Source organism: Chamaesiphon sp. (assembly GCF_041737865.1).
Classification (GTDB): Bacteria; Cyanobacteriota; Cyanobacteriia; order Cyanobacteriales; family Chamaesiphonaceae; genus Chamaesiphon.
In genome coordinates this window covers 1-57541 of sequence record NZ_JBGSQZ010000083.1, presented here as the reverse complement: position 1 = coordinate 57541, position 57541 = coordinate 1, and the positions used below count along the sequence as shown (strand labels likewise).

Annotated in this window: 58 protein-coding genes and 1 tRNA gene (1 of these 59 cut by a window edge); 26 read left to right on the top strand and 33 right to left on the bottom strand. The window is 45.1% G+C overall.

Annotated features, from left to right (window positions below; genetic code table 11):
- The 3 genes from gloB to bioF form a co-directional block, all read right to left on the bottom strand.
- Positions 1-293: the 5' end (the start) of a hydroxyacylglutathione hydrolase gene (gene gloB / locus ACEW9J_RS05960; RefSeq protein ID WP_373544219.1), read on the bottom strand. It extends 481 nt beyond the left edge of the window; only the first 293 of its 774 coding nucleotides appear in the window; its start codon is at positions 291-293; the stop codon falls past the left edge of the window.
- Positions 294-799: 506 nt separating this feature from the next.
- On the bottom strand, positions 800-2701 hold the full coding sequence (locus tag ACEW9J_RS05955) for a chromosome segregation ATPase (RefSeq protein ID WP_373544218.1): 1902 nt from the start codon (positions 2699-2701) through the stop codon (positions 800-802).
- 277 nt (positions 2702-2978) lie between these two features.
- Complete coding sequence (bioF, locus tag ACEW9J_RS05950) at positions 2979-4205, bottom strand: 8-amino-7-oxononanoate synthase (protein WP_373544217.1); 1227 nt, start codon at positions 4203-4205, stop codon at positions 2979-2981.
- Positions 4206-4220: 15 nt separating this feature from the next.
- On the opposite strand from bioF, the gene psb28 reads away from it, so the two are divergent.
- The 3 genes from psb28 to ACEW9J_RS05935 are packed head-to-tail and all read left to right on the top strand — an operon-like array spanning position 4221 to position 5595.
- Positions 4221-4559 (top strand): photosystem II reaction center protein Psb28, encoded by a 339-nt coding sequence (psb28, locus tag ACEW9J_RS05945; protein WP_373544216.1) that lies wholly within the window; start codon positions 4221-4223, stop codon positions 4557-4559.
- Positions 4560-4570: 11 nt separating this feature from the next.
- Entirely contained in the window at positions 4571-5083 is a 513-nt protein-coding gene (locus tag ACEW9J_RS05940; protein ID WP_373544215.1) for a molybdenum cofactor biosynthesis protein B, read from the top strand.
- Complete coding sequence (locus ACEW9J_RS05935) at positions 5080-5595, top strand: hypothetical protein (protein ID WP_373544214.1); 516 nt, start codon at positions 5080-5082, stop codon at positions 5593-5595. Before ACEW9J_RS05940 ends, ACEW9J_RS05935 begins: the two co-directional genes overlap by 4 nt.
- Before the next feature lie 26 nt (positions 5596-5621).
- Here ACEW9J_RS05935 and ACEW9J_RS05930 read toward each other — a convergent pair whose 3' ends face one another.
- The 4 genes from ACEW9J_RS05930 to ACEW9J_RS05915 form a co-directional block, all read right to left on the bottom strand.
- Positions 5622-6947: an AMP-binding protein gene (locus tag ACEW9J_RS05930; RefSeq protein WP_373544213.1), complete on the bottom strand. Its 1326-nt coding sequence runs from the start codon at positions 6945-6947 to the stop codon at positions 5622-5624.
- 268 nt (positions 6948-7215) lie between these two features.
- Complete coding sequence (locus ACEW9J_RS05925) at positions 7216-7560, bottom strand: NAD(P)H-quinone oxidoreductase subunit M (RefSeq protein WP_373544212.1); 345 nt, start codon at positions 7558-7560, stop codon at positions 7216-7218.
- A 123-nt stretch (positions 7561-7683) separates the two neighbouring features.
- Positions 7684-8238 carry a thermonuclease family protein gene (locus ACEW9J_RS05920; protein WP_373544211.1) on the bottom strand — a complete coding sequence of 185 codons (555 nt, stop codon included), beginning with the start codon at positions 8236-8238 and terminating at the stop codon, positions 7684-7686.
- A 40-nt stretch (positions 8239-8278) separates the two neighbouring features.
- Positions 8279-8647, bottom strand: a complete 369-nt coding sequence (locus ACEW9J_RS05915; RefSeq protein ID WP_373544210.1) for a 2Fe-2S iron-sulfur cluster-binding protein — start codon at positions 8645-8647, stop codon at positions 8279-8281.
- Between the two features lie 119 nt (positions 8648-8766).
- On the opposite strand from ACEW9J_RS05915, the gene ACEW9J_RS05910 reads away from it, so the two are divergent.
- Positions 8767-8851: transfer RNA gene (locus tag ACEW9J_RS05910), tRNA-Ser, on the top strand.
- A gap of 93 nt (positions 8852-8944) precedes the next feature.
- Here ACEW9J_RS05910 and ACEW9J_RS05905 read toward each other — a convergent pair.
- The 3 genes from ACEW9J_RS05905 to ACEW9J_RS05895 are packed head-to-tail and all read right to left on the bottom strand — an operon-like array spanning position 8945 to position 12239.
- A complete protein-coding gene (locus ACEW9J_RS05905) occupies positions 8945-10339 on the bottom strand; it encodes a TniQ family protein (protein WP_373544209.1) in 1395 nt (464 codons plus the stop codon).
- Positions 10336-11505, bottom strand: a complete 1170-nt coding sequence (locus tag ACEW9J_RS05900) for an ATP-binding protein (protein WP_373544208.1) — start codon at positions 11503-11505, stop codon at positions 10336-10338. The genes ACEW9J_RS05905 and ACEW9J_RS05900 overlap by 4 nt, the downstream gene beginning before the upstream one ends.
- A gap of 2 nt (positions 11506-11507) precedes the next feature.
- Positions 11508-12239 (bottom strand): Mu transposase C-terminal domain-containing protein, encoded by a 732-nt coding sequence (locus tag ACEW9J_RS05895; RefSeq protein ID WP_373544207.1) that lies wholly within the window; start codon positions 12237-12239, stop codon positions 11508-11510.
- A gap of 108 nt (positions 12240-12347) precedes the next feature.
- Here ACEW9J_RS05895 and ACEW9J_RS05890 point away from each other — a divergent pair, with 108 nt between their 5' ends.
- Entirely contained in the window at positions 12348-12554 is a 207-nt protein-coding gene (locus ACEW9J_RS05890; protein WP_373544206.1) for a hypothetical protein, read from the top strand.
- Between the two features lie 295 nt (positions 12555-12849).
- Here ACEW9J_RS05890 and ACEW9J_RS05885 read toward each other — a convergent pair whose 3' ends face one another.
- The 3 genes from ACEW9J_RS05885 to ACEW9J_RS05875 all read right to left on the bottom strand — a co-directional run bounded on the left by ACEW9J_RS05885 (position 12850) and on the right by ACEW9J_RS05875 (position 14339).
- Complete coding sequence (locus ACEW9J_RS05885) at positions 12850-13554, bottom strand: helix-hairpin-helix domain-containing protein (protein ID WP_373544205.1); 705 nt, start codon at positions 13552-13554, stop codon at positions 12850-12852.
- Positions 13555-13654: 100 nt separating this feature from the next.
- Positions 13655-14026 carry an NINE protein gene (locus ACEW9J_RS05880; RefSeq protein WP_373544204.1) on the bottom strand — a complete coding sequence of 124 codons (372 nt, stop codon included), beginning with the start codon at positions 14024-14026 and terminating at the stop codon, positions 13655-13657.
- Positions 14027-14063: 37 nt separating this feature from the next.
- Positions 14064-14339 carry a hypothetical protein gene (locus ACEW9J_RS05875; RefSeq protein ID WP_373544203.1) on the bottom strand — a complete coding sequence of 92 codons (276 nt, stop codon included), beginning with the start codon at positions 14337-14339 and terminating at the stop codon, positions 14064-14066.
- Between the two features lie 95 nt (positions 14340-14434).
- Here ACEW9J_RS05875 and ACEW9J_RS05870 point away from each other — a divergent pair, with 95 nt between their 5' ends.
- Positions 14435-14560, top strand: coding sequence for a hypothetical protein (locus tag ACEW9J_RS05870; protein ID WP_373544202.1), 126 nt, complete (start codon positions 14435-14437; stop codon positions 14558-14560).
- Between the two features lie 56 nt (positions 14561-14616).
- Here the strand turns inward: ACEW9J_RS05870 and ACEW9J_RS05865 are convergent, their stop codons facing one another.
- From ACEW9J_RS05865 to ACEW9J_RS05855, 3 genes are all read right to left on the bottom strand, one after another.
- Positions 14617-15990, bottom strand: coding sequence for a DUF4335 domain-containing protein (locus tag ACEW9J_RS05865; protein WP_373544201.1), 1374 nt, complete (start codon positions 15988-15990; stop codon positions 14617-14619).
- A gap of 220 nt (positions 15991-16210) precedes the next feature.
- Entirely contained in the window at positions 16211-16480 is a 270-nt protein-coding gene (locus ACEW9J_RS05860) for a YciI family protein (RefSeq protein WP_373544200.1), read from the bottom strand.
- Positions 16481-16676: 196 nt separating this feature from the next.
- Positions 16677-17810 carry a SpoIID/LytB domain-containing protein gene (locus ACEW9J_RS05855; protein ID WP_373544199.1) on the bottom strand — a complete coding sequence of 378 codons (1134 nt, stop codon included), beginning with the start codon at positions 17808-17810 and terminating at the stop codon, positions 16677-16679.
- 158 nt (positions 17811-17968) lie between these two features.
- On the opposite strand from ACEW9J_RS05855, the gene ACEW9J_RS05850 reads away from it, so the two are divergent.
- Entirely contained in the window at positions 17969-19111 is a 1143-nt protein-coding gene (locus tag ACEW9J_RS05850) for a DegT/DnrJ/EryC1/StrS family aminotransferase (protein WP_373544198.1), read from the top strand.
- A 78-nt stretch (positions 19112-19189) separates the two neighbouring features.
- Here the strand turns inward: ACEW9J_RS05850 and ACEW9J_RS05845 are convergent, their stop codons facing one another.
- Positions 19190-19870, bottom strand: coding sequence for a biopolymer transporter ExbD (locus ACEW9J_RS05845; protein ID WP_373544197.1), 681 nt, complete (start codon positions 19868-19870; stop codon positions 19190-19192).
- Between the two features lie 128 nt (positions 19871-19998).
- On the opposite strand from ACEW9J_RS05845, the gene ACEW9J_RS05840 reads away from it, so the two are divergent.
- A complete protein-coding gene (locus tag ACEW9J_RS05840; protein WP_373544196.1) occupies positions 19999-20934 on the top strand; it encodes a ribonuclease Z in 936 nt (311 codons plus the stop codon).
- Between the two features lie 486 nt (positions 20935-21420).
- Here the strand turns inward: ACEW9J_RS05840 and ACEW9J_RS05835 are convergent, their stop codons facing one another.
- The 3 genes from ACEW9J_RS05835 to gyrB form a co-directional block, all read right to left on the bottom strand.
- Positions 21421-22113 (bottom strand): hypothetical protein, encoded by a 693-nt coding sequence (locus ACEW9J_RS05835; protein ID WP_373544195.1) that lies wholly within the window; start codon positions 22111-22113, stop codon positions 21421-21423.
- Between the two features lie 284 nt (positions 22114-22397).
- Positions 22398-22883 carry an N-acetyltransferase family protein gene (locus tag ACEW9J_RS05830; RefSeq protein WP_373544194.1) on the bottom strand — a complete coding sequence of 162 codons (486 nt, stop codon included), beginning with the start codon at positions 22881-22883 and terminating at the stop codon, positions 22398-22400.
- A 135-nt stretch (positions 22884-23018) separates the two neighbouring features.
- A complete protein-coding gene (gyrB, locus tag ACEW9J_RS05825; RefSeq protein ID WP_373544193.1) occupies positions 23019-24956 on the bottom strand; it encodes a DNA topoisomerase (ATP-hydrolyzing) subunit B in 1938 nt (645 codons plus the stop codon).
- A 191-nt stretch (positions 24957-25147) separates the two neighbouring features.
- On the opposite strand from gyrB, the gene miaA reads away from it, so the two are divergent.
- A complete protein-coding gene (gene miaA, locus ACEW9J_RS05820) occupies positions 25148-26074 on the top strand; it encodes a tRNA (adenosine(37)-N6)-dimethylallyltransferase MiaA (RefSeq protein WP_373544192.1) in 927 nt (308 codons plus the stop codon).
- A gap of 41 nt (positions 26075-26115) precedes the next feature.
- Here the strand turns inward: miaA and ACEW9J_RS05815 are convergent, their stop codons facing one another.
- Positions 26116-26919 (bottom strand): hypothetical protein, encoded by an 804-nt coding sequence (locus ACEW9J_RS05815; protein WP_373544191.1) that lies wholly within the window; start codon positions 26917-26919, stop codon positions 26116-26118.
- Positions 26920-26971: 52 nt separating this feature from the next.
- Entirely contained in the window at positions 26972-28222 is a 1251-nt protein-coding gene (gene egtB / locus ACEW9J_RS05810; protein ID WP_373544190.1) for an ergothioneine biosynthesis protein EgtB, read from the bottom strand.
- A 132-nt stretch (positions 28223-28354) separates the two neighbouring features.
- Between egtB and ACEW9J_RS05805 the strand changes: the two genes are divergently transcribed.
- Positions 28355-29668, top strand: coding sequence for a hypothetical protein (locus ACEW9J_RS05805; protein WP_373544189.1), 1314 nt, complete (start codon positions 28355-28357; stop codon positions 29666-29668).
- Positions 29669-29722: 54 nt separating this feature from the next.
- Positions 29723-30592, top strand: a complete 870-nt coding sequence (locus tag ACEW9J_RS05800; RefSeq protein WP_373544188.1) for a branched-chain amino acid ABC transporter permease — start codon at positions 29723-29725, stop codon at positions 30590-30592.
- Position 30593: 1 nt separating this feature from the next.
- On the opposite strand, the gene ACEW9J_RS05795 is transcribed toward ACEW9J_RS05800, so the two are convergent.
- From ACEW9J_RS05795 to ACEW9J_RS05780, 4 genes are all read right to left on the bottom strand, one after another.
- Positions 30594-30869, bottom strand: coding sequence for a Txe/YoeB family addiction module toxin (locus ACEW9J_RS05795; protein ID WP_373544233.1), 276 nt, complete (start codon positions 30867-30869; stop codon positions 30594-30596).
- Between the two features lie 37 nt (positions 30870-30906).
- Entirely contained in the window at positions 30907-31197 is a 291-nt protein-coding gene (locus ACEW9J_RS05790) for a type II toxin-antitoxin system Phd/YefM family antitoxin (protein ID WP_373544187.1), read from the bottom strand.
- A 69-nt stretch (positions 31198-31266) separates the two neighbouring features.
- On the bottom strand, positions 31267-32328 hold the full coding sequence (locus ACEW9J_RS05785) for a mannose-1-phosphate guanylyltransferase (RefSeq protein WP_373544186.1): 1062 nt from the start codon (positions 32326-32328) through the stop codon (positions 31267-31269).
- A gap of 354 nt (positions 32329-32682) precedes the next feature.
- Entirely contained in the window at positions 32683-33807 is a 1125-nt protein-coding gene (locus tag ACEW9J_RS05780) for a site-2 protease family protein (RefSeq protein WP_373544232.1), read from the bottom strand.
- A 203-nt stretch (positions 33808-34010) separates the two neighbouring features.
- Between ACEW9J_RS05780 and ACEW9J_RS05775 the strand changes: the two genes are divergently transcribed.
- From ACEW9J_RS05775 to ACEW9J_RS05765, 3 genes are all read left to right on the top strand, one after another.
- Complete coding sequence (locus ACEW9J_RS05775; protein ID WP_373544185.1) at positions 34011-35006, top strand: adenosine kinase; 996 nt, start codon at positions 34011-34013, stop codon at positions 35004-35006.
- Positions 35007-35161: 155 nt separating this feature from the next.
- A complete protein-coding gene (locus tag ACEW9J_RS05770; RefSeq protein WP_373544184.1) occupies positions 35162-35920 on the top strand; it encodes a Uma2 family endonuclease in 759 nt (252 codons plus the stop codon).
- Between the two features lie 49 nt (positions 35921-35969).
- On the top strand, positions 35970-37475 hold the full coding sequence (locus tag ACEW9J_RS05765) for an AAA family ATPase (protein WP_373544231.1): 1506 nt from the start codon (positions 35970-35972) through the stop codon (positions 37473-37475).
- 24 nt (positions 37476-37499) lie between these two features.
- On the opposite strand, the gene ACEW9J_RS05760 is transcribed toward ACEW9J_RS05765, so the two are convergent.
- Together ACEW9J_RS05760 and ACEW9J_RS05755 are read right to left on the bottom strand one after the other, a co-directional pair.
- The gene (locus tag ACEW9J_RS05760; RefSeq protein WP_373544183.1) at positions 37500-38051 is read right to left on the bottom strand and encodes a pentapeptide repeat-containing protein; all 552 of its coding nucleotides are present in this window, start codon (positions 38049-38051) and stop codon (positions 37500-37502) included.
- 93 nt (positions 38052-38144) lie between these two features.
- Positions 38145-38702 carry a DUF4126 domain-containing protein gene (locus tag ACEW9J_RS05755; protein WP_373544182.1) on the bottom strand — a complete coding sequence of 186 codons (558 nt, stop codon included), beginning with the start codon at positions 38700-38702 and terminating at the stop codon, positions 38145-38147.
- Positions 38703-38926: 224 nt separating this feature from the next.
- Here ACEW9J_RS05755 and ACEW9J_RS05750 point away from each other — a divergent pair, with 224 nt between their 5' ends.
- The 4 genes from ACEW9J_RS05750 (at position 38927) to cbiB (ending at position 43425) form a co-directional block, all read left to right on the top strand.
- Positions 38927-40864, top strand: a complete 1938-nt coding sequence (locus ACEW9J_RS05750; RefSeq protein ID WP_373544181.1) for an ABC transporter ATP-binding protein — start codon at positions 38927-38929, stop codon at positions 40862-40864.
- Between the two features lie 104 nt (positions 40865-40968).
- The gene (hisG, locus tag ACEW9J_RS05745; RefSeq protein WP_373544180.1) at positions 40969-41616 is read left to right on the top strand and encodes an ATP phosphoribosyltransferase; all 648 of its coding nucleotides are present in this window, start codon (positions 40969-40971) and stop codon (positions 41614-41616) included.
- Between the two features lie 17 nt (positions 41617-41633).
- Positions 41634-42266 (top strand): TVP38/TMEM64 family protein, encoded by a 633-nt coding sequence (locus tag ACEW9J_RS05740; protein ID WP_373544179.1) that lies wholly within the window; start codon positions 41634-41636, stop codon positions 42264-42266.
- Between the two features lie 190 nt (positions 42267-42456).
- Entirely contained in the window at positions 42457-43425 is a 969-nt protein-coding gene (cbiB, locus tag ACEW9J_RS05735; protein WP_373544178.1) for an adenosylcobinamide-phosphate synthase CbiB, read from the top strand.
- Here cbiB and ACEW9J_RS05730 read toward each other — a convergent pair.
- The 3 genes from ACEW9J_RS05730 to ACEW9J_RS05720 form a co-directional block, all read right to left on the bottom strand.
- The gene (locus ACEW9J_RS05730; protein ID WP_373544177.1) at positions 43392-44291 is read right to left on the bottom strand and encodes a CoA-binding protein; all 900 of its coding nucleotides are present in this window, start codon (positions 44289-44291) and stop codon (positions 43392-43394) included. The two genes, cbiB and ACEW9J_RS05730, sit on opposite strands and share 34 nt — an antisense overlap.
- Positions 44292-44500: 209 nt before the next feature.
- Complete coding sequence (locus tag ACEW9J_RS05725) at positions 44501-45619, bottom strand: ATP-grasp domain-containing protein (protein WP_373544176.1); 1119 nt, start codon at positions 45617-45619, stop codon at positions 44501-44503.
- Positions 45620-45698: 79 nt separating this feature from the next.
- Complete coding sequence (locus tag ACEW9J_RS05720) at positions 45699-46532, bottom strand: hypothetical protein (protein WP_373544175.1); 834 nt, start codon at positions 46530-46532, stop codon at positions 45699-45701.
- A gap of 146 nt (positions 46533-46678) precedes the next feature.
- Here ACEW9J_RS05720 and ACEW9J_RS05715 point away from each other — a divergent pair, with 146 nt between their 5' ends.
- Positions 46679-47104: a tetratricopeptide repeat protein gene (locus tag ACEW9J_RS05715; RefSeq protein WP_373544174.1), complete on the top strand. Its 426-nt coding sequence runs from the start codon at positions 46679-46681 to the stop codon at positions 47102-47104.
- Between the two features lie 200 nt (positions 47105-47304).
- Positions 47305-50484, top strand: a complete 3180-nt coding sequence (locus tag ACEW9J_RS05710; RefSeq protein ID WP_373544173.1) for an FkbM family methyltransferase — start codon at positions 47305-47307, stop codon at positions 50482-50484.
- A 6-nt stretch (positions 50485-50490) separates the two neighbouring features.
- On the opposite strand, the gene ACEW9J_RS05705 is transcribed toward ACEW9J_RS05710, so the two are convergent.
- Together ACEW9J_RS05705 and ACEW9J_RS05700 are read right to left on the bottom strand one after the other, a co-directional pair.
- A complete protein-coding gene (locus tag ACEW9J_RS05705; protein WP_373544172.1) occupies positions 50491-51111 on the bottom strand; it encodes a hypothetical protein in 621 nt (206 codons plus the stop codon).
- A complete protein-coding gene (locus ACEW9J_RS05700) occupies positions 51104-51673 on the bottom strand; it encodes an Npun_F5560 family protein (RefSeq protein WP_373544171.1) in 570 nt (189 codons plus the stop codon). The genes ACEW9J_RS05705 and ACEW9J_RS05700 overlap by 8 nt, the downstream gene beginning before the upstream one ends.
- An 829-nt stretch (positions 51674-52502) precedes the next feature.
- On the opposite strand from ACEW9J_RS05700, the gene ACEW9J_RS05695 reads away from it, so the two are divergent.
- The 6 genes from ACEW9J_RS05695 to cpcA all read left to right on the top strand — a co-directional run.
- Entirely contained in the window at positions 52503-53933 is a 1431-nt protein-coding gene (locus tag ACEW9J_RS05695; protein WP_373544170.1) for a phosphoglucomutase/phosphomannomutase family protein, read from the top strand.
- 96 nt (positions 53934-54029) lie between these two features.
- Positions 54030-54257 carry a lipopolysaccharide assembly protein LapA domain-containing protein gene (locus ACEW9J_RS05690; protein WP_373544169.1) on the top strand — a complete coding sequence of 76 codons (228 nt, stop codon included), beginning with the start codon at positions 54030-54032 and terminating at the stop codon, positions 54255-54257.
- A 148-nt stretch (positions 54258-54405) separates the two neighbouring features.
- Positions 54406-55134 carry a 15,16-dihydrobiliverdin:ferredoxin oxidoreductase gene (locus ACEW9J_RS05685; protein ID WP_373544168.1) on the top strand — a complete coding sequence of 243 codons (729 nt, stop codon included), beginning with the start codon at positions 54406-54408 and terminating at the stop codon, positions 55132-55134.
- A gap of 96 nt (positions 55135-55230) precedes the next feature.
- Positions 55231-55974: a phycoerythrobilin:ferredoxin oxidoreductase gene (locus ACEW9J_RS05680; RefSeq protein ID WP_373544167.1), complete on the top strand. Its 744-nt coding sequence runs from the start codon at positions 55231-55233 to the stop codon at positions 55972-55974.
- A gap of 422 nt (positions 55975-56396) precedes the next feature.
- Positions 56397-56915, top strand: a complete 519-nt coding sequence (locus ACEW9J_RS05675) for a phycocyanin subunit beta (protein ID WP_373544166.1) — start codon at positions 56397-56399, stop codon at positions 56913-56915.
- Positions 56916-57062: 147 nt separating this feature from the next.
- On the top strand, positions 57063-57541 hold a 479-nt coding region (gene cpcA, locus ACEW9J_RS05670), incomplete at its 3' end, for a phycocyanin subunit alpha (RefSeq protein WP_373544165.1).

Here is a 57541-nt window from a genome sequence, read left to right as displayed (position 1 = left end):
ACGCGATCGCCATCGACTAAGTATACTTGTTGTCCGGGTATTCGTCCTCGATCTTCTGCGCCACCATACACGCGTACGTCGGGAAATGCAGCGATTAATCCTTTGTTGCCACCAACGTGATCGCCGTGATGGTGAGTATTAAAGATAGCGACTAACTGGACTTGGTGACGGGCTAATTCGGCGAGTACTGGTGCAGTCTCAGCCGGATCGACCACTGCGGCAATTTGGCGATCGAGGTCGAGGATCAGAAAGATATAATTATCTGATAAGACAGGGATGCGAATGATTTCCATAGTCAAAATTCAATAGATCTGAATATCTTTATTATCGAACTTCTCTATGGCTGTGGGGGAGTAGATCGATCGTGCTGGTGGGCGATTTCATTTGCCAATTGTCTCATTGCTGACGTTCTAATTAACTTCACTTCGGGTTAAGTCTCATGCCTACATAGCTGGTGACAGGCTAATCGGTAGACGAAGAGAACTTGCGAGTTGCGAGTATTTCTAGTGGGGGCAGAACCCGGATCTGGGGGTTCCGACCCCCAGACCCCCCGTTGAGGAGCGATTCGCGCTCCTCTGCTGTGCCGAGGGTTTAGCGAATCAAGACAGCGGAACGCCGCCCCTCAAACTCCCCTGCGTATGGATGGCTAGTGTGTCGCGGGGTGCGGCATTCGCTCCATTTTAGATTTTAGTTGGGAGTTACTCGATCTGGCAAAAGGGTAGAGGATTAAGAGGAAAAGGATCGTCCTTTACCCATCCACCATCCACCATTCACCATTCACCATCCACCAAATAACACTCTAATTCGGCAGCCCATTATTATCTGGGTTGATTTGAGGCGGTTCGGTGGGAGGATTGAGCTGTTGTTGCCATTGCTCAATAAAGACTTGGGCAGAACTGTAGGCTGAGGTAGTATCGGGGATGACTTTGGCGATCGCGATCGCGCGACGAAGATTGCTGGTGGCGGTACTTTGGGCGACTTCTAGCATTTGCCCGCTCCAGTTGTCCATTGCCAGTCGAGCTTGACCGCGCAGGGCGGAACTTCTGGGGACGCGGGCGGCGGCTTGAATGGCTCCTAGTAGTGATTCGGGGGTACCACTTTCCGCCAATTTTTGGGCGGCGGCGAGGTTATTTGCGGCTTGAAGTTGGGCTTGCCAATCGCGCACCCGCTCTTGGCTTTGAGCCGACATTGCCCGCCCTGCTCCAATTCTTTGCGCCATAGTTACCGCCGCAGTGAGATCGCCACTACTAGCCATGCTTTCGGCTCGTTCGAGGATTGGGCTATCTTCCGCGCGCTGGATATCGGCTGTCCATTGTTGGATCTTCTGTTGCGCTTGGGGATAGAGAGCGCGTCCTGGGCGAATTTGGCTCAACTGAGCGATCGCATTTTGGACTCCTTCGACGGTACTGCTGGCGGCTAGACTATCTGCTGTCCGCAGGAAGGGCGTATCTTGAACTGTTTCAATCCGCTTGCGCCACTCGGTGACGATTTGAGCTGCTTCTTTACCGCGCGGATTGCTGGTAGGGATGCGTTGAGCCTCAACGATCGCGGTTTGGAGATCTTTGATGTTGCCAGTTGCCGCGACGCTCTGGGCGCGTTGGAGCGTTGCTAGATCCTGAATTTCGAGTTGCCATCCATCTAGAGATTGTTGGGATCTCGCGTGCATGGAGCTATCAGTTTGGATACTTTGCACCAGCGAGATCGCCGTTTCTAATTCCGCAATAGTGCCATTGACTGCGTGAGACTGCGCTTGCGCCAAACTTATCAGATCTTGCCGTTCGGTTTTAATTTCTGAGGTTTCGGGGGTTTTGGTGGCGATTTCGATCGCACCTTGCCAGTCTTTGCCATCGAGTTTGACTTTAGCTAGTTTGAGCATCTCGATCGCTGCTTTACCGATCGTTGTTTGGGCTTCAGTATGTGCAAAACTTTTAGCATCGATTTTACTGGCTATTTCGATCGCTTTAAGTAGTGTTTTTACTGAAGTATTTTTAATTAATTGACGTGCTTCATCTAGTTTGGCATTGTCAGCCTTAGCAATTTGGACTAAATCGGCTAATTCTTGATATTTAGTTGTTGCCCAGTAGCGATTATTTAAGCGGGTTAATTTGACTGCTACTGCATAAGCATTTACCCATTTCGAGCTATTTAATAAATCCCGAGTTTGACGATCGAGTGTGACACCTTTGTTCCAAGTTTCTTGCCATTGTCCCAGTCGCTTGGCGACAATTTTGTAGGCGGGAATAGTACTTGGGACATTTTTGGCAGCTTTGACTGCTTCATCATATTTACCATCTTGATAGCTTGCTTCTGCCAATCTGAGAATTGCGAGCGACCATCGCTGCATATTACTATCGACATATCCTCGCGTGGGATCGTCGGGGGCGACATCTTTGACGAGATTGAGCGCGGCGACTAAATCCGGCAAGGTTTGCTTGCTTGCGGCTAATTGTCCACAATAAACTCGCAAGGATGCTGAGGACATCGGTACGAATATTGCTGGGCAATTTGGCACTGCATTTGGATTGAGGATTAATCCCAATGCTAGATAAACTAGTCCACCAGAAATACCTAAGGTGATAATTGCCCAGAACACCCAACTTCGGATGAAAGACAGTCGCAACCACTGGGGCATCTGGTTCACTAATTGTTTAGTGACTTGGTTTGCCTGTTCAAAATCAAAGCGGGAGTTTGGTTTTGCCAAAACTTAAAATTAGAGGGTAGGGGAATTAGGCTTTAGGCTTTAGGCTTTAGGCTTTAGGCTTAGGGGGTAAAGAGTAGAGGGTAGAGGGTAGAGGGTAGTTTTAGGAAGCTCATTAGTTAAAAGCACCTTAATGCTGGACAGCGATCGAGTTGTCGATCCTAGCCAATCTCGAGCTAATTTTTCAGGATGTCTAATGAAAACTACTCAAAAAATCGGGCGTAGTGATGTAACTAGCATCGTGACTTGGATTTCGATCTCTAACCGATTCATTGACATTTTAGCTTACTTTGGTTTTGGCAAAGGTTAAGCCGATCGCGGTGGTTAATTGCTCTAATTGTAACTGTTGATGTGTTGCCATTAGTGAGAGTCTAATTCTACTTGTGGGTACTGTCGGCGGACGGATGGCTGGGGCAAAGATGCCTAATTGGTTGAGTTTACCTGCTAGATGTATTGCTGTCTGAGGATCTGGTAGTTCGATACAGACGATCGGCGACTCGGAGGGAATTAGGTGCAGATCTGGCAGCCGTTGGGCGATCGATTGTTTGAAATATGTGATGTTTTGCCATAGTTGTTGCCGGAGTTGGGGCGTGGTGCTAATTATCTCGATCGCTGCCATCGCCGCTGCGGTATCGGCGGGGGATAGTCCAGTGGTATAAATCCAGCTCGCACAACGGTTTTTGAGAAAGTCGATCGCACTCGCACTTCCTGCGACATAGCCGCCCAAACTACCAATTGCTTTACTTAAAGTACCCATTTCAATTAATGGTTGTCCCACAAGATCGTAATGTTCGACGATACCCGCTCCAGTTTTGCCAAAAATACCTGTGGCATGAGCTTCGTCTACCAGTAGCATGGCATGATGGGCGATCGATAGCTCCAGAACATCTGGTAGTGGACAAAGATCGCCATCCATACTAAACACAGTATCAGTAATAATTAGGCAGCGACGGTAATTAGCTCGATGTAACTGCAACTGCTGACGGAGATCGTCTACATCGCAGTGACCGTATTCGATCGTTTTTGCCCCACTCAATAGTGCCCCATTTTTGAGACTAGAGTGGTTTAATCGATCGCTCAAGATCAGGTCTTTCTTGCCCACTAGAGCCGCGATCGTCCCCAAATTTGCCAGATATCCCGAACTAAACACTAAGGCAGCTTCAGTGCCCTTTAAACTCGCGATCGCGGATTCGAGATCTTGATGGAGTTGCTTGTGTCCGCTCGTCAACCGCGAACCTGTTGCCCCCGTGCCAAATTGCTGAGTCGCCGCCATCGCCGCCCGAATTACGCGCTCGTCACCTGCTAAACCGAGGTAGTCATTACTCCCAAAGTTGAGTAGTACCCGATCGGCGATTGTCACCTCAGTACCAGGTAGACTAGCGATCGCTTGGGGAGATCGATACCAATTTGCCTGTTTAATCGTCGCTAACGATCGATCGATCCAAGCATAGGGATTTAATTGATTCAATTTTGGAACTCTCGATCGACTAATATATGAAAATAACATTATCCCAGCTTATTCATGGTAGAGATCCAGTTTTCCAGAGGTATCACCGAACCTGTTGTGCCTGATGTTCGGCTTACCAAATCTCGCGTCGGCGAACAGGGTAAAGCAACATTTTATTTCGACCATCCAGCGATCCTGGGTAATGAGGTCAACGAAGACGTGACAGGCATGTACATGCTTGATGAAGAAGGCGAGATTACTACTCGTGAAGTCAAAGCAAAATTTGTCAATGGCAAACCCGCAGCATTGGAAGCAATCTATATCATGAACTCCACCGCCGAGTGGGATCGATTCATGCGGTTTATGGAACGCTACTCAGCCGCAAATGGGCTAGGATTTGACAAAGCTGAATAATTAATTAGCTCATGCTCGATCGCTCATCCCCACCCCATCCAGATCCGCTCCAAATTTCAATCAACTGTGCGGCGATCACTGTCAGTGACACCCGCACACCCAGCACAGATCTCAGTGGTGAATTAGTCAAGCAACTACTACGCTCTGCTGGGCATAAAATTGGTAGATATCAGATTATCCCAGACGAGCCAACCCAGATTTTGGCTGAACTAAATATGGCGATCGACAGCCAGCCAATTATTAGTGCGATCGTCTTCAATGGCGGTACGGGTATATCCCCCCGCGATACCACCCATGAGGCGATTGCTAGTGTCCTCACCAAAACTTTACCTGGATTTGGTGAAATTTTTAGGTGGCTTAGTTACCAGGAAATTGGATCGCGGGCGATCGCTTCACGGGCGATTGCGGGTACCTATCACCACTTACTCGTCTTTTCGCTCCCTGGCTCGCGCGGCGCAGTTCAGTTAGGTATGGAAAAACTCGTTCTCCCCGAACTCGTCCATCTCGTCACTCAATTAAGATGAAATCTTCAGACAGCGATAAAAGTAATTCTCCAAACTGGATTGCAGCAGGATTTATCTGTTTATTAATTGGGGGTACTATTGCTGCGAAAACTTTGTTACTAATCGATACCGATTTAGAGATTAAAACTAAATTTAGAGGACAAAGCTGGCAAGTAAATCTACAGTCGAGCCGCAAATACATGACTGAAATCGATAAAGTTATCGAGCGGGAATTTAGCCCAATTGGGGTACTACTCCGCAAACAATCTACTCAACTACTGGCGCAGACTAACGATTTATTAGCTGTCCGCAGAGATTGGTGTCTGCCCACACCAGAAATTTCAACCATTTTAGCCCAGGCAAAACAATTGAACCCGCTCGAATCCGATCGTTACACCCCCAGCAAAACAGATCGACTCAAGCAACCAGCACACCGCCACAGCCCAAATCAAACTACACTAACTCCTCATCCACTAGTCAATTCAGATCGAGCCGTTAGCGATTGGTGCTTTGCTACAGGTACAAAAAAGTAAATTTATCGACTTGGATTTAACAAAATTTAGATTTCAAATTTTCGATCTTTAATAAGTTCTAACAGTTCCTGAAGCGAGATCTTTCCCACAGAGTTACGCGGGATGCGATCGACAGAAATCCACTGTTTAGGAACTTTATATTTACTAATCTTACTGCCGATCGCCTGTGCTAAGATCGCTCCTGAAACTAGAGGATCGTTTGGGACATATATCGCCGTCACTACCTGTCCCCAATAGCGATCGGGCAACCCCAGCACCCAGACATCGACAACTAATCCAGTCCCCATAATTAGATCGATAACCTCGATCGGAAAGACATTTTCGCCACCTGTAATAATCTTGGCACTACTTCGACCTAAAATAGTTAAATAGCTAGATTCAAGCCCCACAGCGGCTACACGATCGAATGTACCTAGATCGTCAGGATCGAAATAAGTTGGTGCATCTACATTGGGAAAATAACCCAACATTAATGATTTAGCCCTAATTCGGATCGAGCTTGCTTGACTGTCATCCGATCGAATTAATTCAATCTCTGCATGGGGTAAAACTCTGCCGCAACTGTTATTTCCAGCTAAAAATTCTGCGGGTTTCAAACTTGTGACTTGCGATGCAGTTTCGGTCATTCCATAGGTTAAAGCTAATGGTAACTTGGCAATCCTCGCTCTAGTCAACAGCTCTAGACTTGGCGGGGCACCACCGAGTAAAATTGTGTGGAATTGTGTCAACCAATTTGGATCTAAATCTAATAGTTTCGATAATTGAGTGGGTACGAGCGAGATAAAATAATGCTGGAGATCGATGCGATCGATAAATGTCTTCGGAGCATTACAAAACTGATTAAAATCGACGATAAATAACTTACCATCAGTTAAAAGCGATCGCCACAACTGCATCAAACCACTCACATGATAGAGCGGTAATATACAGAGGGCATTAATTTCACCTACTTCATAAAATTCCTGGAATCCCCACACCGATGCGCTCAGAGTTTCCCAGCTATGGATCGCAAATTTGATTTCTCCAGACGATCCTCCCGTCGGAATAGCGATCTGATGGTGATGCTGACGATTTACCTGTGCGGTTAATTTGGCGACTCGATCCCACTCCGCTGTACCCCAGTGTGGATTGCCTAAAAAGATCGGTATCCCCAAACGGCACCCAGCCATCAAACTGGTGATGAATTCGATCGGATCGAGTGTCGCGATCGCGATAAAATTGGGCTGAGATTGGCTAAACTGGCCTAATTTCTGTGTAGCTAGATCGATTGCTACATTACAATCGATCCCCACCAACCATCCCGCCTGTAGCCGTTGATTGAATAAATCATAAATCAATTCACCATTCACCATTCACCATCCACTCACTACCCCAGATATCTAGCTTGGGTTCGTTCCATGGTCGGGTTTCCCGACCGGACGAACTCCGCAATTTGACACTGGGAAGGAACTAGCTTTTTTCCTTAATCTAGCGATCTCGATCGCACCAGCATCGCTAACTTGCAAAAAATTACCCTCAACTACGTACTTACACGATTGTAGAAGAGGGAATAGGAGATATAAAGTTGAGTAAACGAGATATAGAAATGTTGAAAAAGCGATAGCACAGTAGACAACTGAACTAATCAGTGTTTTTACTGACTACTTGGGGTAAACCCATGCTGTAATTTAACACTCTACTGTCGAGATTATAACCGATCTCACCGTTTTGGAGCAGCGATCGGACAAAATGTTCGAGATCCGAGCCGATCCGACGTAAGTTATACTCAGTCAGATCCGCACCACTAGAGGCTTCCACTAATTCATCAAATTGCCCATAAACCTTCCGCAGTGCATCTTCAGTCCAGACGAGTTCGTTGTCAGGATCGATATCTAATGTCAGAGCTTGTTCGCTGGGGATCAGCTCATTGTTCTCGATCTGAGCTGTATAAATATGAACATGACGAGTTGTAGATTTTAGTAGCATATCTGAAAGTAGCGATTAAGGACAGAATTAGTAAGTTTTGCTGAATGTATCTATCTTAAACTTTTTTACTCCTGATTCGGTTTTTAAGCCCCGATCGTTTTTACCGTGTCAACTGTTTACCATTCACCTTTCTTCTTTCCGAAACTCAGATGGACTCATCCGCATCGGATGTTCGGGATTCCAGATCCCTTCGCCCATGAGTCGTGCGTATTGACTCCCACGGATAAAACGATCGCGATACTTAACACCACTAATATTAGTACCAGTTGGAGTTCTCATACTTGCCAAAACATACCCATCTTTGAGTAATTGCTCGTTGAGTAACCGCCCATCTTTCCACAGATAGACAAACTTGCGTCCGTATTTGTCTGTGGCTGTATCATCAAATTCGATGCTGACACTGCCTTTAGTTGGGATGTCTATTAGTTCCTCCAGTCGTTGTTTTGCTTGCTTTCCCCAGGGTTCTTGAGCGGGATCTGGCGCATCGATCCCAATCAATCTTCCTTGTTGAATGATTGGAGGTTGTTGGGAGTTGTCGATCCACTCTACAGATTGTCCACTAGTAACGCGACTAATTTGTACCGTTGGATATTTTGGTGGCGATGCTTGACAGCCAGCCAATAGAACCAATCCAAGTATTAGCAACCATTCACCAGATCCCAATCTACAACTCTTCATTCATCTCAACCATGTCTTAAAAAATTAACTCTCAACTAATTTAGTCCTCATCTAGGTGAAGTCTATGCTTAACCTTGCCTTTACCGAAGTATTGTCCGAACTGAAGTTCGTAGACTTCATCCTCATCTTGAGTCTCAACTTCTAGATCGGAGCAAGCATAGCTGACACAGAGCAGTGCATAACCTTGGCTTTGTAATGCGGGCGACAATCCCATCGCCTCTGGTTGAACTAAGTCTCCAGATATCACTCGCACAGCACAAGCAGTACAGGCACCATTGCGACAGGAGAATGGGAGTTCCAAGCCTCGCTCTTCGGCACTGCGGAGGATGTATCGATCGCTAGGAACGGCGATCTGGTGATGTGTGTCAGTCTTGCGATTATAAATTTTAATGTGATAATTGCGAGTCATGCTTCATAACTAGTGGCTGGTGTTGTGAATCTTTCCAGGTACTCTCCATTATCAGTTGACAGTTACTAAAAGTCTAGGGTATGCTAGTTAAGCGGCAAAATTCGCACAAAGTTTGTGTTGGAGAAGTGGCCGAGTGGTCGATGGCGCAGCACTGGAAATGCTGTGTAGGGCAACTTACCGTGGGTTCGAATCCCACCTTCTCCGTAACTAGTAGATAAGCTCCAGACTCATTGTTGTGACTTTACCCATAACCCTGCCATTACGGCGGGGTTATGGTTTAAATATGGGATGGCAAGGTTATGGTTTATTTAATGAGGCAGTAGATCTAAGATCGGTTCTGGCTAATTGCAGAGCAGATCTAACTTCCTCATACCTAAGAAGTGCGGGTTTATCCATTAGCGCGACAACACGACCTTCACTCGGATATTGACCTTCGGCATAAAGTTGAACCACAATTTCTCGTACCTGTTGACAGCAGTAATTTACATTCTCTTGATGCGATTGTTGGCGGTAGTTTTTGTAGATAACGGCAATCGCAGAACACAGATCGGGAAAGTATTTATAAAGAACTCTACGATGGCATCCTAACCTACGCGCTACCTCAGACACGGAAATCGGTGGATGTTCTGATTGAGATAGCTCTCGTTCCAACCAGCAACGAGCAACTTTCAGATCGAACGATTCACCACGAACGACGCTTGACGCAAGATCCGCATTACCAGGAGAAGGCTGTCTTTTTGGTAATTGCCAGTTGTCTAAGTCTAAACTTTCACCAACTTCCCCAGTAAAAAAGTCAACTAGAGACAGTTTAAAATGAGCGCAGATATTCAGTGATGACTCTAGCAATGGCAAGACTTCACCACTATGCCAAAGCCATAGTGTATTTTTCGGAACCTTTAATCGACGAGCTAAAGCGGCAATATTACCTTCAGTAACTTCATTAGCAAGCATTGATAATTGCTGAGTGAGATTGGTAGCAGATAATTTTTCTCTAGAACTTGGGGTCAGTGTCAGTAACGCTCCCAGAGATTCAACCTTCCATAGCTCTAACTCTGTCACCCGAATGCTGGCATTGTTTTTGCTAGCAGTTTGACCCAGCCAAGTGTGACAACGCGAACAAAAGCCTAACTGAAATTCTCGACTGAGTGGCGGGTTTGAATGCTGACAATTTGAACACTTATCGATCAAAGGTGTTTGGTGAACGGGGCAGTATTTGACAACCTTCAACAACCATAACAGCGGTTCATATAAGCTATTGCCTCGTTCTTGCCACTCTTGGTAGCAAGCAGGACACCAAGCCCTAACAGATCTAAATAAATTGCGGCTTGGTATAACATCGCTAAAACTTAACATTGTCAACAAATTTAAGTCTTGGTGCATGGTGAGTCGTTCCAATGCCCAAACCAAATCTTGGCTGGTAGAGCCAACACCATTTACTGCACCCAAAAAGCGAGAAATACTAAGTAGATGAGTAGCACCACATTTCTTCTCGATCAGCCGAGAGATTTCGCGCTCTAGCAGCGTTCCAACGTTCATAGTATGGCTAGCTGCTAACCTAGCAATATAACTGGTCAAACTCTCGACCAATGGCGTACCAACCCCAATCGGAGCCAAGTGATTCAAATAGCTATGGTAGATCGTTGGTACCGATACCTGCCACGACTCATAGACTTCTAAGTTATCAACTCTCATGATGCCAACTGCCCGATTGCATCTCGCTTGGGCTTACGCTGTCCCACCTTCTGCTTTGAACCACCCGTAGATTTAGCTGACGGTGGCTCATCACTGCGATTGCTACCATCAGCATCTAAACCTAATGCCATCCGCAAACTCCGAATGTCAGATTCCTCTTCCGAAAGCTGCTTCTCACCTTCTACAATCTCTTTAAGCATTCCTCGACATTTAAACGCCGACCAAGCACGATTTTCCAGGTGTTTGAGGGTAACGGTATGTACGTCCTCATCCAAGGCATCTTTAAGTGCCTTGGTCAGCCAATCTTTAAGAGTACCGATACAACCTAACGATCGTTCGTAGCAATACTCCCAATTTCCCACCAAATCCGGCATCTCCAGCACAGACATTTGTCGCTGAAAACTCAATAGCGTACTTTGAAACGCCCTCACATCATCAGGATCGCTGGCATAATAACGGCGGAAGTGAATGTCGATACTCCGACGCATTAATTGACCGCTGAGATTGCGGAATGATAGCAATTCATAAGTGCCTAACAACCCATGAAGAACTCCTGTCACATTAGCAAGGGATTTAAGTGAATCCATCTGGTCTTGCAATTTCCGACCGCTAGCCAGTTTCCCTAAATGCTGGGCTTCGTCGATAAAGAAAATATCAGGCTTACGGTGGCGCAGGGCATTTTCTAAAGCTATTCGCAGATTCGCATTAACTGTTTTGGGTTGAATAATCAGCTCCCCCAAAAGATTGCGATAGATGCCCTGAGTGCCATAATCCACCTTATGGTTAATCGAAGGCTCGTTGAGTGCCATCAGCGACCGAACATAAAAATTCTTCCAGTCAAAATTTTTGGCATCAGCGGCAATCGCTTCGATTCCCGCCACAGGAATGCTTCCAGGTGCTAATACCGCTCTGACTAGAGCTGCTTCGGTTAATTTCTGTTCTAATCTCCGTCTGAGAGTAGTCTTGCCGACTCCACTTGCTCCATAAATAAATACGAACGAGGCTCCAGCAGGTTCGGCAATGGTACGCAACGACAGATCGCTAACTTCTTTAAGCCTTGGATGAGCGATAGTATGACTTTCAAAATAAGCGAGTCGTTGAGCGACACAAGCGTGTAGTAATGCTGGTGGAAACCCTGTATCTATTGCTGTGCTGATGATTGTCATGATTAAAATTCGTCATATATTTCTAACTCCACTGTTGAAGGGTTAGATGGTAATGTGATGTTTTCGTGTGTCTGCGCCGCATCCACTGCTTCAGATACAATCGGCGAAAGAGTTATCCCAGTTTCTATATTTGATGGGATGGCAGTTAAGCTATGCCTACTGGGGTTGTCGATTAACTTCAACGCTCCATGTGTTGCCAAATCTTTCATCCGTTGCTGTTGGATGCTCTCTTGACTTTCTGCGTCTGCCAAAAATGCCGCCAGCTTTTTAGCGGAGATCGCTGATTGTCCGCTGTGATTTTGTCGTTGTTTGCGAAGTTCTTCAGTGGCGATCTTTAGTTCTTTCTCGGAGCAGTTTTGAAAGGTAGTGTAATACTGAGATTCACATTTAACCCACTGATTCTTGACATAGGCATACGCTGTCCCAATATCGAACGGGTCGTAACGAACGGGTACTAATGTTTGCTCGACATCTGGATTTCGGAAGCTGTTCGACCAGTAGTAGATATAGTTAATCTTGACACCCTGACCAGATTGGACTTTGGCTTTACCGCTGGTGGTGGTTGGTAAGGTCAGGATTTTAAAGTTCTCATCGTAGGCAATCAGGCGATGGTTGCGATTGCCACCTGAGAACAGTCCAGATTCAAAGCTATCTCTAGGACTTTGACCTAATGTTGGATGAAGAGTGGTGTCGTAAATCTCGTCAGCCCAGAGGGTTAGATACTCCGACAGCAACTCTAAAGTCCAAACAGCATGACGCTTGGGATTGACCGATCTACTATAGATGCTGATTCAGTGAATAAGAAAATGATATTAAACAAATATTTATTGTAAACTACTAGCTTGAGAGAGCGAGAAAGGGATGGGAACACCAAAGAGCCAACCCGAAGGGATTGTCTCTTTACCAACACGCTAAAACTGGACTCCCTGACCGAACTAACAGTTTTTACTAGCTCTCGTGTCGCTCGATCGATCGGGATGCCAATTTTCCCTAGCGCGGTGAGTCAAGGGGTTGGCGGCGGCTTAGTACCGATCGAAGATTTTTGGTAGTGATACAGAATTTGTAGCGTAAATCTGAAATCTAGGGATAACGTTATCATTAGGTCTTTACGAAAATTTTAGCGTGTTTCTGCCTTCTCTTGACTAACATTTACGGCAAGCTTATGATAGTTTTTAGAACACACGGCACACTTATGATTCCTCAAGGTATCTTGCTATGTTTCCCACTTTTACCAGTTTATAAGGGTTTCATCTTTTAGAGATGGCAAGCTTATGATTCCAAATCGGCAAAATTATGGTTTAAGTCACATTGTAGGCTGGGGCTTTTTTACATTCTAAGGGAGGTCTAAATCAGGTGTTTGTAGACACCCAGTGGCAATCCGGTTCGCCGTTTGACTTCAACTAAAGAGCGGTAGGCACCATGCAATTGACGCTCGTGACAGATGAGTGTGGCACTATCTCGATCGAGTCCTAATTCCATCAGTGCTGACATGGGCAGCACATTCAACCGTTGCCAATCGATCGGATCGGCAGACTTTTCATAATAGTTAAAAGTAATCATTGGCTCGATCGTCTGGCATAATTTCTCAGGGACATCTGCAAGTTCGGTTAGTTCTTCTAGATGAATAAACATATGCCCTTCAGCTTTAATTAGTTCGATATTATTAGAGTAGGCGATCGGCAGTCCTAATATATATACCAGATCGTCTTTAGAGCATTTATTAATATCGACTTGACCTCTGATGCTAGCGATTAGTTGCGCTGTCGATCGCTCGGTCGGTAAAATTGTCCCTCTAGGCGCACTTTTAATCAAATAAGAATTTTTAATATTCATCGCGATCGCAAATTGAATCGGCACAGCTAGATATACCAACCAAAACTGACCGCCAAGTGCAGCTAATATCGCGAACGCACTCATACTGCCACCAATTTGCAACCATTTTTTGGTTTTAGTTAGATAGCCAGCATAGGCGATCGTCAGGCTCCCAAAAATCGGTAAAAATGACCACCAGACCCATTTAGGAATTTGTCTCAAAGCTGCACTAGACATAAATTCGATTACTATCTTAGGTAGTAAGCTGTTCCAATTTTGAATTATTAACTACGATTTGGAATTTGATTCCTCTATGCTGTCAAAAAATAGCTACCGACTAAATATCGTCTAACATTTTCCGACGTTTGACTTCATATTCTTCAGCCGTAATAATTCCATCTTCATACAATTTTTTTAGTTCGTATAAAGTAGACGTAGCATCTTTAGTCGAGCGGCTAGTTGACGGAATTGGATAACTCATACCTCGATCGAGTAGATTTGGATCGATATAGTTAAACCTAGCATCAAACTCTCGATCGGGCATGAAGCATAGTCCTAAAAAATCAAAGAAGGACATAATACTAGGTATTAAAGTCCAAGAAAAAATCAAATATAGGATACCTTGAACATTTTTACCTAAATAAAATTTATGGATACCAAATGCACCACCAAAAAAACAAATTAGTATTGCTGCCGTTTTATTTCTCATCAGTTGTTTGCTCCGTGGATAAAACAGTCTCTGACTATCAGTTCTTTTTGCTTTTTTTCAGCCGCGCCATTAATAAGTAAATCCCGACAGTACCCAATTGTGCTGCGAGGAGGACTAAATAGGCAGAGAAATATGGATTGAGATGGGCACTAGATACCCAGGCAAACAAGATCGTACCGAGCAGTGTATAAGGTAATAGCTGCCACGATCTAGATCGCAAGTTGTCGATTGGTGGAGTAAGCTTGCTCATATATCTTCTATTTTGGTCAATCGCTACTAGGACTGTCAACCGCAGATCGATCGGTCCACTCACATTTTGTCGATTCGATCGCAGCGACAACCCTCAGACTGCCGCATACGCTTTGACAATTCTGTGCTGGTGGAAGCTACTCCCTTTCCACTCAAAGCATGAACCATTCACACTATGCCTACGGCAGGCTACCACCTGACGGTAGGCTTCGCCAACGCCAACGGCTACGCATTGCCTACGGCAGGCTAACACCAACAGTGCAAGCTATTCACTCACTACCCTAGATATCTAGTTTGACACTGGTTCGGGAGTATAAGTAAATCTACATTGCGAAATCGTTTCATTTCGGCGTGACTAAAATTTTTCCGTCAGATTGAAATATTACTTGATATTGAGCTAGCGGTTCTTGGGAAATAGCGGCTTGAGAGTTGAATTTTGCTAGCTGAGGGAGGGGAGTTTTTGCTTCAGAGTCGGCAGCTTGTCGATCTGTCGGTTCGTAGTCAGCGATTTCGCCAGTTTTAGTTACTGCGACGCGATAGTTGAGATTTTGGGCATCGATTGGCTTTGAGCTGGTTAATGATTTTTGGAGTGTGGTGGTGAGTTGCGCTGCTAGGGCTGTCTGCAATTTTGGTTCGGTAATTGCTTTGCCCAAGCCCATTGTCCCCTGCAATTGTCCCACTGGATCGATCTCGACGACTCCGGTGGGAGTGAATACTACGTTAAAATTACCGATTGCTTGATTTGGGTCGGTATTCTGGGTCGAGAGTTTGGCTAGAGGTAAGTTTGACTGTGCTGCATTTGTCTTCCCTACAGGCTGATAACTGACAATCTGACCATCTTGGTTGACGTTTACTTGGAAATTGGCAGGTTGTTTAATTTGGTTGCGCTCCTGCCAATTTTGGTTGAGATCTCGCTGTAGTTTGCGTTCGAGAAATCCGATTTGGGTAGCTTCAATAATTTGACCAGTTTTGGTGGGGAGGGCACTAGTGGATGGCGAGGTACTCGATGATGGCTGGCTCCCTGAGGTGGAAGTTGTGGCAGTAGCTACAGCCGCAGTCAAGGATTTGGGGGGTAAGACTTGGGGTGCGGGGAGTGCATAGCCAATCAGGCTGGCGACAACTAAGCTGGCTAGTCCCAATCCAGCGGGGACAGCCTGTGCGGAGATTGGTTGGGCGATCGCTCTGGTAACTGGTTGTAGTGGGATGATGATGTCTGGCAAAGTACGTCGATCTGCCAGAAATTGATCGATCGCTTCGAGGAGATCGAATAGTTGAATGGTAGATAAATTGACTTGCGTAGGTCGATCGATCTTGACGGCGACGCTGGTGGGGTGAAGTGAGTCTTCAGTAGCAATAGTACTGACTTTCGGCGCACTAATTTGGTTGCTGTGGGACTCTATTTTCGCCTGGAGATGATGGATATCGCGATCGCCTCTGACTAGCGATACTAGGCTCTCGGCTGTTTGCGATTGCAATGGGTGGGGGATGCCACTCAAAAATTCTTGGGCATAGTCGCTGACTGTTATAACTAAACTAGTCAGAAAATCTCGGCCGCCAAATAGGGGTTGTTCGCACCCTACAAAGTGACACTCAGCATTAAATAAGCTGGACATTAAGGGGCGCGGATCGGGGATGCCAGTGGTGGATGTGCCATCACTCAACCCGTCCAAAATTAGGGTACAGTTTGGCAAACTATACTGACGGCGAATAGTCATGGTAGTGCTTTTTCCGTAAAATTTAATATATGTAATGCGATTATATCAATCGATCGATGACACTCAGCTATTTCTGTATTTAAATCAAGCTAGGTGCTTATCCTACATAGTACCCATTCATCGCACCGTTGATGTAGTCTCCCCACTGGAGAATCGACTAGTTATCTCGATCGAATATCGCTAGAAATGTTCCCACAAATCCTTCGCCGCCAGATCTTGACTAGATGGCTTGAATCCATTCTTTGACTTGATATTCTGTCCAAATTCCGTTCGTCCAGTAGGGATCGGCTTCAATCAGATCGCAGACTTGTTGTCGATCGTTAGCTTCATAAATACCAAAAACTTTAGTGAGATCTTGGGTAGGACCGATCGTGACTAAGATTCCATCGGCTTTTTGCCGTGCTAATCCAGCCAAATGTGCCTCTCGATAAGGTGTGCGTTTGTTGACGACATCCTCACAATAATTACCCCACAGCACGTATTTTGTCATGAATATAAATAGATCGATCGATGGTCATTATAACCTGTTGCAAATTGCTGCTCGATCGGATCTCCTCCACCTAGCCAACGGGCGCAACCCTTCTCACTTGAAATTTGCTGATTGTTACAAATAGTAATTGCGATCGGACGATCCAACATTAGAGGCTACGCTGATAATTTAGGACTGCTATAGTTGACAGTTGACATTAATTTCGCTCCGCTAAGTTTTCGATCTCTACACCGGAATAGTAGTGAGCCAAGATATTTGGATACGTCATCCCTTGCTGGGCGAGATTATATGCCCCCCACTGACTCATGCCTAATCCGTGCCCATAACCGCGTCCAGTGAAGAGAAATCCTTCTGGTGTAGGGGTAATCGTAAACCGGAGACTGCGAAGTTTGAGCGCAGTTCGCACTTGAGTTCCGGTCAAAGTTTTTGCTGTATCACCACTAATTTTGAGACTTACGACACTACCAAATTGAGTGGTGCGATCGGGTGCGATCGTTTTGAGCTGCTTCATTTTTAGCCCTTGACTGAGTTGAGCCGTAGTAAATGCCTGAGTCCATTCATATCCAGGCGTACCCAGATCGAAGTCTGGCACTCCTCGTAAGTAAGCCAAGCGATTCGACCAAATGTCTTCAACATTCTCTGTATGCCCCCCAGAAGCCGAATGAAAGGCTGCTAAGATCGGTTTGCCTTGATATGTCAGGATTTGACCTAAAGTGGCATTAACGGCTAGTTGAGTGGTGTCTGCTTCGCTAGACAGACCTCGGTACACCTGACTGATTTGGCTACTATCAACGTCGAATAATTTTTTGGTGGTGGATCGACGGCGATAGAGTGCGTAGGTACGTGCAGCAACGGCTTGAGCCTTGAGAGCTTCCATCGGAAAAGTCGCACTCATCTCCGCACCTAAGACGCTGTAGAGATACTGTTCGAGATCGACATGATTTATGACTACCAGTTTTTTGCCACTCGAAATCACCTGCACCGCTCCACGATACCAACGATCGTCGATCCAGATGTAGCCACCCTGTTGCGGCTCGATCCACAGTTGAGTTACTTGGCGATCGCCAAATTCGATCTCATCGTTATTGGCTATAGCCAGTAAGGCTTTGAGCGGCTGGAGTTCGGCAAATTTTTGCCGATTGCCATCGCTGACGATCGCTGGAGTAGAGGCGGCGAGACTAACTTGGGGAATTTTTTGGGCGACGGCGACTCGCAATCGCTCGGCTTGAGCTGGGGCGATCGTCATCAGCCACAATAGACAAAACCATCCAGTCTGTTTACCCAATTGCAGAATCCGCATCATCAAAAATTTATCATTTAGAAAAGCCATGATACTATGGAACGCTTGGCATTTGAATCGCGTCTGGAAACGAAGATCGAAATCGAAATCGATCTTTTTTGCCCCACTCTGACTAGATTAGGGCGATCGCGATCGATATGGTTGACTATTCCGCTACAATTAATTGAAAATTCACGGTTATTAACGTTGTGAGTAACATCCCCCCTCTTGACCTCAAACGGCAGTATCAAGCGATCGGTGCTGATGTCAGCGCAGCGGTACTCGAAGTTTTAGCTTCAGGTGCTTACATTGGCGGACCGATCGTCCAAAACTTCGAGCAGCAATTTGCCACCTATGTCGGCACGACTGAATGTGTTGGTTGCAATTCTGGCACAGATGCTTTGTACCTAGCCTTGAGAGCGATGAATATCGGTGCTGGGGATGAGGTGATTACTACCCCCTTTACCTTTATTGCTACTGCCGAAACTATTAGTGGAGTGGGCGCAAAGCCAGTATTTGTCGATATCGATCTCGCTACTTTCAATCTCGATCTCAATCAATTGGCTGCGGCAATTACACCTCGCACTAAGGCAATTATGCCCGTGCATCTATTCGGAAATCCGGTGGATATGACGGAGCTAATGTCAATAGCTGCCCAGCATCATCTCACTGTCATCGAAGACTGCGCCCAAGCAACGGGGGCAAAATGGCAAGGTAAACCAGTCGGTAGCATCGGACATTTTGGTTGTTTTAGCTTCTTTCCTACCAAAAACCTCGGTGCTTGTGGGGATGGTGGTGCGATTACGCTCAATGATCCTAGGTTAGCTGCCGATTTGCAGATGTTTCGCGAACATGGCAGCCGTCAGCGATATTATCATGAAGCGATCGGTGTCAATAGTCGGCTCGATGCAATTCAAGCAGCGATCCTGAGGGTAAAACTTCCACATCTCGATCTCTGGAATCAACAAAGATCCGCCGTCGCCAGCCGCTATCAACAGTTACTTGCCAACATTCCGGGGATTATTACCCCACAAGTCACACCTGGGGGTGAATCCGCCTGGAATCAATACACGATTAGGGTAGTTGCACCGACAGGAACAGATGCCGCAGCTCACCGCGATCGAGTTCGTGCTAGTCTCCAAGAAGCTGGGGTCATCTCGATGATCTATTACCCTTTGCCTTTGCATTTACAGGCGGTATATCAGGATCTCGGCTACCCAGTCGGGAGTTTCCCCAATACCGAACTTGTCAGTCATGAGGTGTTATCCTTGCCGATGTTCCCCGAGCTTACTTTCGAGGAACAGCAACGAGTTGTATATGCCTTGAAGGACGCAATCGATACTTGTAGATAGATCTAGCGATCGAAGTCTTATCCCCTCATTCATGGTTAAGGAATCAGAACTCGATCGCTACTCATTCGCTCCTCAATTCTAAGGGGACTTAATCGGAGTTGGCGATCGAGTTGGTTGGGTTACAGGAGTAGGATTGACTTGTGGGGGTGCAGATGAGCCTGGGGTGGGATTTACAGCTCCAGGATTTGGCGTAACCCCAGGTACGATTCCAGGATTTGGCTGTGCAACACGAGGATTTATGGCACCAGGATTTACAGCTCCAGGATTAGATGGGTTTACGCTTTGGTAGGGATTGTATGGATTTGGGTACCCTGGGAGATTGTCGATAACTGGGGGAGTGGGAGCCGTAGTATTCGTGGGTAAAGTTGCTAGTGCTACTCGATCGCCAGCAACACCTCTGAGCGCGTCGAGGACTTCCACGACCTGATTGTAGCTCACCTGTTTAGAAGCATACAAGACGATCGAGCTATTGGGACGTGCTTGGCGATACTGTTTGATAGCTTCGATCAATTGTCCAGGGACTAACATCGGTTGCTGCTCTAAAAACAGTTGCCCCTTGTCACTGAGCGTAACCATCAGCAGTTCGCGCGCGGCGGGGGCACCGCTGGAAGCCTTGGGAATATCGACGTTGATTGCCTGTTGTCTGGCTACCTGTAGCCCTGCCAATAGGAAAAATGTCAAAATACAAAAAATCACATCTATGAGCGGTACTAGCTCGATTCTTGGCTCTTGGTCGGTATTCCCAGAATTTATTTTCATAGTAGAGTTAGAGTTTAAATTATTATTTCCATCACCCTACTACTCTCTACACTCGATCGTCTACCCCCTGATTTAAAGCCAGTGTCATCCTTTATAATTTAAATACCGAATAAAAGCGATCGAATAACGTGCAAATTACCTTCCTTGGCACATCTTCTGGTGTCCCCACTAGGGCGCGAAATGTTTCTAGCATTGCCCTCAATCTCCCCCAACGAGCAGAAGTATGGCTATTTGATTGCGGTGAAGCCACCCAGCATCAATTACTCCGTTGCGATGTCAAAATCAGCCAGATTCGGCGAATTTTTGTCACTCATTTGCATGGCGATCATATTTTTGGTTTAATGGGATTGTTGGCTACATATGGCATGGCGGGTAGTCCAGATCAAATTGATATTTATGGCCCTAAAGGATTGGATGAGTATCTGCGGGCGTGTCAAAAGTATTCCTATACTCATTTAAACTATCCGCTGAAGGTACATACGATCGAGCCTGGGGTAGTTCACCGTGAGGCAGACTTTACAGTTACTTGTATTCCGCTCAAGCACAAGGTACCAGCATATGGCTATCGCGTCAGCGAAACCGATCGATCTGGTAAATTTAATCTAGAGCAGGCAGAGGAATTAAATATTCCTTCAGGGCCAATCTATGGGAAGTTAAAAAATGGTGAGGTGGTAACTTTACCCGACGGTAGAATTATTAATGGTCGAGATTTGTGTGGCGATCCCGAAATTGGGCGGAAATTTGTTTATTGTACCGATACCGTCTATTGTGACAATTCGGTTGAATTAGCGGCTGATGCTGATGTCTTAATTCATGAATCTACCTTTGCCCACCAAGACGCCGAGATGGCATTTGACAGGCTGCATTCTACTTCGACAATGGCGGCTCAAGTGGCTTTGGGTGCTGGAGCTAAGGAACTGATCTTAACTCATTTTAGTCCCCGCTACGCTCCAGGCAATGCGATCGTGCTTGACGATCTATTACAAGCAGCACGAGCGATTTTTCCAAATACGCGGATGGCTTACGATCTGATGACTCATGAAGTGCCGCGTAGAGTTAAGTAGTTCACAGTTGACAGTTAAAATATTGGGTTGGGGTTTGTGAATTAAGATCAAAGCCCAAAATTGAAGTGAATTACTTCAATTAAAAATGATCCAGATATTTTCTACTTTCGACCGCTCTGGTGGGAAGTTTAGTTCCCCGTTAGTAGAAATTAAGTAGAGGAAGCGACAGAAACTCTACAATATCCGGATATTTAGTGGATCGATATCTATACTTAAAATGACATTTCGTTCATTATTTTCTGCACTGTCTACCCTCCTACCGTCGCTCTCTTACGGTGGGCAGTACTGAGTCACTGCGACATAACCCTCATCCAGTGTTTTGGATATCTTATATAAATAAGGAAAATAACTGTAATAGCAACAGGAATTAATTACTGATTCCATATATCTATACTAGCTGAGTCGTTCCATTCTAAAATCATCCAAAAGGATGAGAATTTAAAACAATTTTTGCTGGTAGTATTGAAGATGTGTAATTCAATATTTCTATAGATCTAAATCTCGAAGTTCGCGCTGTTTATGGTTGAACTGCTTTTGCTCCACTGTCAACAGTTGAGCGTCATCGATCGAGTGCATATCCCATTGCAATTCTGCCAATAGGAATAGGCTACCCGCAGTAACAATACCAGTCAGGAGAAACTGCCACTCGGGAACGTAGGATAGAAATGAGATCGCCCCAAAATGTAGCAAACCACTGAACATAAATGCGCGAGAGCGTAGTCCCCAAGCCGTTACCAGATATCCGATCCCACTTAGCCCCAGCCACAGTTCACACAGATGTGGCAATACCACCCATCCGCCACCAAAGATGCCCCAGTTGGTCAATAGTACCCCGCCAATCATCAATCCGACCCAGGTATACACTACCCAGCGCAATCGCTCTACCGTCACCCAATACCAAGCCAAACGGCAAGTACCCCATGAGCCAACCAGCGTCAACACTGACCACAGCATTGCCTGATCTGCCCAACTGAGGGTCAAAAACTGAGCTGTCAAGAAGATGACCGCCGTAATACTACCCCACAATACAAAAACTTGGTCGATCCGGGTATAAAAGCTAGAGAATAGTTTTAAGTCTTTGATTTGGATATGGATGTGCAGGAGTCCTTCAAGATCTTGGACATCTAAAGCATGTTGTTTGCGGCGGATAATTGGCTGTGTAGTGCTAAAAGCAGTCATTCTTTAGGGATTAGTGAGTATTTTTGTATGATTAACTATAGTCTAATGTGGGCGATCCATCGTGCTGACATTTTGCACCAATCCAAATCCCCAACTTCTACCGCGTTTGGGTAGCCTAAATCTATGCTATGACTAAGGATAATTATCGCCTGGCACAAGCTATCGCGATCCTAAATTATCAGCTTAACCCCCAGATGGCGGGCATAGAGCCAAGCAATCCTAGTTAACTTTACCAATAGGCACTCAAATGGGATTGCTATATGAGTCAGAATCGATAAGACATCCTATACTTGTCTTCCCAAAATGACTAAATCTCTGTCGATCCCATTGAGTTCGGCGATTTGAGGTAAATAACCCCATTGCTGAAAGTCATATTTTTTAAATAGATTTAGGCTCGGTTGATTGTGAGCAAAGATAAATGCCACTAGTGTTTTTAAGTCTAAAGTTGGAGTGCTAGAAATTGCCTTAGCTAATAGTTGAGTCCCTAATTTTTTGTGGTGACAATCTGGAGATACATACACACTCACCTCCGCAGTATGACGATAAGCGTCTCGCCCATAAAACGATCGAAAGCTAAACCATGCTTTAATTTCATCATCTACCTCTAATACCCATAATGGGCGACGTTCGGGTGTATGAGCTGTAAACCACTCCATCCGACTTGTCACCGTCACTGGCTCTAAATCAGCCGTCGCCATGCGTCCAGGTATCGATGTATTGTAAATCTCAATAATTGCAGGTAAATCTTCGATCGTCGCGTCGCGAATCATGGTGTCAGGTTTTAGGTTTTAGGTTTTAGGGATGAGGTTTAAATTAGAAAAGTCGCAAGATCCGTGCCGATGGGATCGGCAGCGGATTACGACTTATCACAATTTAAATCTATTAAGACCCTAGCTATTAGCTGTCTAAATATCTAGATCCATCAGATTTAATTTAGGCCCATAAGTTTCAATAAACTCCCGTCGAGGTGCCACGCGATCGCCCATTAGAATTGTAAAAATCCGATCGGCTTCTGCTGCATCTTGAATCTCAACTCGTTTGAGTGTGCGAGTTTCCCGATCCATTGTAGTTTCCCACAATTGCTTGGGCATCATTTCTCCCAATCCTTTGAACCGTTGAATTGTGTAGTTAGCATTGGATGGAAATTCAGCAATCTTCCGTTGCAATTCACGTTCGCTATAGCAGTAATAGTGATTGCGTCCGCGTTCCAATTTGTACAGCGGTGGACAAGCGATATAGATATAGCCTTCCTCAATCAATGCCCGTTGGTAACGATAAAAGAATGTGAGTAATAGCGTCCGAATGTGGGCACCATCCACGTCAGCATCAGTCATCAAACAAATCCGGTGATAACGGAGTTGTTTGGCATTAAATTCTTCACCCCTTACACCCAAACCTAATGCAGTAATTAGAGCCTGAATTTCAGTATTTTTATAAATCTTTGAATCATCAGTTTTTTCGATGTTCAAGATTTTACCACGTAGAGGTAAGATTGCTTGGAAACGTCTATCCCGTCCTTGTTTGGCACTCCCGCCCGCCGAATCGCCTTCAACGATGAAAATCTCTGATTCGCTTGGATCTTTCGAGCTACAATCTGCTAATTTACCAGGTAAAGTAGATGACTCTAGTACTGACTTCCGCCGGACTAATTCCCGCGCTCTTCTGGCTGCTTCTGCTGCATTAAAAGCTTGAAGTGCTTTCTCTAAAATTGCATCGGCAATATTTGGGCGAAACTCTAAGTACTCAGTCAAAGCTTCCGAAACGATCGAGTCTACAATACCGCGAACTTCACTATTTCCGAGCTTAGTCTTAGTTTGTCCCTCAAATTCAGGATTGGGTACCTTGACAGAGACAATCGCGGTTAAACCTTCTCGAATATTCTCACCACCGAGGTTAGAATCTCCTTCTTTGAGTTTATTCCGTTTGCGACCGATCGCATTCATCGTTCGAGTTAAAACAACTTTTAGCCCGTCTAAATGCGTCCCCCCTTCCTTGGTTTGAATATTATTTGCAAAACCTAAGATATTATCGGTGTAGGCATCAACACACCATTGCAGCGCGACTTCTACCTGAACTTTATTCTTCTCACTTTGGATGTAGATGACTTCTTCGTGAAGGGGTTGCTTATCGACATTTAGGTAAGCAATATATTCTTTAATCCCGCCTTCATAAAAATAATTCTCAACCTTGGGTTGGTCACTTTCTAATAGTTCTAGCCGATAATCACTAAAACTAATCCGCAAGCCCGCATTGAGATAAGCTAACTGTTTGAACCTAACGGCTAAAGTATCAAAATCGAAGACAATCCCTTCTTTGAAAATCTCGGTGTCTGGTAAGAACGTCACCGTCGTACCAGTCCGATCTTCGGGACTAGGAACGATTTCTAGTCCCGATACCGCAATCCCCTTCTCAAAGCGTTGGGTATGAATTTTCTGATTCCGCCATACCTTGACTTCGACATGAGCTGAGAGCGCATTTACGACCGAAATCCCGACTCCATGCAAACCACCAGAAACGGTATAACCACCATCCCCAAATTTACCCCCAGCATGGAGAACTGTTAAGACTGTCTCAATAGTTGATTTACCCGTCTGCGGATTGATCCCCGCCGGAATCCCCCGTCCATCATCGATGACGGTAATCGAACCATTAGCATTGATGGAAATATCAATGTTTTTGCAATGACCAGCTAATGCTTCGTCGATCGAGTTGTCCGCAACCTCATATACTAAATGATGGAGTCCAGTCGCCGAAGTGTTGCCAATATACATCCCCGGTCGAACGCGGACGGCTTCTAGTCCCTCCAGTACCCGGATGTTGTCGTCACCATAATCGCTGGTCATAAATGATGCTCCAATAATGAGTCACAAGCCGCTATTGGCTGTACCGATGATAAATCACTCCAAAATTATAACACAGATAGGTTATGAACGAATCTAGATAGTTCTGAGAATATTTTCTGGAGTAAGATCTAGGTAACGCAGAGGAGCGGAGGGGTAGGGGAGCGTAGATTGACTAGAATGGGTGTGGATTGATGTTAATTGTTATTTGTGGTGCGACGGCGACGGGAAAATCAGGACTGGCGATCTCCATCGCCCAACGGCTCAATTCAGAAATACTCAGTGCAGACTCTCGGCAGATCTATCGAGATTTTGATATTGCGACGGCGACGGTATCTAAAGCGGAACTGGCTCTGGTGCCGCATCACTTTGTTAGTACATCAGATCCTCATCATACTGTAACGGTTGCCCAATATCAAGCAGAGGCACAGGCACTAATCGATCGACTCCAACAGCAGAGACAGGTACCATTAATGGTTGGCGGTACGGGACTATATATTAAGTCATTGGTAAAGGGGATGAAAATGCCCAGAGTTGCAGCAGATGAAGATTTGCGATCGCAATTAACCAATCTCGGTCAGGTGCAATGCTACCAGATTTTGCAACGAGTCGATCCTCAAGCCGCTCATAAAATTTATGCCAACGATCCCAGACGCACGATTCGAGCTTTGGAAGTTTATTATGTCACAGGGCGGACTATTTCTAGTCAGCAGGGCGAATACCCGCCGAGCTATCCAATTCTTCAGATTGGTTTGGATTGTGAAAATTTAGATATCCTCGCCCTCCGCATCGAACATCGCGCCCAGCAAATGATTGAATTGGGTTGGGAGGATGAGGTGAGATATTTGGGTGCTAAATATGGATGGGATTTGCCACTACTCAAGACACTGGGATATGCTCAGATGCGTCAGTATATCCAGGGTGAGATTAGTTTAGCAGCCGCGATCGAGTTGACGACCTTATTCACTCGTCAATTTGCCAAACGTCAACGTACTTGGTTCAAAGCTATTCCCGAAATTGAGTGGTTTGATAGCAACGATCCAATCTTACTCGATCGAGTCTGGCATCGAGTAAGACAGTTTCGTGACGCAAATCAAAACCATCAATATCTTAAATATTAATTCAAATTTACTCTATTATCATTAGTCTCATTTTTCGCATTTTAAAAGCCTTGTTTTCTCTTAAAAGCTTTCATTATTTTATTCAACTGTTCATCAGAAGTATCATTGCGTCCTTGTTGAAAAGCTTTAAGCCCAGTATCGAAAAAATTCATTACGCATGGCGATACACCAAATTCTTGTGGCTCATAACGACCATTTGACAATGAAACACTAGTTCCCTTCCAATTGTAGGATTTCTCTTTAATAGAACCTATTATCAAAATATTACAAATTTTAGAAATAACATAATATTCCTCATTTGAGTGCATAGTATCATAGTCTACTGAGCGTGTAAAATATATGGCTAAGTCTTTAAGATCCATTTCTTCAGATGCCGATGTAGGCTTATCAAGAATTAAAAGGTGCTGTCGATAACTTGCGATATCTTCCCGTCGTCCACACAAATAATCTTGCCATACTTTCAACGTGGGCTGAACTAGAGAACCATGTCCATATGGTAAATATTCATAGCCATCTCGTGTTAGGTGAGTTAGAACCCTCCAGGAGAGGGAGACGCAAAATTTTGATAGCCATTGATCGTAATCAAATGCTAAATCATTTTGTCCCAATTTATGTACTGGATGAAAAATTTTATCTGCAAATTGCTTTTCCCAAGTTGAGAATAGATCTTCACATTCTGAGCCTAATAGTTTATACTTATCCCCATCACTAACCCGCTTATTAGGATTACTGGATTTCCTCAAGAATCCTGTAGGAGAGATAGATTTTATCCATCTAAAAACGAAGGAAGGAATAATATGGCTGTCTTCACGCGTTGGTTCATTCTGACAAAGCTTACATAACATAAATTAAGTTTTATCTCTATTGAGAATATGATAAGTATACATTAAATTATTTTTAATAACTTGCCAAGCGAATTCCTGAAAATTGCCAGCGGGTTGAGGGTGGGAAGAAGTTGCGATATGTGGGACGAATATGATTGGCTGAAGTCACACAAGAACCACCTCGTAAGACCATTTGATTGCACATAAATTTACCATTGTATTCCCCGATCGCACCGTCAGCAATTTGAAAACCAGGATAGGGTAAATAAGCACTTTGTGTCCATTCCCAGACATCTCCAAAAAACTGATGATGAAGATTATTCGCAGGGGTAGGATCTAAATAATCACTATCTAGAAAATTACCAACTTGGGGCAGATCGATCGTGGCAATTTCCCATTCAGCTTCGGTGGGGAGTCGCTTTCCTTTCCAAGTCGCATAAGCATCAGCCTCATAGAAACTAACGTGACAAACTGGCTTTCGTTCATCGACTCGTTGCAATCCACCTAATGTCATCACGTACCAGTCATTATCGATTAGTTCCCAATATAATGGCGATCGCCATTGATGGGTTTGTACAGTCGCCCAGCCTTCAGCTAGCCAATATTTAGCTTCTTGATAGCCGCCAGTTTGGATGAATTCTAGGTATTCACCATTGGTAACTAAACGATTACCTAATTTGTAGTCTTGGAGATATGTTTGATGGCGAGGAGATTCATTATCAAAGGCGAATTCATCACCTTGATGACCGATACTATATAAGCCACCTGAATATTTTAGCCATTGAAAAGTGCTGTCTGTGAAAGTAGCTGGAGATTGTAGATCGTCGCGATAGATAGGATGCAGAGGATTGAGTGCTAATATATGTTTGATATCGGTAAGTAATAGTTCTTGATGTTGTTGTTCGTGGTGTAATCCTAAGATGAGGAGATCGGCTAAATCGGGATGTTCGACTAAGCAGAGTAATTCCATCATGGCTCGATCGACATGAGTGCGATACCGATAAACTTCTGCTACTTTCGGACGAGAAAGCAGTCCCCGTTGATGACGCGGATGACGTGCGCCAACGGCTTCATAGTAAGAGTTGAATAGATAACCAAATTGGGGATGAAAGACGGTATATCCTGGTAAATATGGTAGGAGTAGAAAAGTTTCAAAAAACCAGGTAGTATGTGCGAGATGCCATTTAGGTGGACTTACATCGGACATACTTTGGATGGTGTAGTCTTCGATCTCTAACGGTTGACAAATTTTTTCGCTGACTTGCCGAACTTGTTGATATCGATCTAGTAGCAATGGTGTGGGAGTCGCAATCATAGATAGCATAGATTTTTAAAAACTCAAGAGTGGCAGCTTAAAATATATCATCTAATAAAATTGTGACATATCTAAATTTAGAATGGAACTAAATAGAGCGAGATTAGTTCATACTGAGATAGTTAATTAGCCTCTGACTCTATGCCTAGATTTAGTTTATTCTTTAAGCGTATCTTGCCACTTTTAGTATTATTTCTCACGCCGATTATTGCCGTTATCGCGATTAATTCACGTTCGGTAGCATTTCCGACTCAAATCGCTCAAAGAATTACTCCCCCAGGCTTGACTACCCCGACAACACCCCCAGCAGAACCACAATTACCGATTCCCGTACCTTTGCCCAGAAATCCACTCCCTGGCGACATTAAACCCTCTATTCCCACCAACCCGACAACCAATCCCACTCCAATTCCTGATTCATCACAATTTCCGACAAATCATACTAATCGGTTCATTTCACCACCAGAGCGGGACAAGATCTCCGCCTATCTCCGCAGTCGTAATGTCAGTACTAATGGGCTTGTTAATGCGCTGACAGATACTCGATTTATTTTACACGACACTTCAGTATTGATGTCTCCGAGTACACTCGATCGCGAACGCCAGATCGGGCGAGGGCCGCTAGGATTGGGTGTCAACGCTTTTCTACCGCGCGAAAATACCGCAGTGCTAGCACGTCCTAATTTTTACGAAGCCCGCAGACCGACGACAACTGAGTTTGAAAAAGCTAGTGATATATTAGTGAAGCCAGAACGAGAGCGACTATTACGACAGGTTTGGCGATCGACTAATGATAATGCTCGTCGTCAAGCTCTCGATACCGCACTCGCCAATCTCGGCTTGAGTGCGAGTGAAATCGCCACAGAACAAACTGAAGCTAGGGGAAAATTAGCCGCCGCCAGTGGACGCATCTACACTACCGCCACCTGGTCGGTAGAATCGATTTGTACCCGCTTTAATGGTGGCGATCGATCTGTAGCTATTCCCAACCAAGAGGAGGCTCTCCGCAGTGCTTGTGCGCCCTTGAGTAACTATTTTAATATCCGCAACGCTCGCGTCAAATCGACTGTAGCTGCTGAAATCATTCAAGTCGGTGCGCGTTCCGAGCGCGGTAATCAAAATACCTGTAGTGCCAGCAACCCAAATATCGCTACATTTCCCAATCCTGCTTACTCAGAAAATCAGTATACTTCGGCTACCGCCCTATATCTCCGTGCGGCTCTAGCTGCTGGCAAATTTCCGCAGATGACTACTCACTTCACGCTCGATACCTTCGATCCGGCGGGACACTGCGATCCGCGTTGTTTCAATCTCACTAAGCTCTATAGTTCGATCGCGTCAGTAGTAGGCAATGCTCAGGGAAGTAGTTATGGAATTACGCCTAGCTATGGTACTCGATCGGGTACCAATAATATCTGGTGGAACGATCGCATCTGTCATGGTTCTGCACCTTAGACAGTTGACAGTCAACTGTTAAGATAAGATCCTCTTAGTGATACTAGACAGAATATGGATCTCCAATTAATTGTAAATGGCATTGCCCTGGGTAGTATTATTGCCCTGGGCGCAGTTGGTTTGACCCTGACGTATGGCATTTTGCGGCTGTCAAACTTTGCTCACGGGGACTTTATGACTTTTGGGGCATTTATCGCTTGGATGCTGAATATGAGTCCGATTCCAGTGTTGAATAATATCTGGGTATCGATGCTGGTAGGCATTGTGGCGACTGTAGGTATGGCACTGCTAGCTGAAGCGATTTTGTGGAAACGAATGCGGATCGTCCGCGCCACATCGACGACGCTGGTGATTATATCGATCGGATTAGCCTTATTTATCCGCAACGGCATTCTATTAGTCTGGGGTAGCGATGCCAAACGTTATAATCTACCTGTCAGTGAAGCGATCGATCTATTCGGCATCAAGATTAAGTTCTATAATCTAGTTGTACTCGGTTTAGCAATAGTCGCGATCGCGGGACTACATTTTCTCTTGCAAAATACCAAAATTGGTAAAGCAATGCGGGCGGTAGCTGACGATATCGATCTCGCCCGTGTGACGGGAATTAATGTCGAACAAGTCGTACTTTGGACGTGGATTATTTCGGCTAGTTTGACCGGATTGGGCGGTCAAATGTATGGATTAGTGACTAATGTTCGCCCTGATATGGGTTGGTTTCTGATTATGCCCATGTTCGCCGCTGTGACATTGGGCGGGATTGGAAATCCTTATGGGGCGATCGCTGGAGCCTTTATTATTGGCATCGCCCAAGAAGTTTCCGTCCCGATTGTTGGTTCTCAATATAAACTCGCGATCGCCCTAATTCTGATGGTATTAACTCTGCTATTTCGTCCCCAAGGATTATTTAAAGGTACTGCCTAAATTACTCTTCATAATGGTAACGAGCCTGAAGAAAAATAATCCGGTTGCCATCAATCTGATATACTAGGCGATGCTCTAAATCGATGCGTCTAGACCAAGTATTCGGCGCAACATATTTTAGAGGTTCTGGTTTACCGATACCTGTAAAAGGATCGCCATCCAAAATATCGGCAAGCAAATCCATAATTCGGTCTGCTTTCTTTGGTTCGTATCGATACCACCACCGCAGATCTACCTTGAACTCTGGACTGAATAAAGGCGCAAATCCAATAACTATTGGCTGTACTGACTCCTCATCGCCACTATTGGTATTTTTAGACTTGCGGCTCAATCGCTAATTCCTCCCGTAACTGTGCCAAAGTTTGCGGCGAGGATTGGGTAGATTTTGCCCATTCTAAAGCACTAAATAACCGTTTGGCATTAGCAGGGCTTCGGAGCAGATACACTGACTCTAATAGACTCGATAGTTCGTCTGCTGAAATGAGGGCGACATCACCCCGATTGCGACTGGTAATCGTAATAATCTCTTTTCCGTTGCTAACTCGATCGAGTAATTCGGCTAGGTGCGATCGGGCATGGGAGTATGTAATCTCTCGATCTGCCATGGGTATCAATATAGTTGTACAGCTATATTGTACAACTATATCTGAGTTAGTTTCTCTCAATTATTTCCATCAGAGTAATCGATCGAGTTCCCGATTCTCCTTGATTTTACCTAATACCTCTTTGATTTCCTGGGTGCGATGTTTGGCGACAATTAGGGTAACATCGCCATCGCGGACGACTACCACATCTTCTAAACCGATCGTGACGATCGTCTCATCGGGATTGCTAGCGTATAATACCGATCCTTGGGTATCGATACAAACATGATTGGCTAATTCGACATTAATACTATCGCCTTTGAGCAGCCGTTCGATCGCATTCCAATCGCCTAAGTCATCCCAACCAAAATCGGCAGGAATTACATGGGTTAGTTTGGTTTTTTCCATCAAAGCGTAATCGATACTGATCTTGGGGAGGGTGGGATAAATACTCACACCCTGCTCGATCAGAAGTTGCATCAGTTCTGGTGCATGAATCTGGAGTTCAGCGATCGCTGTCTTCGCCGTAAAAATAAATATCCCACTATTCCAGGTATAATCACCATTAGCAATAAAATCTTTAGCAGTTGCTAGATCTGGCTTCTCGGTAAATCGATCTACTCGATAAGTCTTTAACCCGCGCTCCTCGCTACTAACTGCTCCCTGCTGAATATAGCCATAACCAGTCGAAGGAAAAGTTGGCGTAATTCCCAATGTGACGATCGCGCCTTGAGTATGTGCCAATTCTACCGCCGCATCGATCGTCCGAGCAAAAGCCTCAACATCGCCAATCCAAGCATCTGCGGGGAAAAAGCCGATGATTACATCATCTCCATACCGTTTGGCTACTTCCAAACTCGCCCACGCCACCGCCGCAGCCGTATCTCTCCCCTCTGGTTCGGCTAGTAAATTAGCTGCTGGAAGGCTGGGTAATTGCTCTTGAACGCCTGTCTCCAGCAATTTTGAGGTAATTACCCAAATATCCTCCCAACCGCCGACGATCGGCAGCAAGCGATTCGCAGTAGCTTGGATCAGACTTTCACCACTACCATCGAGACAGAGAAACTGTTTGGGGCGATGTTTGCGGCTGAGGGGCCAAAACCGCTCGCCTTTACCGCCAGCAAGAATTACGGGGACAAATTTTGGGTGCATAACATCGTAGAGATAGCTAAATATTACTTGCAGACGATCGCAATTCATTTACACTACCATGACAGCCAAACTAGTGAAACATCTGGATCGATTCCCCGTGTCAAATTAGACATCTAGTGTAGGGGGTGGATGGTGAATGGTGGATGGTGGATGGTGAATCATGATGTCTATTTCTTGAGTGGTGCGGGAGTAGGTTGGTGTAGGGTGTGTTAGGCATTAGCCGTAACGCACCTGGATTATCGAGCAAAGCACTCGCTCTGCGATAGCCATAGACCGAAGGTACTAAAAAGGGCACCCCGACAGATTAATTTGTCGGGGTGCCCTATAGTTTTTGCTATTTGTCAAGCTCTAATACTATGCAGGATTAGCCTGTGGTTGACGGTGAATGAGATTAATCACTGAGGCTTTTTCTAACAGTCCGAGCAAGACACCATCATGATTAGTAACGCTCAAAGTCGTAACTTTTTTGGATTCTAATTGCTCGATCGCTTGCAATAATGGTCGATCGCTGATGATAATTGTGGATGGCTCGATCGATTGCATGATTTCGCTGACTGCTGTATGCGCCCATCGATCGGATCGGACATCTTTGAGTGCATCTAGTGCTAGTTCGCCAACTAAGTGCCCTGACTCATTGGTGACGAGAAACTTTTGCCAGTTACTACCAGTGAGGGTGCGTTGGTCTACAAATTCGCGGAGGGTGATATCCCCATGAATCATCGGACTATTGGGAGTAACCACATCGGCTACAGTCAATCCTGTCAAACGTTCTTGGACTCTGGCATACTGAGCAGATTTACCAGCATTTTGAAGTAAAAACGAACCGATGAGCAGGTTCCAGACGTTATCAAAACTACCATTCAATACTATCGGTAATAGTCCAGATGCGATCGCTACCCAGCCAAAACCTTGACCGACGATGCTGGCAATTTTGACTCCTTTGTATTGATTGCCTGTAACTTTCCAGACGATCGCTTTGAGGATATTACCACCATCGAGGGGTAAGCCAGGAATCAGGTTGAATAAACCTAGCGATAAATTTATGGCGGCTAAGACTGCGGTAATTGCCGCTACTGGGCCAGTAAGATGCGCTGCAAAGCCAAGTGTGGTGAGAATACCAAATAATACTAAGCTAACCGCAGGGCCAGCGATCGCGACCCAAAATGCGGCTGCTGGGGTTTCAGATTCTTTTTCTAGGCTAGCAAGTCCGCCAAAGATGAACAAGGTAATCGAATCTACCTTAATGCCTTGTTTAATCGCGACAAAGCTATGTCCCAGCTCGTGTGCGAGTACGGAACTAAATAATAGTAGGGCAGTAACTAGCCCCAATAGGAATGGGCTAGCACTTGGCAAATATGGAAACTGCGCTGCCAAGCCTTCGCCATAGCTCCATGTCACCAAGCCCAACACTAAAAACCATGTGGGATTGATATAAAACGGGATACCAAATAAAGAACCAACTCGGATACTACCATTCATCACAGCGACCTCTAAATCTGAATCTAGGAGCAATTATTTTATCTATTATGCTTATTGTAACGAAGTACTAAGTTAGCTCTCATTATTCTGGCGGTGTAATATCCGTCTACGGTGGTTCGGTTTTGGCACAGACACGCTCCTGAGATAAGGTACTATCGATGGGATACTAACCCATGATTCGCTAACCTTCTATGGATAATTTTATGACACGCTACGACGTATACGGACTAGGTAACGCCCTCCTCGATGTAGAATGCGAAATCGAGCCAGAAGTACTGGTAGAACTAGGCATCGACAAAGGTGTGATGACACTATTGGATGAAGCCAGTCAGAACAAAATTTTAGATCGTCTCGGCAATTCCGTAACTAAGCGAAGTTGTGGTGGTTCTGGTGCAAATACGATCGTTGCTGTCAGTCAATTTGGTGGCAAAGCATTTTACTCTTGTAAAGTTGCCAAGGATGAACCAGGACAATATTATCTCAACGACTTAGTACAGTGCGGTGTCGATACCAATCTCAAACTCCACCCTCCTGAGCCAGGAATTACAGGTAAATGTCTCGTCTTCGTCACTCCAGATGCAGATCGGACGATGAATACTTTCTTGGGTATTTCCTCTGGTTTGTCAGAAGTTGAATTAGTTCCCGACGCGATCGCTGAGTCCGCGTATACTTATATTGAAGGCTATTTAGTTACAGGGGAAAGTAGCAAACAAGCTGCAATTAAAGCTAGAGAAATTGCTACTAACGCAGGTCAAAAAGTTGCGCTGACACTTTCAGACCAAAACATGGCAAAGTTCTTTAAACAAGGGCTGCTAGAGATGATTGGATCTGGAGTCGATCTATTATTTGCCAATGACAGCGAGGCATTTGAGATGGCTGGTACTCAAGATTTAGCTGAAGCTGTTGAGTATTTAAAAACCATTTCTAAGAGTTTTGCCCTCACCCTCGGTGCCAAAGGTTCGCTAATCTTTGATGGTAAAACATTAATTGAAATCGCACCTTTTCCAGTTAAAGCGATTGATACTGTCGGTGCTGGCGATCTGTATGCTGGTGGGGTACTATATGGGATTACTAATGGGATGAATTGGGCGACGGCTGGACGTTTGGGTTCGCTAGCTTCGGCTCAGTTGGTGACGATTCCAGGTGCGCGGATGGCGACGGTAGATCTGCAATCTTTGTTGAAGGAAGTAAACAGTTGATAGTTGATAGTTGATAGTTGATAGCTGACAGTTGACACTCGGACTGAATTTCTAGTCCGAGTAGGCGGACTTTGCAACATCAGGAGTGGTTAAAACCACTGCGAGTGTAGGTAGTAACTTGGACTAAAATAAGGACAGCATGAGGTGTAGAAAATATGTATAACTATCCTGCCGTACCTGGTATCGACACACTGCCGACGATGTACGATTTACCCAGCGAAGATCCAGAGGAGATGGGTTTGCCTGACGAATTTCATGATTTTCAGCCTAAATTATTGCGGGAAACTTGTCAGCCTGCTGAGGTGGATTTTTTTATCGGGGCTGACTTAAATCTTTATTATGATGTCAGGCAGACAAGCTGGTACAAACGACCGGATTGGTTTTTGGTACTTGGGGCACCTGCGAGTCAGTCCCAGGCAGACCTCAGATTGAGCTATGTGATGTGGCAAGAGGGTGTAGCACCATTTTTGATGGTGGAGTTGTTATCGCCAGGTACAGAGGCAGAGGACTTGGGGCAGACGTTGCGCGTTGTCGGGAAGCCGCCGACTAAATGGCAGGTTTACGAGCAGATTTTGCGGGTACCTTATTATGCGATTTACGACAGGTACTCTCACCAGTTTCGGATGTTTTGCCTCCAGGGTGCTCGGTATGTGGAGCTAGGGGTAAGTGGACAGGGATTTTGGTTCGAGGAGTTGGCACTGGGTTTAGGTATTTGGGTAGGAGCGTATTTTGGTATAGACGGTCAGTGGTTGCGGTGGTACGATCGATCTGGAAGTTGGATCGGTACAGATCGAGAGCAGTTAATTCAAGCGCAACAGCAGGCTGATGAAGCCAGTCAACTTGCGAATCGAGAGCTAGAAAGGGCAGATCTATTGGCTGCCAAGCTCAAAGAGTTGGGTATCGATATGGAGTAAATTATAGATCGTGTCAAATGAATCAACTCTGCCAGAATTAATTGGGCAAATGTTAGCACCGGAATTTTATCCCCATCCGGTGACTATGCCAATTGAATTAATGCAAACTCATGCCTCCTATGTTTTACTGACGGGGGACTTCGTTTACAAGCTGAAGAAACCAGTTAATTTCGGATTCTTGGACTACTCAACAGTCGCTAAACGCCAGCACTTTTGTCAAGAAGAAATCTGCCTCAATCAACGCGGTGCTAAAGAGTTATATTTAGCAGTATTAGCGATCGCGAAACAAGGTGATAAATATTATCTGGGTAGCGATGGGAAAATAGTTGACTATGCTGTCAAGATGGTGCAGTTTCCGCAGCAAAACTTACTCAGCAATATGTTTGAGTCGGGGACGATTACCACTAAAGATGTTGAAGAGATGGGGCGAGTCGTAGCGGATTTTCATGCTAATGCTCAAACATCTGAATATATTAGTAGTTTCGGGCGAGTAGAACAGATTCGACAATCGATCGATGATAACTACCGACAGACTGAGAAATATATTGACCGCGCCCAAACTCAACTACAATATATTGAAACTAAAGCATATACCGATCGATTTCTCGTCGAACATCAGCAGTTATTTTTCGAGCGGATTACAGGTAGATTTATTCGGGAGTGTCATGGCGATTTGCATCTCCGCAATATTTGTCGCTGGCATCATCAAATTCTCCTATTTGATTGCATCGAATTTAACGAACCATTTCGCTTTGTCGATACGATGTACGATGTTGCTTTTGCAGTGATGGATTTAGAAGCCAGAGGACGCAAAGATCTCGCCAATCGGTTTTTAAATACCTATGCCGAGCAGACTGGAGATTGGGCAGGATTGCAAGTATTACCCATGTACCTGAGTCGTCAAGCGTATGTACGCGCCAAAGTTACATCCTTTTTGCTTGACGATCCTAGTGTCGCTAGTGAGGATCGATCGGATGCAGCCCAGACAGCGGGAGATTATTATCGTCAGGCTTGGGAGTATACTCGCCCTCATCAGGGACGAATCATTATGTTGTCGGGACTATCTGGCTCTGGGAAAAGCACCCTGGGTAAACAGATTGCTCAGTCGGTGGGTGGTGTACATCTCCGCTCTGATGCGGTGCGGAAACATTTAGGTGGGATTCCACTATTGAGCAAGGGTGACGATAGTCTATATACGCCCGAAATGACGGCAAAAACTTATCAGCAGGTGTTGGCATTGGGGGCAAAATTAGCCGCACAGGGTTTTACAGTGATTTTGGATGCGAAGTACGATCGACAGTCTCTACGTGCTGCTGTGGTCGATTTAGCCGCAGATCGGGGGATTCCGGTGCAGATGATTCACTGTACGGCACCTGCGGATGTATTACGCGATCGATTGGCACATCGTACGGGGGATATTGCGGATGCCACAGTAGATTTACTCGCCAGTCAACAGGCTACTTGGGAAGATTTTACGCCAGCGGAACTAGGATATGTCACGTCGATCGACACTACTCAAGATTTGTCTATGGCGATCGACAAGTTCATTGTTTAGAGCTTGGCAGCAAGTGATAATGAACTATCTACCATGCCCATCTCCATATTGGGGGCCAACTACAACCTCACCATCGGGCATAATAGTTCTCCAGATCAAATTTCCCCCACGACAAATCAACTGCTTGGTAATTTGGGCATCAGTGAAGTCGGTACTAGCAAAAATAGCACGTTCCATCGCGGGAATATTCGTAGCTCCATTGAACCAAGCAGAAGTAGCATTAATATGGCTGAGATTGCTACCGAGCAAATCGGCTTCATTCAAACCACACCAGTGCAGACTGGCTCCATAAAAATTGACATCCCTGAAAATGGCGCGAATCAAATGAGCACTTGTCAAGACTGCTCCGAACAAATTAGCTCCAGTGAGATCGGCTCCAGTCAAGTCAACGTTGGTCAAGTCCGCTCCACTCAAATTAGCCCCGCTCAAGCACAATTCTCGAAGATTAATAGGAAGATATGGATGCTCGAACTCGGAATGAATCAGCTTGATTCCTCGAAAGTCACGAATTCCTTGCATGTAACTACCAACCAAGTCTTCGGGAGTCATCTCAACGCGAACATCCTGCCAAACCATACTAATACCTCTTTACTGACTAATATCAGCCCTTTCAATGCGAACATTTGCACTAGCTTGTGATGGCGTAAACTCGTAATTGCATCTACTTATTCAGTTGCGAACTTGTCCGCCTTTGTACCACTGGTACCAGCTTTGAGAACTGCGAATCGCCAACCATAACAGCAGCATCGCGATTAAACCGCCAGAATTGGGGGCTTTGAAGGCGAATAGCACCAATAGAACGCACAAGATATCTTCGAGCAATACTGCCCAAGTTGGCAATCCTTGGAGCCGATAAAACCAACCTACTTTCACCAGTTGCAACACAAGTGCAAGCAAGCCGCCGACTACACCCAAAATCCATACCAGTTGAGTTGGCTGAAGGTGTAAGATCCGTGCTACCGCCATCGCCATCACCGCACCCACGATGGGGCTAAATACTAGTTGGGCAAATTGTAAAATTCGCTGTCCCCAAAGCTGTTTGGAGACAAATAGTTCGAGAAGTGTCCAAGCTGTGAGTACAGCAACTACAACTTGCGGTTGAATCTGATTTAACAGCGGTACCTGTTGCCACAAGTCACCTTGAATCAGCCCCATCACCAATAACGGGAGGGCGATTCGCATTCCCGCCGCAGCAGATACCGATAGCACAGCTAGGATTTCAATCATGAATTTTTCGGCTGTTGAAAACTTAGCTTCTAGCTATTGTTGACTGATTTAGACGTTAATATGTGCCTAAATGTGGAATTTCCGCTCTTTATTTGAGTAGCTTAACTTACACTAAATTGAAGCATTTTTGATAAACTAGATCGATCTGCTGCTATTCAACCCTGGTGCGTTACGGCTAACGCCTAACACACCCTACACTTTCCCTCATCTCACTACCAATACCTATGACCAATCGCCATCCTGTCCTTGATGTTCGTAATTTACAGGTACAATTCCTCAGTGTCAAGCAACCAGCGATCGATGGTATTTCATTTACACTCCAGCCAGGGCAAACACTGGGGATTGTTGGTGAATCGGGTTCGGGTAAGTCGATTACTTCGCTAGCGGTAATGGGTTTACTTCCCAATTCGGGTAGAGTTACTCAGGGTGAGGTATGGTTTCAATCAAATAGTTCGACAGCAGCTCAAAATCAGCCTCAAGATTTACTGACATTATTACCATCGCAACTTTCGAGTTATCGCGGCGAACAAATGGCGATGATTTTTCAAGAGCCAATGAGTTCGCTCAATCCAGTATTTACCATCGGTTATCAGCTAATCGAAGCTATTTCCCAACATCAATCGTTGTCTACTGCTGAGGCAAGGCGGCAAGCAGTATACATCTTACAGGAAGTTAAGTTAGTACCTAGTGACGATCGATTGAGAGAGCAATATTTAGCAAATATTGAATCGAGCGCGGCGAAAGAAAAAGATCGCCTCATACCGACAGATCGCGAGATTAATAATGCGATTAATCTCCAAAAACTATCCTGGTTAGAACGTTATCCTCATCAACTTTCAGGTGGACAATTGCAGCGTGTGATGATTGCGATCGCGATTTCTTGCAATCCTACTCTATTAATTGCGGATGAACCCACAACGGCTCTAGATGTTACCGTTCAAGCAACAATTTTAGAACTACTTCAAGAGTTACGCGATCGACGAGGAATGTCAATGATTTTTATCACCCACGATCTGGGAATTATTGCTGAGATTGCTGATGTGGTTGCTGTGATGTATAAAGGCAAAATAGTCGAGTGCAAACCCATTTTAGAATTATTTCAAAATCCATCACACCCATATACTAAAAGTTTACTTGCTTGCCGTCCGCGTCTCGATCGAGAGTCGAAAATTCTGCCGACAATTAAGGACTTTATGGAGGAGCAAATTTTAGCTGATGGTAGAACTCAAATTATTGAAAAACCGCAACCATTAGCTGTAGTTAACCAAGATATACCAGTCGATAGTTATGTAGTTGAACCAGTAAATATCGATCGTCAACAGGAGCCAATCTTATCAGTCAGTAACTTAAAAGTTGGCTTTCCCGCACAGGGAGTATTTGGCAAAGATCGACAACAATATACTTGGGCGGTCAATGATATTTCCTTTGCAGTCTATCCAGGTGAAACACTGGGCTTAGTTGGTGAATCTGGGTGTGGAAAAAGTACTCTCGCCCGCACGATTCTTAGACTAATCGAACCTCAACAAGGCTCGATCGAGTTCTATGGTAAAAATATTACCAAACTCCGTGGCGAAGCGATGCAAATTTTGCGAAGAGAGTTACAAATTATCTTCCAAAACCCGTTTAGTGCCCTCAATCCTCGAATGAATATTTGCGATCTCATTATCGAGCCGCTAGTAATTCATCAAACAGTTAAAAGTAGAGCGCAGCGTCAAGAGCGTGCTGAATATTTATTACAGAGAGTTGGCTTGAACCCAGACTATCTGACATCATACCCCCATCAACTCTCTGGCGGTCAACGTCAACGAGTATGTATCGCCCGCGCCCTCGCACTCAATCCTAAGTTTATCATTTGTGATGAATCTATATCTGCTTTGGATGTCTCCGTTCAGGCGCAGGTACTAAATCTCCTCAAAGAATTACAGAGTGAATTTAACCTCACGTATATTTTTATCTCCCATGACTTGAGTGTGGTTAAGTTTATGAGCGATCGAATTATGGTGATGAATCAAGGTAAGATCGAAGAAATCGATTCGGCTCGTGAGATCTATCGATCTCCACAAACTGAATACACGCGCAAGTTAATTTCCTCAATCCCACTCGGAACGATCGATCGCATTATTCACCAACAAAGTACTAGAGGAATAGTGAATGGTGAATAGTGAATGGTGGATGGTGGATGGTGAATAAGTAATAAATCTCCCCCTTTACCCTTTACCCTTTACCCTTCACCCCTAAAGCCTAAAACCTAAAACCTAAAACCTAAATGATTACTGTAGCTTTACCAAAAGGTGGATTACTAAAAGAATGTATCCAACTATTTCAGTCTGTCGGCTTAGACTTTAGTGCCTTTCTAGAAAAAGACAATCGCCAACTCCAAATCACAGATCCCACCAATCGGGCAAAAGCATTGCTCGTCCGCAATCATGATGTCCCCGTCTATGTAGAATATGGACAAGCACAATTAGGTATTGTTGGCTATGATGTACTGCGAGAAAAAAGTCCTCAAGTTGCCCAATTAGTCGATCTCAAATTTGGCAGTTGTCGGCTATCTGTGGCGGTGAAAGCTGATAGTCCATACCGGAGTAGTTTAGATTTACCCGCACATGGTAGAGTTGCTTCTACATTCGTTCATTGTGCCAGAGAATACTTTGATAGTATCGATTTACCTGTCGAGATCGTACCGCTCTCTGGTTCGGTAGAATTAGGGCCAATTACGGGAATGTCCGAAGCAATCATCGATTTAGTCTCAACAGGTAAAACACTCAAGCAGAATGGTTTAATCGAGATTGAAACTCTATTCTATAGTAGTGCTAGACTGATCGCTCATCCACTCAGTTATCGACTCGATCGAGACTCACTCAGCGATTTAGTTACCCAAATTAGATCTAATTCACTAGTAGCTAGTCCATAGTAATTCATAATTTACCAGTGAAGTCAAACACAATTCTCGCGATCGGGTTATTTTGCATCATTGCGACAGTCATCGGGATCGTGCTCCTGAGTGGAATCGATCGATCTCAGTTGCAATTATGGTTGGAGCAGATGGGGATGTGGGCACCAGTTCTGTATATCTTAATCTACTCGATCGCGACGATTTGTATTCTACCATCTACTCCACTCAATCTGACTGGCGGGGCTATTTTTGGAGCGATGTGGGGGACAGTATGGACGAGCATTGCTGCCATTTTAGCAGCAGTATTAGCCTTTGGATTTAGTCGCACGATCGGTCGTAAATTGGTAGCGCAGAAATTAGCAGGTAAATGGGAATCGATCGATCGAGAAATGCAACAGGGTGGATTCTTTTATATGTTTGCAATTCGCCTGTTACCATTGATTCCCTACGGGATCGTTAATTTTGCCGCTGGATTAACTGCAATTAAATTTCGTGATTATTTCTTGGGGACTCTCTTAGGTACAGTTCCAGGAATTTTACCCTTCGTGATGATGGGTGCAGGTTTGACTGCGCTCAAGCAGGGTGATGTTTTACCGCTGCTGGCTGGATTAGCTCTCACGGGGATGTTAGTCGGGACTGCTACTTGGTATCGCCGTCGCACTCGCTAATTAATGTGAGAGGCTCCGCCAACGGGTTAAGGATATTTGCTTCGTTCTCGCACCGCCAACGATTGAAATCGTGGCTCATGATGCGAAGTCCGCCTTTGCGGACTCATTAGTTAGTCCGCAAAGGCGGACTTTGCATCATGAGCAGAGACTTTAGTCTCTAGGCTCTACTTAACCCGCACTCACGCTAATTATGAACTATTCCCTACTTATTGCTGCTTATTTAGACTACCTGATTGGCGATCCGTGGGGGTGGCTGCATCCAGTACAGGTAATGGGATGGGCGATCGATCGATCGACCAAAATTGCGCTCAAATATTGCACTAGTCCCCACTCGCGTCGCCTTGCAGGTGTGCTGCTCTGTTGGGGGACGATCCTGGGTACGGGGGGAGTCAGTTGGCTGGTGATTTATGCTTGTCAATGGCTGCATCCGAGTGTGGGGATTGCCGTTCAATCGATCGCTTTAGCAAGTTGTTTTGCAGGTAAAAGTCTGCGACAAGCGGCTGAAGATGTCTTAATGGCGATTGCTAGTGAGGATTTGGACTTGGCTCGATCGAAATTGCAGATGTATGTCGGAAGGGATACTGACAAGTTAACTATTCCCGAAATCAATCGCGCGATTTTAGAAACTGTGACTGAAAATGCGATCGATGGTGTGATGGCTCCGCTGTTTTATGCGATCGTCGGCATGTTTATCCCCTTAGTCGGGGCTGTACCCCTGGCGATGGCATACAAAGCCGCCAGCACTCTAGATTCAATGGTCGGCTACCGTCGCGAACCATACGCCGATATCGGCTGGTGTAGTGCCAAATCTGAGGATATTATCACTTGGCTACCTTGTCGGCTGGCTGTACTCTCATTGAGTCTGATTTCGGGTAAGCCGCTGACTGTGTGGCGACTATGTTGGCGAGATGCTTCCCAAGATCTCAGCCCCAATTCTGGCTGGAGTGAATGTTCCTATGCCGCAGCATTGGGGGTACAAGTCGGGGGGATAAATTATTATCAGGGGCAAATCCAATCGAAGCCGTTATTAGGTGACGATCTGCAACCGATTACTTCAGCTATTATCCAGCAAGCTTTGAATTTAACTCGTAATAATTTCCTGCTGTGGTTGGGGGTGACGACGATTTATTCCTTATGCTCTACTTTCTTGAGCAGGTGAGGAATTTGACTGATTTTTTTGGCGACGGAAATTTTAGCCCGTTTGTAAGTTTTGATGCGCTGTTGGATCGTGTCAGCATGATAAATTGGTTTAGATAGAGTGTGACTCAAAACGATCGCAGCATCTGTCAGTGGGTGGGGAGTACTAGCATGAATCCCTGCCAGATAAGCTACTACGGGTTTCCCTTGTTCTGCCAGTAGATAAGCCGCCGTAACAGCTTCTGAATCCCAGCAAATATCGCCAACAAGCACGATCGCTTCGGTCAAGGGGTCAGACTGAAGCCATTCCAGCCAGAGACGGCAGGAGGAGCCGACTAGTGGATCGCTACCGATATGGATGACGATCGATTGACCGAGATTGGCTTGATTTAATTCACTAGCAATTTCGGCGGTTAAACTCTGATTGCGGCTGATAATGGCTACCTTCCCAGGACTAAATAGTTGCGGCTGGTAGATTCCGAGCAATAATCGATCGGGTATGATGATTCCCGCGCTCCCAGAGCCGAGAATCAAGGTATTGGTGATACTTGCCTGACGCAAGAGCCGAATCATATCCAGTGGGGGTATGCCTCTGGTGATGATGACTAATTGCGGAATACCTGCGGCAATTGCTTCGAGCGCGGCATCTAATACTTGATAAGCAGGCACGAAAATCAAACTAGTCTCAATCGGGCCTAGTATGGCTTGTGCCTCTTCTACTAAGTCGAACATGGGCAAATCGCCAAATTGCTGTCCTCCCCGCCCCGCATTGACAATTCCGATGATATTCGTACCATAGGTTTGCATTCGCCCAATTGCCACCAGTGCTAGAGGGTTGTCTACTCCTTGGATTAAGATCCGGCTATCTAGTTGGAGATCGATCGTCATTTAGGGAGATGGTGGATAGTGAATGGTGAATGGTGAATGGTGAATGGTGAATGGTGAATGGTGAATGAGTTTGTTACTTATTTACCATTTAAGTAGCTGGGTTCAAATATTTAAATATTTATTCAATAGAAATCGAACTATCTGGAATCTAGATGGTGGGAAGTACCCACGGCTTATTTACCGATCGTTATTAATCACCATCCACCAAATTACTGTTTAGAGATCGCTAACGTCTGAGCGATCGCCCGATCGAAATTAGTGACAAGTTTAATCGATAATGGTAGCAGTCCCGCTAGTCGATCGAGATCCCGCTCCAAAACTCGCCAGACGATCGTTAGATTTCGAGCGGGAGCCAAATATTGCATCACTTGTTGACAACTATCGATCTCGCTACCCACAAAATTGACTAGTAAGACATCGATTGTCGGCGACTGGAGCTGCTGCTGGTGCCCGGAGACTCCATTAACATTAACACCAATTCGATCGAGTGCGATCTGGATGTCCGCGCTCGAAGTGGGATCGACGACGATACATTGAGCCACTTGACCCCCACCTTGGGCGATGCCATCCAACATGGCTAGAGCCAAACCATTGCCACTACAGAGGATACTAATATTCCCGACAGCGGTAAATAGCGGCGATAGTGTCCCCAATCGATTGCGGGCGACGTCGATAACTTGCCACGGTTTGAGATTGGGATGTCTGCCCACAGCATAATGGTTGACACTAATTTTGCCATCTAGTGCCATCACCGCACCATTGCGATCGATTCCTAGAGGATTGATCTCTACCAAGTCTAAATCCTGCGATCGCATCAAGATGTACATTTTCTCGATAATCTCGCTGACAGCCAGCATCAGTTCACCCTGAAGTCCCATTTTTAGAGCCAGCCGACGGGCATAAAAAGAGGAAAACTCATCGTAGACAACTACCTGTTGAATTTGATTGAGGATCGCATTAATATTCATCCCCCCATCAGTCGAGCCGAGTAACACCGGACGACACGCTAACCTATCGATCACAATTGCTAGATAAAATTCCTGACTGGTATTATACTTAGCCTCGGCTAATAGTACCTTGGGATATTCACCCAAAATCGGCAAATTGAAGATCGTTCGCGCCGCTGCGATCGCATCGATGGTATTCTCGACAAATCTAATCCCCCCAGCTTTACCACGATTGCCTACACTAACCTGAGATTTTAATACTACCGGATAGGGAATCCGCAATGCCTTGAGATCCGTTGGTCGATCGATCCGTTGAGATGGTAAAACGGGAATTCCCACCTCTCGGAACAATTCTTTAGCTTGGTACTCTAGTAAATCCATGAAGGGGGGAAAGGGAGAAATTTAACTGTCAACTGCTTACACTGAGCGAAGTGGAAGTGAGCCGAAGTGTCAACTAGACTTAATCTTTAACTGGAGCTTCCACCTTAAATTCGCCAGAGGGACTAATAGTCACTTTACCACCAGTAGATCGGATACCAACGATCGCCCGTTTAATCACAAAATCATCTACAGCCGCACTCAGAACCATATTCCAAGCATCGAATTGAGCCTGTTTGCTATTGGGGTTGCGAGCCAGATATGCAGCAGTATTTTGGGAAAGTTGGGCAACATTTTGAGCCTCGGTGGTGGGAGATTGCCGCGCCCAGTTCGCCGCAGTGAGCATTGAGTTCCGAGCTTCAGGTATGTTTCCCAAAAATAGTAACTCATCTACAGCCTTGAGCCTCCAAATATAGTAACCGCGATCGGGAACTTTTGGCGATAGGGATTTCAAGCCGCGATTCATCAGACTCACCGATTTTTCTGGTTGTCCGGCATACAGAGAGCCAGTACTCGACAGGTAAAAATAAGCATAGAGGAAGCGGGGATCGCGATCGAGCATCGCTTCAAAATATGCCATTGACGCTCCATACCCAGATTTGGCACGGACTTCAGTATCCCCGAAGTACTGGATAAAATCCATAAAGTGCCAATCGGCTACCAGATTATCAAATCCAAACGTCGGTAATGTTTTGGCGATCGAAAGTTGAGCTTTTAGTTGAGCTTCTTGTTGCCTCAGCATAGCCTTATCCAGACTTTTGCGCTGCTTGAGTGATGCTAGTTGAGGAGTTTGGAGATAGACAACGACGGTAAATGCTCCCAAAATACATCCGACTTGTACAAACAGTGTCGGCGATACCTGAGCTAGTTTCGTCCTAAATTTTTGCCAAACTGAAATTGGTATAGATACTGACATAGATTAGCTAACTTTGATTCAAGATGATAGTTAATAGCCGAAAATTGGTAACTTAAAGAAATAGCTCGATCTACGATGACCCTTGGTTGCCTTCCGCAATCGAGACATCATCGCAGATCTAAATTGCCAGGATTACAAAAGAAATTATGGAAAACAGCAAAAAAAGTATCTGGACAAAAGTCTTTATCATTGGCTCTGGGATTGCCTTTTTGAGTTCGAGCCTATTGGGACTCACGAATATGATGAGTCAATCTCTCGACAAACCCCTCCCCAGTGAAAATGCCGCCCAATCTCAGAATGCCCAACTTCAAGCCGAAGAGAAAGGTTTTGCCACAGTTTTAAAACGCGAACCCAATAATCAAACCGCTCTACGAGGATTAGTCGAGATTCGGATGCAGCGCGGCGACATACCTGGTACCAAAGCCGCCCTCGAACAACTCGTCAAACTCAATCCCAGCAACAAGCAGTACCAAGAATTTCTGGCTGCTATAAATAAACAGATAGCTGAACCTAAAAAAGTGGGTACTCTAAAACCAACTGAGCCAAAGCAACCTACTCAACCGTCTAAGTAGTGTTGCTGGTGGCCAATGGAGCGACAGAATAATTTTTCTGATAGCAATTTATTCTACATTTAAGGGAATCATAAAGTAGATCGAATAACGGATTTACCATGAAATGTAAAATTTGCGGTGCTGCTACATCTTTTTTTGCTAGATCTTTGGTTTTGAATGAGCACCTAGTTAATTATTTTGAATGCCCAAACTGTCATTTTGTGCAGACAGAAACACCTTACTGGTTAACGCAGGCTTACTCTGAAGCTATTTCAAAAACTGATGTAGGGTTAGTTTATCGAAACAACTTATATGCACCTATAGTTGCAAATATTCTACATTATCTTTATCCAGATACAGCGCGATTTTTAGATTACGGTGGTGGCTACGGCTTGTTTGTACGAATGATGCGAGATCGAGGTTTTGACTTTAATTGGGAAGATAAATATTGTCAAAATCTATTTGCTCAGGGATTTGAATGCGATCCGATCGGTACTAATCTTTATACTTTGCTGACTTCCTTTGAAGTATTCGAGCATTTAGTAGAACCTCGTACAGAAATAGAACGAATGTTATCGCTGGCTCCAGATATCTTGTTTAGTACAGAATTAATGCCATCCCATCGACCAAAACCAGATGAATGGTGGTATTACGGCTTGGAGCATGGACAACACATTGCATTTTTTAATGTAACTACCTTACGTTATTTGGCAAAAGAATATGGATTGAATTTCTATACGAATGGAGCTTCGCTTCATTTTTTAACATCACGCGAATTATCTTCTGATACCTTTATGCAACTGTGTCACAGAGAACTTCCTGTCGGTATTCGAGGATCGTTAATTTCCTCTGATTATCAACGAGCGGTGAAACTTATAGCCTCTAATATTTCTGATTCTTCTCACTCCATATTGTCGGAAAAACAACAAAAACAAATAAATAAACTAATGCCAATGGTATCCGAACTTCAAGGGAAAGATCTTCAAGTCGCCTCAAGCACCTCCAATCGAGTTGAGCCGCAGATACCACTGACGGAATTTCAAATTGGCAAATATAATATATTAATCCAGACAGATCATGCTTTACCAGGATATCAGGTAAATTATCCGTTGTACGATCGGTTTCTGCCATTTTTAGTAGCAAATACTGCTAGCTCAGATTGGGCGATCGATGTTGGGGCTAATGTAGGTGATACTTTATTTGCCATCTTAGATCGAAAGTCTGATGCAAAGGTTTTGTGCATTGAAGGTGATGATGATTTCTTCGAGCTAATGAAAATTAATATCGAAAGAAATAAAGCATTAACTCAATCTGCTGAGATCGAAGCTTCCTGCTATTTAGTTGGTACTGGTAATCTCAAAGGCTCGCTTGCTGGTGTTGGGGGGACTAAGGGTTTAGTCTTGGATAATGATATTGCCAGTGAGACATTTGCAACCAAAGTTTTAGGTCTGGACGAAATTATCAAGAAGCACAATATCGGTATCGATCGAATTAAACTTTTGAAAGTCGATACTGACGGATTTGACTTTGATGTCATTACATCCGGTAAAAATCTGTTGTCACAACAAAAGCCTTTAATATATTTTGAGAATCAAATTTCTAATGATTCTCAACGTCAAGGGTATGAGAAAATGTATGAGTTGTTGCGTGAGTCTGGCTATACGACATTTTATGTCTTTGATAATTTTGGTGCATTAATGCTGAAAACCCACAGCATCGAAGCACTCGATTATCTTAATACATACATGCAGTTTCAAAATAAACAACAAGCAACGAGGACTTGTTACTATTATGATATTTTGTGTGCTGCTAATGATGATGATATAGCTATCTGCGATCGCAGCATCGCAGATTATCACACTTGGATAAACAATCGTCAATTATCAGAAATTTCTCAATCATCGATCGATAAAAATAATCTTTGTGAGCCGATCGTGGCGATCGATGGTGTCTTCTTTCAACTCTATCGTACTGGTATTGCTCGTGTCTGGAAATCGTTATTAGAAGAGTGGGCAAATACCGAGTTTGGCAATCATCTAGTCGTACTCGATCGAGTCGGAACTGCACCGAAAGTTGAAGGCATTAGTTACTACCAGATTCCAGCTTATGACTATAATAACACCGATGCCGATCGCGAGATGTTACAGCAGGTATGTGATGAACTAGGGGCAGAATTATTTATCTCCACCTATTACACCACGCCACTAGAGACTCCTTCCGTATTTATGGGATATGACATGATTCCTGAAGTTGTCGGTGCCGATCTCAACCAACCGATGTGGCAGGAAAAACAGCGAGGTATCGCTCATGCTTCCGCATTTTTAACTATTTCCGAGCATACGGCTAAAGATCTACTCAAATATTATCCAGAGATAGATCCCACAACTGTTACCCCTGCTCTTTGTGGCGTTCAACCAGTATTTAAACCTGCTCAACCATCCGACATCAAAAAATGGAGCACCTCGCTAGGGATTACCAAGCCTTACTTTTTATTAGTAGGTGCTGGTGGCGGTTATAAAAATACTATTCTGTTCTGGCAAGGATTTGCTCAATTAGCCAATAATAGCGATTTTGATATTGTTTGTACTGGAGCTGCTGGCATCGGTACTGAGGAGTATTCTACATATGCTCCAGGTAGTCAAGTTCATTGTCTCCAGTTAGACGATCGCAGTCTCAATCTAGCATATGCAGGTGCAATTGCCCTGATCTATCCCTCTAAATATGAAGGCTTTGGATTACCTATCATCGAAGCTTTAGCTTCCGGTTGTCCGGTGATTACCTGTCACAATGCTTCGATTCCTGAAGTCGCAGGAACCTGTGCAATCTATATTGACGATACTAGCATTGAGGAAATGACTCAAGCTTTAACCAACGTTCAACAACCCGAAATCTGCGATCCTTTAATTGCTCAAGGATTAATCCAGTCTCAAAAGTTCTCATGGGGAAAGATGGCTGGAATTATTCAGTCAGTTTTACTCGATCGAACCCTAGCACATCTACAACTCAATTCAAAAAATCTCATAATTTTTCCAGATTGGTCGGCAGATGAAGAAGAACTAGGAGAGGAATTGAGTCAGATTTTCGATCGATTAGCACAATTCGATTCAGAGCCATTGACTTTATTAATTGATACTAGTAATAGTGTCGATCTCGAAGCTGCGAATATGCTCGTATCTACAGTAGCAATGAATATAATGATGAGTGCCGATATTGATATTACCGAACAGTTCGAGATCGCTTTCACGGGTGAATTAGCACCGATTCAATGGCAAGCACTATTACCTAAATTGCAGGGCAGGATTAAATTAGATCTAGAAGACGTTCGATCGATCGAGTCATCTGGTGCTAATCTAATTAGTGAAATTCAGTTAACTGAATCTCCAGCTTTAACTTCAGTGTAGAACGCCCTATTTTAGATCTACACTATCGATCGATTGCCCCGTAATACACCGCCAATGACAATCGAATAAATCTGGCTGCTGCACCCCAATACTCGCTAGTGCGGGGATCGCTGGGAACGGGAATAATCGATCGAATATTATCCCCGTCTCAGCCTTGCTAAATTGCACTAGATAAGTTGCTGGTGGTGCGGTAAGTTGGGTAAGTAATTGGTGCCCAAACTGATGAAGTGATTGTCGATCGATGTCGTCGAGGTGAATTGGTTGCTGATAATTACCCTCACGCTCACCGATAACTTCCCCATAAATTGGGTCTTGAGCCGTCCAAATCAGCGGCAACCACAAATTACCACCATCGCCTACTTTTACCCCTGTTGTCGTGGCGGCTAGGTCGCGCAGCCGATCGATCTCCTGGCAAGTTTGACAGATCGATCGTCCCCAGAACTCAAACGTCGGGGGTACAGCCAGTGTCATCGGACAATAAATCGCCTTGGGATTGGCAACTGCTGGTAATTCAGCCACAGTCACGAATTGAACTGACTCCACGATATCCCCGATCGATCGTAATATTGCTACGCCTAACCTTTGACTATCTGATGTATCGTCTAGAATCACCACGATTTTAGACATGACTGAGGACAGTCAATGGCTGGGGAGACTGCTGCTGAACGATCTTTGGTAGATCTAATTTGAGTTCCGGTGCTTGCTGTTGAAGCTCGATCCCCCTAGTGGCTAACCTGTCCGTCACAGCCACCAAGTCAGCTTGAAGCTGGCGGTTTTCGCTCTGCAATGACATAATTTTGTTCTTAATCGGTGCCAACCGCTCGGCAAATTTGCGGGTATAAACCCTGGGTAGTTCCCGAATTACCTGCTCCAACATTTGCCCGCGCTCTGTGAGTTCGCGGATGGTTTGACGCAGTTGCTGGATCTCCACATCTCGACGTTGGAGTTGTTCCTGATGCAAATGAACTTGCTGTTCGACTCCCTGAAGTTGTTCGCGCAGCAATCTCACTTCCGCGCGATAATCTCCCGCAACCTCTGGTCTAGGTGCGTATGCAGTGTTAGATTTAACTAGCCGAAATAGTTCTTGGGATAGTTGTTGGACGAGTTTGTCGCGGGTATTGAGTTCTTCACGAAACCGAGCGACTTCGGCTTTGAGAGTTGATATGTTCGGGGTTTGAGTTTGGTTCACGGGGATCGCCAGATTAGGTTAAGTTGACAGGCACTCGATGGCATTCGATCGATCTTAACGCCTTTAGCTTGGCGATTTTATGCTCGATCGACCAGCCGATGTTGTCAGCCAACATTTTGGTCGTGGAAATACCATGACTGTATCAGTTTGTTCGGGTTGTCGCAACAGAATAGGGAATAGGGGATAGTAGGAGGCGTAGGTTGGGTAGATCGTGGCGAAATTCAATCAGTTCATGAAGTCGGCGATCTCAAGTTTGAATTACAGGGCTGTCAGCGTTCTGGCAAAAAAGTGACTTGTTCGGCATGGGTTACTAATACAAGTAAAGACATTAACGGATATGTTTACTTCAATGGGACTAGACTAGTCGATACATCGGGAGAGCAAGAGTCTTAGTCCCCCTTTTTAAGGGGGATTTAGGGGGATTCACACCAACTGCGGGTATTAAAAATAACTTTTCAAACACGCTCTTATGGATAAGGAAAATTGACTTGCTTCGTTCTACCACCGCCCTGAACTAGAAGTTCGGGCTAACAGCTCAAGTTCTCTGAAGAGAACTGCTAAATTATTTAGTTCGTTTCAACGAACTTTTGCTATTAGCCCCAAATTCATTTGAGGGCGGTGCAAAAACGAAGCGAGGAGTCATCAATGCAAAATCTTTATCCCTTTGGCGTAGCCTCTGTCTTGACCCAAACACATGCGGAGGGAACCTCCGCGTGATTTGGGTCGCTCCGACAGGAGAAACTCATGCTAACTAGGCAACGATTCCAAATCCCCGCTTATGATAGTGTTAAGGAAGCAGATAAATCAGCCAGAGAGCAGGAAATCTAGGATGAGCGCAGGTAGTAGCAGTACACATCAAATCAAGTTTGGGACTGACGGATGGCGGGGAATAATCGCCGATGATTTTACCTTTGCGAATGTATGTAAGGTAACACGCGCGATCGCCGCATACCTCAGCACGGCTTATAGCCAGGATCGTCCGGTATTAGTCGCTTACGATCCGAGATTTTTGGCAGATAAATTTGCCCGTACTGCTGCCGAAGTGTTGGCAGATTTGGGATGGACGGTGAAAATAGTCGATCGAGATTGTCCGACTCCCGTAATTGCTTTCAATGCTCGGCTGCTAAACTCTGCGGGTGCGCTGATGTTTACCGCCAGCCACAATCCCGCCGCTTATTGTGGGATTAAGTATATCCCCGATTATGCTGGCCCCGCAACTCCCGCGATTACCGATACGATCGTCGCAAATATTCAGAGTGCCAGCGATGCAGCACCTGAAAATAAGTATCCCGAGCGGATTAGCACCTTCGATCCGCAGCCTGAATATTTCAAATTTATTTACACCTTACTAGATGTCGAGCGGATTCGTTCTGCCAAGCTCAAAGTCAAGTATGATGCCATGTATTCCACCTCGCGGGGATATTTGGATAAAGTCTTGCTCCATTGCGGTTGTGAGATCGAGAGCTTCCACATGCAGCGCGATGTGCTGTTTGGGGGCGGGATGCCAGAACCCAAAGCGGAACTATTAGGAGAACTGATTGCCGCCGTGCAAAAGGATAAAGCCGATCTCGGTGTCGCTACCGATGGCGATGCCGACAGATTTGGGATTGTCGATGAATTGGGTAACGTGTTGCCCCCAAATACCGTCCTCCTAGTACTTGCCAAGCATTTACTCAAAAATAAAGGTAAAACAGGCGCGATCGTCCGTACAGTGGCAACTACCCACCTCCTAGACAATTTTGCCGCCAAGCATAACATCCCCCTCGTCGAAACCGCTGTCGGGTTCAAATATATCGGCGAACAGATGCGGGAAATCCCCGTTCTCATCGGTGGGGAAGAATCCGGCGGATTGAGCATCCTCGGACATATACCCGAAAAAGACGGCATCCTCGCAGATATGCTGATTGCTGAAGCGATCGCGTATGAAGGCAAACCCTTGAGCCAAATGGTAGCAGAAGTCATCGCTGAAGCCGATGGCCCTCTGTACAACCGTCGTCTGGACTTACATTTAGATAACGCTCATAAAGAAGCGGTGATGAAGACTTATAACGAAAAACCACCGACGAATATCGCCGGAATTGAAGTCAAAGAAGTCGGTCGTAAAGATGGGGTGAAATTCTATCTCGCTGATGGTAGCTGGGTATTGCTCCGCGCCTCCGGTACCGAGCCACTGATCCGCGTTTATATGGAGACTCATTCCGCCGAACAGTTGCAGAAAATCGCCTCAACAATGGAAACTGCGATTGAAGCCCTCAAATAGATCGTAGGGTATGTTAGCGATAGCGTAACGCACCTTCCATACATTGTTTTGGTGCGTTACGCTGTCGCTAACACACCCTACATAATGCTACTTTCTATGATTAACTTAGTTATTTCCACGATCGCAGCCACCTGGATTACCCTCATCGCCCTCATATCCGTCCAAAATGCTAGCTTAGTAAGTTTGAGATTTGTCTTCTGGAAATCGATCGATCTCCCTTGGGGACTAGTCTTAGCTGGTGCAGTCGCCCTCGGCTTCATTATCGGCGGCTGCTCACCACTACCACTCCTTGGTAACAACTCCACCGCCAGCAAACGCAGGTAGCCAATTTTACCTAAAGCCTAAAGCCTAAAACCTAAAGCCTAAAACCTAACACCAAATTATTACAATTTGTTGCCTGGTTTTCAGAATCGAGAACAGACAATAGGAAAAGCCTGTTATTGTGAGGAAGATCGATCGCGAGCCTTGCTTCATGTATAAGCCATTTTTGAACCACTTAGAAAGTGAACTGACAGCCAAGTTTGACCTCCAACAACGAGCTATTCCGGCTGGTTTGGAGTTAAATGTGAGCGATCGAGGTAAAAGTCCCGCAACGATCCAAAGCTGGTGTTATCAATGTCCCCAGTTACGAAAAATCCGTTATACATACATTGATGCGGGCGTGAGTTCCCAAATTTTTAATTGTGTAATTTATCCCAACCATCACTACGATCTGCCGCTATTAGGACTAGATTTTCTCTCGTTTGGTAAAGTCAAAAACTTAGTAGTGCTGGACTTTCAGCCACTATTTCAAGATGAGGCTTACCAAAAAAAATACATCGAGCCGCTGAAGTTTCTGCACGATCGCTACCCAGATTTGTCTCAAGATTTGGAGATGAAATTTTACGACTCCAATCAATATTTCTCTAAATATTTACTGTTTGCCAAAACCGATGTCGAGACTGTTTCTACTCGACTGCTGTCAGCATTTAAAGATTATCTAGACTTATACTGGCAAATGCTCGATCGCGCTGAACCGTTGACCGATCCATCAGATATTCAACGCATCGTCAAAGCTCAACAAGATTACGATCGCTACAGTGCCGAACGTGACCCCGCTTCGGGACTATTTAGCAGCTACTTCGGGCATGAATGGTCGGAACGATTCTTACATGAATTTTTATTTGAAGACTCAGTACCTTTGGTAGTGGGTAGAGGGTAGTAAGTAACTGGACGAAATCAATTACACATTTAAAGAATGGGTGAAAATTGTTGTATTCCCCTTCTACCCTCTACCTTCTACCCTCTACCCTCTAAAATGACACTCTATCAACCCTTCCTCGACTACGGCATCGATTATCTCAGATCGCGAATTGACATCAGTGATTACCCGATTCCGGCTGGATTCGATCGCAATAGTGCGATAACGGGAAAGGGTGAAAAACAGGTAGAAGTCCTCACTACCAGTCACGCATTCCAATCGCCCAAACTGCGGCAAATTCGGGCGGCACACGTCCAAGGTGGGCAATCGCTGCAAGTTCTTAATTTTGTGATTTTTCCCGACCTCAATTACGATTTACCGTTCTTTGGGGCTGACTTGGTGACATTGCCAGGGGGTCATCTAATCGCGATCGATATGCAGCCGTTATTTTGGAATGAGCCAGCTTATCAGGAGCGTTACACCACGCCGATTTTACCGATATTTCATCAGTATCAGGCACAACTCCCGTGGGGTGGTGACTTTCCTGAAGAAGCACGGGCGTTTTTCTCGCCTGCTTTTTTGTGGACGCGTCCGCAGGAAACTGAGGCCGTCGAGACGCATGTATTTGGTGCTTTTAAAGATTATCTCAAAGCATATCTAGATTTTGTCGATCGCGCCGAACCGATTACCGATCCGCAACGGTTGGCAGAAATCGAGCAAGCGCAACTTCGCTATGTCCGGTATCGCTCGGAAAAAGACCCCGCGCGTGGGATGTTGAAGCGATTTTATGGTGAAGATTGGACTGAAGAGTACATTCATGGCTTCTTGTTCGATTTGGAGCGCAGATTGCCCACCAAGTAGGTGAGATCCAAGCAAGATGTGCTTAGATGCAGTGCGAATTATGAGAGCCATTCCCACTCCAGCGCAAGTTGAGATGGTCGTCAAGGTGCGATCGGCTCGATCCGTCTACCTATGAGATCTCTGACAATTGCGGTGCAAAAGTGGTGTAACTATGGTACCGATCGTCTGACTTAGAAGCTTTACAGAGACAGAATATTAACGTTTGTGACAAAGATGAAGATAAATAGACAACAGTTCACATAACATTGTATAAATTTAAATGAATAGGTAGCGTTGGTTACTAAGCAGTAACTCAGCGTCATCAGTACAAACTGGTTATATTATGAGAGTTTTACCAAATATATTAAGCTATGTTACGCAGTTAGCGGATACAGCCGAAAAATTGGACACCAAAACTATTAACTGCATACAGGATTAAATATATGTTAGACGGATTCTCGAAGGTTGTCGCCCAAGCAGATGCACAAGGTCAATACCTCAGCACTGGACAACTAGACGCATTAGCAGCAATGGTTGCAGATGGCAACAAACGGATGGATACAGTCAACCGGATCACTTCCAACTCCTCCACCATCGTCGCCAATGCCGCCAGAAGCCTCTTTGCCGACCAACCCAACCTGATTGCTCCAGGTGGCAACGCATACACCAGCCGCCGGATGGCAGCTTGTTTACGCGACATGGAAATCATCTTGCGTTACGTCACTTACGCGATCTTCGCAGGTGACGCATCCGTACTCGACGACCGTTGTTTGAATGGATTACGCGAAACCTACCTCGCACTGGGAACTCCAGGCTCATCTGTAGCTGCGGGCGTCCAAAAAATGAAAGCCGCAGCAGTTGAAATCGCCAGCAATACCAACGGCATCACCAACGGCGATTGTAGCGCGTTGATGTCCGAAGTAGCTGGTTACTTCGATCGCGCCGCAGCAGCAGTCGCGTAATTGGTGAATGGTGAATGGTGGATGGTGGGTGAAGAGGGATGTGAGTAAATCTAGGCTCGTTAAATCTTCCTAACATCAGTCCACTATCCACCATCCACTATCCACTATCCACTGAATTTTAACCATTTAATAGATAACTAAAGAGCCATGAAAACTCCCTTAACCGAAGCAGTATCTACTGCTGATTCCCAAGGTCGCTTTTTAAGCAGTACCGAATTTCAAGTCGCTTTTGGTCGTTTTCGTCAAGCTGGTGCAAGTTTAGCCGCAGCCAAAGGTTTGACAGCAAATGCTGAGTCGTTAGCTAATGGTGCCGCTAATGCTGTGTACCAAAAATTCCCCTACACCACCACCATGCAAGGGCCAAACTTTGCCGCTACCCCGATTGGGAAAGCTAAGTGTGTCCGCGATATCGGTTACTACATCCGCATGGTAACTTATTGTCTAGTTGTCGGTGGTACTGGCCCGATGGATGACTACCTCTTGGGTGGTTTGGCCGAAATCAACAAGACTTTTGACTTGTCTCCTAGCTGGTATATCGAAGCTCTCAAGTACGTCAAGTCCAACCACGGTTTGACTGGTGATGCTGCGGTAGAAGCCAATTCTTACCTCGATTATGCGATTAACGC

Coding starts and splice junctions, on each gene's coding strand:
- ACEW9J_RS05880 (WP_373544204.1), bottom strand. CDS start 14,026: ATGAGAAATAAAACGGCAGCAATACTAATTTGTTTTTTTGGTGGTGCA.
- ACEW9J_RS05885 (WP_373544205.1), bottom strand. CDS start 13,554: ATGTCTAGTGCAGCTTTGAGACAAATTCCTAAATGGGTCTGGTGGTCA.
- ACEW9J_RS05925 (WP_373544212.1), bottom strand. CDS start 7,560: ATGCTACTAAAATCTACAACTCGTCATGTTCATATTTATACAGCTCAG.
- ACEW9J_RS05780 (WP_373544232.1), bottom strand. CDS start 33,807: ATGAATGGTAGTATCCGAGTTGGTTCTTTATTTGGTATCCCGTTTTAT.
- ACEW9J_RS05755 (WP_373544182.1), bottom strand. CDS start 38,702: ATGATTGAAATCCTAGCTGTGCTATCGGTATCTGCTGCGGCGGGAATG.
- ACEW9J_RS05835 (WP_373544195.1), bottom strand. CDS start 22,113: ATGACTGCTTTTAGCACTACACAGCCAATTATCCGCCGCAAACAACAT.
- ACEW9J_RS05790 (WP_373544187.1), bottom strand. CDS start 31,197: ATGGCAGATCGAGAGATTACATACTCCCATGCCCGATCGCACCTAGCC.
- ACEW9J_RS05680 (WP_373544167.1), top strand. CDS start 55,231: ATGACACTCTATCAACCCTTCCTCGACTACGGCATCGATTATCTCAGA.
- cbiB (WP_373544178.1), top strand. CDS start 42,457: ATGAACTATTCCCTACTTATTGCTGCTTATTTAGACTACCTGATTGGC.
- miaA (WP_373544192.1), top strand. CDS start 25,148: ATGTTAATTGTTATTTGTGGTGCGACGGCGACGGGAAAATCAGGACTG.
- ACEW9J_RS05715 (WP_373544174.1), top strand. CDS start 46,679: ATGGAAAACAGCAAAAAAAGTATCTGGACAAAAGTCTTTATCATTGGC.
- ACEW9J_RS05725 (WP_373544176.1), bottom strand. CDS start 45,619: ATGGATTTACTAGAGTACCAAGCTAAAGAATTGTTCCGAGAGGTGGGA.
- ACEW9J_RS05845 (WP_373544197.1), bottom strand. CDS start 19,870: ATGAAAATAAATTCTGGGAATACCGACCAAGAGCCAAGAATCGAGCTA.
- ACEW9J_RS05775 (WP_373544185.1), top strand. CDS start 34,011: ATGACACGCTACGACGTATACGGACTAGGTAACGCCCTCCTCGATGTA.
- ACEW9J_RS05860 (WP_373544200.1), bottom strand. CDS start 16,480: ATGACAAAATACGTGCTGTGGGGTAATTATTGTGAGGATGTCGTCAAC.
- ACEW9J_RS05830 (WP_373544194.1), bottom strand. CDS start 22,883: ATGATTCGCGACGCGACGATCGAAGATTTACCTGCAATTATTGAGATT.
- bioF (WP_373544217.1), bottom strand. CDS start 4,205: ATGTTATTTTCATATATTAGTCGATCGAGAGTTCCAAAATTGAATCAA.
- ACEW9J_RS05800 (WP_373544188.1), top strand. CDS start 29,723: ATGGATCTCCAATTAATTGTAAATGGCATTGCCCTGGGTAGTATTATT.
- ACEW9J_RS05685 (WP_373544168.1), top strand. CDS start 54,406: ATGTATAAGCCATTTTTGAACCACTTAGAAAGTGAACTGACAGCCAAG.
- ACEW9J_RS05865 (WP_373544201.1), bottom strand. CDS start 15,990: ATGACTATTCGCCGTCAGTATAGTTTGCCAAACTGTACCCTAATTTTG.
- hisG (WP_373544180.1), top strand. CDS start 40,969: ATGATTACTGTAGCTTTACCAAAAGGTGGATTACTAAAAGAATGTATC.
- ACEW9J_RS05900 (WP_373544208.1), bottom strand. CDS start 11,505: ATGACAATCATCAGCACAGCAATAGATACAGGGTTTCCACCAGCATTA.
- ACEW9J_RS05785 (WP_373544186.1), bottom strand. CDS start 32,328: ATGCACCCAAAATTTGTCCCCGTAATTCTTGCTGGCGGTAAAGGCGAG.
- ACEW9J_RS05720 (WP_373544175.1), bottom strand. CDS start 46,532: ATGTCAGTATCTATACCAATTTCAGTTTGGCAAAAATTTAGGACGAAA.
- gyrB (WP_373544193.1), bottom strand. CDS start 24,956: ATGACCAGCGATTATGGTGACGACAACATCCGGGTACTGGAGGGACTA.
- ACEW9J_RS05765 (WP_373544231.1), top strand. CDS start 35,970: ATGTTAGCACCGGAATTTTATCCCCATCCGGTGACTATGCCAATTGAA.
- ACEW9J_RS05935 (WP_373544214.1), top strand. CDS start 5,080: ATGAAATCTTCAGACAGCGATAAAAGTAATTCTCCAAACTGGATTGCA.
- psb28 (WP_373544216.1), top strand. CDS start 4,221: ATGGTAGAGATCCAGTTTTCCAGAGGTATCACCGAACCTGTTGTGCCT.
- ACEW9J_RS05930 (WP_373544213.1), bottom strand. CDS start 6,947: ATGGTGAATGGTGAATTGATTTATGATTTATTCAATCAACGGCTACAG.
- ACEW9J_RS05695 (WP_373544170.1), top strand. CDS start 52,503: ATGAGCGCAGGTAGTAGCAGTACACATCAAATCAAGTTTGGGACTGAC.
- ACEW9J_RS05750 (WP_373544181.1), top strand. CDS start 38,927: ATGACCAATCGCCATCCTGTCCTTGATGTTCGTAATTTACAGGTACAA.
- ACEW9J_RS05915 (WP_373544210.1), bottom strand. CDS start 8,647: ATGACTCGCAATTATCACATTAAAATTTATAATCGCAAGACTGACACA.
- ACEW9J_RS05805 (WP_373544189.1), top strand. CDS start 28,355: ATGCCTAGATTTAGTTTATTCTTTAAGCGTATCTTGCCACTTTTAGTA.
- egtB (WP_373544190.1), bottom strand. CDS start 28,222: ATGCTATCTATGATTGCGACTCCCACACCATTGCTACTAGATCGATAT.
- ACEW9J_RS05675 (WP_373544166.1), top strand. CDS start 56,397: ATGTTAGACGGATTCTCGAAGGTTGTCGCCCAAGCAGATGCACAAGGT.
- ACEW9J_RS05920 (WP_373544211.1), bottom strand. CDS start 8,238: ATGAAGAGTTGTAGATTGGGATCTGGTGAATGGTTGCTAATACTTGGA.
- ACEW9J_RS05870 (WP_373544202.1), top strand. CDS start 14,435: ATGAACCATTCACACTATGCCTACGGCAGGCTACCACCTGACGGTAGG.
- ACEW9J_RS05770 (WP_373544184.1), top strand. CDS start 35,162: ATGTATAACTATCCTGCCGTACCTGGTATCGACACACTGCCGACGATG.
- ACEW9J_RS05940 (WP_373544215.1), top strand. CDS start 4,571: ATGCTCGATCGCTCATCCCCACCCCATCCAGATCCGCTCCAAATTTCA.
- ACEW9J_RS05730 (WP_373544177.1), bottom strand. CDS start 44,291: ATGACGATCGATCTCCAACTAGATAGCCGGATCTTAATCCAAGGAGTA.
- ACEW9J_RS05815 (WP_373544191.1), bottom strand. CDS start 26,919: ATGTTATGTAAGCTTTGTCAGAATGAACCAACGCGTGAAGACAGCCAT.
- ACEW9J_RS05905 (WP_373544209.1), bottom strand. CDS start 10,339: ATGAGAGTTGATAACTTAGAAGTCTATGAGTCGTGGCAGGTATCGGTA.
- ACEW9J_RS05760 (WP_373544183.1), bottom strand. CDS start 38,051: ATGGTTTGGCAGGATGTTCGCGTTGAGATGACTCCCGAAGACTTGGTT.
- ACEW9J_RS05705 (WP_373544172.1), bottom strand. CDS start 51,111: ATGTCTAAAATCGTGGTGATTCTAGACGATACATCAGATAGTCAAAGG.
- ACEW9J_RS05690 (WP_373544169.1), top strand. CDS start 54,030: ATGATTAACTTAGTTATTTCCACGATCGCAGCCACCTGGATTACCCTC.
- ACEW9J_RS05855 (WP_373544199.1), bottom strand. CDS start 17,810: ATGGCTTTTCTAAATGATAAATTTTTGATGATGCGGATTCTGCAATTG.